The 57,353-nt window shown below is 68.2% G+C and carries 52 protein-coding genes and 3 tRNA genes (2 of these 55 only partly in view); 37 read left to right on the top strand and 18 right to left on the bottom strand.

What is annotated here, in order from left to right; genetic code table 11:
- On the top strand, positions 1–720 hold the 3' portion of the coding sequence (locus tag RN51_RS12105) for a glycosyltransferase family 4 protein (RefSeq protein ID WP_052674702.1). Its footprint begins 303 nt before the window's first position; 720 of the gene's 1,023 nt are visible here — the last part of the coding sequence; the start codon falls outside the window, past its left edge; its stop codon occupies positions 718–720.
- A 23-nt stretch (positions 721–743) separates the two neighbouring features.
- Here RN51_RS12105 and RN51_RS18730 read toward each other — a convergent pair whose 3' ends face one another.
- On the bottom strand, positions 744–2,741 hold the full coding sequence (locus RN51_RS18730) for a glycosyltransferase (RefSeq protein WP_231579290.1): 1,998 nt from the start codon (positions 2,739–2,741) through the stop codon (positions 744–746).
- A 192-nt stretch (positions 2,742–2,933) separates the two neighbouring features.
- Between RN51_RS18730 and RN51_RS12090 the strand changes: the two genes are divergently transcribed.
- From RN51_RS12090 to RN51_RS12050, 9 genes are all read left to right on the top strand, one after another.
- Complete coding sequence (locus RN51_RS12090) at positions 2,934–3,887, top strand: glycosyltransferase family 2 protein (RefSeq protein WP_231579289.1); 954 nt, start codon at positions 2,934–2,936, stop codon at positions 3,885–3,887.
- Positions 3,878–4,597, top strand: coding sequence for a CDP-alcohol phosphatidyltransferase family protein (locus tag RN51_RS12085; protein ID WP_045264276.1), 720 nt, complete (start codon positions 3,878–3,880; stop codon positions 4,595–4,597). Before RN51_RS12090 ends, RN51_RS12085 begins: the two co-directional genes overlap by 10 nt.
- Positions 4,594–5,211, top strand: a complete 618-nt coding sequence (locus RN51_RS12080; RefSeq protein ID WP_052674701.1) for a hypothetical protein — start codon at positions 4,594–4,596, stop codon at positions 5,209–5,211. The genes RN51_RS12085 and RN51_RS12080 overlap by 4 nt, the downstream gene beginning before the upstream one ends.
- 199 nt (positions 5,212–5,410) lie before the next feature.
- Entirely contained in the window at positions 5,411–5,944 is a 534-nt protein-coding gene (locus RN51_RS12075) for a DUF4352 domain-containing protein (RefSeq protein WP_045264275.1), read from the top strand.
- A gap of 83 nt (positions 5,945–6,027) precedes the next feature.
- Complete coding sequence (locus RN51_RS12070) at positions 6,028–10,743, top strand: PKD domain-containing protein (protein WP_045264274.1); 4,716 nt, start codon at positions 6,028–6,030, stop codon at positions 10,741–10,743.
- Between the two features lie 11 nt (positions 10,744–10,754).
- Positions 10,755–12,065, top strand: coding sequence for a hypothetical protein (locus RN51_RS12065; protein WP_052674700.1), 1,311 nt, complete (start codon positions 10,755–10,757; stop codon positions 12,063–12,065).
- Between the two features lie 53 nt (positions 12,066–12,118).
- On the top strand, positions 12,119–13,471 hold the full coding sequence (locus tag RN51_RS12060; protein WP_045264273.1) for a polysaccharide biosynthesis tyrosine autokinase: 1,353 nt from the start codon (positions 12,119–12,121) through the stop codon (positions 13,469–13,471).
- Positions 13,472–13,665: 194 nt separating this feature from the next.
- Positions 13,666–16,431, top strand: a complete 2,766-nt coding sequence (locus RN51_RS18430; protein WP_052674699.1) for a right-handed parallel beta-helix repeat-containing protein — start codon at positions 13,666–13,668, stop codon at positions 16,429–16,431.
- Between the two features lie 10 nt (positions 16,432–16,441).
- The gene (locus tag RN51_RS12050) at positions 16,442–17,752 is read left to right on the top strand and encodes a lipopolysaccharide biosynthesis protein (protein WP_045264272.1); all 1,311 of its coding nucleotides are present in this window, start codon (positions 16,442–16,444) and stop codon (positions 17,750–17,752) included.
- Positions 17,753–17,839: 87 nt separating this feature from the next.
- Here RN51_RS12050 and RN51_RS12045 read toward each other — a convergent pair whose 3' ends face one another.
- From RN51_RS12045 to RN51_RS12035, 3 genes are all read right to left on the bottom strand, one after another.
- A complete protein-coding gene (locus RN51_RS12045; RefSeq protein WP_231579288.1) occupies positions 17,840–18,904 on the bottom strand; it encodes a glycosyltransferase in 1,065 nt (354 codons plus the stop codon).
- A gap of 68 nt (positions 18,905–18,972) precedes the next feature.
- On the bottom strand, positions 18,973–20,169 hold the full coding sequence (locus tag RN51_RS12040) for a glycosyltransferase (RefSeq protein ID WP_045264270.1): 1,197 nt from the start codon (positions 20,167–20,169) through the stop codon (positions 18,973–18,975).
- Between the two features lie 4 nt (positions 20,170–20,173).
- Positions 20,174–21,700, bottom strand: a complete 1,527-nt coding sequence (locus tag RN51_RS12035; RefSeq protein WP_045264269.1) for a sugar transferase — start codon at positions 21,698–21,700, stop codon at positions 20,174–20,176.
- Between the two features lie 351 nt (positions 21,701–22,051).
- On the opposite strand from RN51_RS12035, the gene RN51_RS12030 reads away from it, so the two are divergent.
- The 4 genes from RN51_RS12030 to RN51_RS12015 all read left to right on the top strand — a co-directional run bounded on the left by RN51_RS12030 (position 22,052) and on the right by RN51_RS12015 (position 25,992).
- Complete coding sequence (locus RN51_RS12030) at positions 22,052–23,194, top strand: low temperature requirement protein A (RefSeq protein WP_045264373.1); 1,143 nt, start codon at positions 22,052–22,054, stop codon at positions 23,192–23,194.
- A 340-nt stretch (positions 23,195–23,534) separates the two neighbouring features.
- Positions 23,535–24,230 (top strand): intradiol ring-cleavage dioxygenase, encoded by a 696-nt coding sequence (locus RN51_RS12025; RefSeq protein WP_331454245.1) that lies wholly within the window; start codon positions 23,535–23,537, stop codon positions 24,228–24,230.
- A 202-nt stretch (positions 24,231–24,432) separates the two neighbouring features.
- Complete coding sequence (locus RN51_RS12020; RefSeq protein ID WP_045264268.1) at positions 24,433–24,717, top strand: hypothetical protein; 285 nt, start codon at positions 24,433–24,435, stop codon at positions 24,715–24,717.
- A 156-nt stretch (positions 24,718–24,873) separates the two neighbouring features.
- Entirely contained in the window at positions 24,874–25,992 is a 1,119-nt protein-coding gene (locus RN51_RS12015) for a fatty acid desaturase family protein (RefSeq protein WP_197073252.1), read from the top strand.
- Positions 25,993–26,074: 82 nt separating this feature from the next.
- Here RN51_RS12015 and RN51_RS12010 read toward each other — a convergent pair whose 3' ends face one another.
- From RN51_RS12010 to RN51_RS12000, 3 genes are all read right to left on the bottom strand, one after another.
- Positions 26,075–27,472: a hypothetical protein gene (locus RN51_RS12010; protein ID WP_052674698.1), complete on the bottom strand. Its 1,398-nt coding sequence runs from the start codon at positions 27,470–27,472 to the stop codon at positions 26,075–26,077.
- Between the two features lie 212 nt (positions 27,473–27,684).
- Positions 27,685–28,209, bottom strand: coding sequence for a hypothetical protein (locus tag RN51_RS12005; RefSeq protein WP_231579286.1), 525 nt, complete (start codon positions 28,207–28,209; stop codon positions 27,685–27,687).
- Between the two features lie 49 nt (positions 28,210–28,258).
- Positions 28,259–28,564: a hypothetical protein gene (locus RN51_RS12000; RefSeq protein ID WP_045264265.1), complete on the bottom strand. Its 306-nt coding sequence runs from the start codon at positions 28,562–28,564 to the stop codon at positions 28,259–28,261.
- A 133-nt stretch (positions 28,565–28,697) separates the two neighbouring features.
- Here RN51_RS12000 and RN51_RS11995 point away from each other — a divergent pair, with 133 nt between their 5' ends.
- The 3 genes from RN51_RS11995 (at position 28,698) to RN51_RS11985 (ending at position 31,281) form a co-directional block, all read left to right on the top strand.
- A complete protein-coding gene (locus RN51_RS11995) occupies positions 28,698–28,961 on the top strand; it encodes a hypothetical protein (RefSeq protein ID WP_231579285.1) in 264 nt (87 codons plus the stop codon).
- An 87-nt stretch (positions 28,962–29,048) separates the two neighbouring features.
- Complete coding sequence (locus RN51_RS11990) at positions 29,049–30,419, top strand: VCBS repeat domain-containing M23 family metallopeptidase (RefSeq protein WP_231579284.1); 1,371 nt, start codon at positions 29,049–29,051, stop codon at positions 30,417–30,419.
- Positions 30,420–30,438: 19 nt separating this feature from the next.
- Positions 30,439–31,281, top strand: coding sequence for a hypothetical protein (locus RN51_RS11985; RefSeq protein ID WP_045264263.1), 843 nt, complete (start codon positions 30,439–30,441; stop codon positions 31,279–31,281).
- A 16-nt stretch (positions 31,282–31,297) separates the two neighbouring features.
- Here RN51_RS11985 and RN51_RS11980 read toward each other — a convergent pair whose 3' ends face one another.
- On the bottom strand, positions 31,298–32,479 hold the full coding sequence (locus tag RN51_RS11980; RefSeq protein WP_045264262.1) for a 4-hydroxybenzoate 3-monooxygenase: 1,182 nt from the start codon (positions 32,477–32,479) through the stop codon (positions 31,298–31,300).
- Positions 32,480–32,578: 99 nt separating this feature from the next.
- Complete coding sequence (locus RN51_RS11975) at positions 32,579–33,325, bottom strand: IclR family transcriptional regulator (protein WP_045264261.1); 747 nt, start codon at positions 33,323–33,325, stop codon at positions 32,579–32,581.
- Between the two features lie 57 nt (positions 33,326–33,382).
- Between RN51_RS11975 and RN51_RS11970 the strand changes: the two genes are divergently transcribed.
- A complete protein-coding gene (locus RN51_RS11970) occupies positions 33,383–34,042 on the top strand; it encodes a hypothetical protein (RefSeq protein ID WP_045264260.1) in 660 nt (219 codons plus the stop codon).
- Here RN51_RS11970 and RN51_RS11965 read toward each other — a convergent pair.
- Positions 34,039–34,962 carry a LysR family transcriptional regulator gene (locus tag RN51_RS11965; RefSeq protein ID WP_045264259.1) on the bottom strand — a complete coding sequence of 308 codons (924 nt, stop codon included), beginning with the start codon at positions 34,960–34,962 and terminating at the stop codon, positions 34,039–34,041. The genes RN51_RS11970 and RN51_RS11965 overlap by 4 nt on opposite strands.
- Before the next feature lie 107 nt (positions 34,963–35,069).
- Between RN51_RS11965 and RN51_RS11960 the strand changes: the two genes are divergently transcribed.
- The 7 genes from RN51_RS11960 to RN51_RS11935 all read left to right on the top strand — a co-directional run bounded on the left by RN51_RS11960 (position 35,070) and on the right by RN51_RS11935 (position 40,778).
- Complete coding sequence (locus tag RN51_RS11960; RefSeq protein ID WP_045264258.1) at positions 35,070–36,101, top strand: amidohydrolase family protein; 1,032 nt, start codon at positions 35,070–35,072, stop codon at positions 36,099–36,101.
- A 16-nt stretch (positions 36,102–36,117) separates the two neighbouring features.
- A complete protein-coding gene (locus RN51_RS18805; RefSeq protein WP_269430492.1) occupies positions 36,118–36,249 on the top strand; it encodes a hypothetical protein in 132 nt (43 codons plus the stop codon).
- Positions 36,231–36,818: a 4-carboxy-4-hydroxy-2-oxoadipate aldolase/oxaloacetate decarboxylase gene (ligK, locus tag RN51_RS11955; protein WP_231579283.1), complete on the top strand. Its 588-nt coding sequence runs from the start codon at positions 36,231–36,233 to the stop codon at positions 36,816–36,818. Before RN51_RS18805 ends, ligK begins: the two co-directional genes overlap by 19 nt.
- Before the next feature lies 1 nt (position 36,819).
- A complete protein-coding gene (locus RN51_RS11950) occupies positions 36,820–37,758 on the top strand; it encodes an amidohydrolase family protein (protein ID WP_045264257.1) in 939 nt (312 codons plus the stop codon).
- A gap of 2 nt (positions 37,759–37,760) precedes the next feature.
- Positions 37,761–39,074, top strand: a complete 1,314-nt coding sequence (locus RN51_RS11945) for a protocatechuate 4,5-dioxygenase subunit alpha/beta (RefSeq protein WP_045264256.1) — start codon at positions 37,761–37,763, stop codon at positions 39,072–39,074.
- A complete protein-coding gene (locus tag RN51_RS11940) occupies positions 39,071–40,024 on the top strand; it encodes a Gfo/Idh/MocA family oxidoreductase (protein WP_197073247.1) in 954 nt (317 codons plus the stop codon). Before RN51_RS11945 ends, RN51_RS11940 begins: the two co-directional genes overlap by 4 nt.
- Before the next feature lie 76 nt (positions 40,025–40,100).
- Entirely contained in the window at positions 40,101–40,778 is a 678-nt protein-coding gene (locus RN51_RS11935) for a substrate-binding domain-containing protein (RefSeq protein WP_045264255.1), read from the top strand.
- 21 nt (positions 40,779–40,799) lie between these two features.
- On the opposite strand, the gene RN51_RS11930 is transcribed toward RN51_RS11935, so the two are convergent.
- The 4 genes from RN51_RS11930 to RN51_RS11915 form a co-directional block, all read right to left on the bottom strand.
- Entirely contained in the window at positions 40,800–41,735 is a 936-nt protein-coding gene (locus tag RN51_RS11930) for an aminoglycoside phosphotransferase family protein (protein WP_082066571.1), read from the bottom strand.
- Between the two features lie 106 nt (positions 41,736–41,841).
- Positions 41,842–41,914: transfer RNA gene (locus RN51_RS11925), tRNA-Phe, on the bottom strand.
- A 69-nt stretch (positions 41,915–41,983) separates the two neighbouring features.
- A tRNA-Asp gene (locus RN51_RS11920) sits at positions 41,984–42,057 on the bottom strand.
- A 27-nt stretch (positions 42,058–42,084) separates the two neighbouring features.
- Positions 42,085–42,157 (bottom strand) — tRNA-Glu (locus RN51_RS11915).
- Positions 42,158–42,366: 209 nt separating this feature from the next.
- Here RN51_RS11915 and RN51_RS11910 point away from each other — a divergent pair.
- Positions 42,367–43,740, top strand: a complete 1,374-nt coding sequence (locus RN51_RS11910; protein WP_045264254.1) for a M23 family metallopeptidase — start codon at positions 42,367–42,369, stop codon at positions 43,738–43,740.
- 70 nt (positions 43,741–43,810) lie between these two features.
- Here RN51_RS11910 and RN51_RS11905 read toward each other — a convergent pair whose 3' ends face one another.
- Together RN51_RS11905 and RN51_RS11900 are read right to left on the bottom strand one after the other, a co-directional pair.
- Entirely contained in the window at positions 43,811–44,302 is a 492-nt protein-coding gene (locus RN51_RS11905; RefSeq protein ID WP_017204665.1) for an inorganic diphosphatase, read from the bottom strand.
- Between the two features lie 83 nt (positions 44,303–44,385).
- A complete protein-coding gene (locus tag RN51_RS11900; RefSeq protein ID WP_045264253.1) occupies positions 44,386–45,051 on the bottom strand; it encodes a TMEM175 family protein in 666 nt (221 codons plus the stop codon).
- Between the two features lie 83 nt (positions 45,052–45,134).
- On the opposite strand from RN51_RS11900, the gene tilS reads away from it, so the two are divergent.
- Entirely contained in the window at positions 45,135–46,127 is a 993-nt protein-coding gene (gene tilS / locus RN51_RS11895) for a tRNA lysidine(34) synthetase TilS (protein ID WP_045264252.1), read from the top strand.
- A gap of 42 nt (positions 46,128–46,169) precedes the next feature.
- On the opposite strand, the gene RN51_RS11890 is transcribed toward tilS, so the two are convergent.
- A complete protein-coding gene (locus tag RN51_RS11890; RefSeq protein ID WP_045264367.1) occupies positions 46,170–46,763 on the bottom strand; it encodes a DUF937 domain-containing protein in 594 nt (197 codons plus the stop codon).
- Positions 46,764–46,895: 132 nt separating this feature from the next.
- Here RN51_RS11890 and hpt point away from each other — a divergent pair, with 132 nt between their 5' ends.
- The 10 genes from hpt to RN51_RS11840 all read left to right on the top strand — a co-directional run bounded on the left by hpt (position 46,896) and on the right by RN51_RS11840 (position 55,663).
- Positions 46,896–47,447 (top strand): hypoxanthine phosphoribosyltransferase, encoded by a 552-nt coding sequence (gene hpt, locus RN51_RS11885; RefSeq protein ID WP_045264251.1) that lies wholly within the window; start codon positions 46,896–46,898, stop codon positions 47,445–47,447.
- 113 nt (positions 47,448–47,560) lie between these two features.
- Complete coding sequence (gene ftsH, locus RN51_RS11880) at positions 47,561–49,561, top strand: ATP-dependent zinc metalloprotease FtsH (RefSeq protein WP_045264250.1); 2,001 nt, start codon at positions 47,561–47,563, stop codon at positions 49,559–49,561.
- Between the two features lies 1 nt (position 49,562).
- A complete protein-coding gene (gene folE / locus RN51_RS11875) occupies positions 49,563–50,168 on the top strand; it encodes a GTP cyclohydrolase I (protein WP_045264366.1) in 606 nt (201 codons plus the stop codon).
- Positions 50,165–50,974, top strand: a complete 810-nt coding sequence (folP, locus tag RN51_RS11870; protein WP_045264249.1) for a dihydropteroate synthase — start codon at positions 50,165–50,167, stop codon at positions 50,972–50,974. Before folE ends, folP begins: the two co-directional genes overlap by 4 nt.
- Before the next feature lie 34 nt (positions 50,975–51,008).
- Positions 51,009–51,404, top strand: coding sequence for a dihydroneopterin aldolase (folB, locus tag RN51_RS11865; protein ID WP_045264248.1), 396 nt, complete (start codon positions 51,009–51,011; stop codon positions 51,402–51,404).
- Complete coding sequence (gene folK, locus RN51_RS11860; RefSeq protein ID WP_045264247.1) at positions 51,401–51,940, top strand: 2-amino-4-hydroxy-6-hydroxymethyldihydropteridine diphosphokinase; 540 nt, start codon at positions 51,401–51,403, stop codon at positions 51,938–51,940. The genes folB and folK overlap by 4 nt, the downstream gene beginning before the upstream one ends.
- On the top strand, positions 51,937–52,419 hold the full coding sequence (locus tag RN51_RS11855; protein ID WP_045264246.1) for a DUF3180 domain-containing protein: 483 nt from the start codon (positions 51,937–51,939) through the stop codon (positions 52,417–52,419). The genes folK and RN51_RS11855 overlap by 4 nt, the downstream gene beginning before the upstream one ends.
- Entirely contained in the window at positions 52,370–52,951 is a 582-nt protein-coding gene (locus tag RN51_RS11850; RefSeq protein ID WP_045264245.1) for a PH domain-containing protein, read from the top strand. The genes RN51_RS11855 and RN51_RS11850 overlap by 50 nt, the downstream gene beginning before the upstream one ends.
- Positions 52,948–54,981 carry a PH domain-containing protein gene (locus RN51_RS18800; RefSeq protein WP_045264244.1) on the top strand — a complete coding sequence of 678 codons (2,034 nt, stop codon included), beginning with the start codon at positions 52,948–52,950 and terminating at the stop codon, positions 54,979–54,981. Before RN51_RS11850 ends, RN51_RS18800 begins: the two co-directional genes overlap by 4 nt.
- Positions 54,971–55,663, top strand: a complete 693-nt coding sequence (locus RN51_RS11840) for a DUF2520 domain-containing protein (RefSeq protein ID WP_045264243.1) — start codon at positions 54,971–54,973, stop codon at positions 55,661–55,663. The genes RN51_RS18800 and RN51_RS11840 overlap by 11 nt, the downstream gene beginning before the upstream one ends.
- A 68-nt stretch (positions 55,664–55,731) precedes the next feature.
- Here RN51_RS11840 and RN51_RS11835 read toward each other — a convergent pair whose 3' ends face one another.
- A protein-coding gene (locus tag RN51_RS11835; protein ID WP_045264242.1) for a DUF2207 domain-containing protein crosses the window boundary here: on the bottom strand, positions 55,732–57,353 show its 3' portion. The gene runs 256 nt beyond the window's last position; only the last 1,622 of its 1,878 coding nucleotides appear in the window; its start codon lies beyond the right edge, outside the window; its stop codon occupies positions 55,732–55,734.

The raw sequence follows: 57,353 nt of genomic DNA, 5'->3' as shown, positions 1-57,353 counted from the left end.
GGCGTGATCTGGCTCACCGACATGGCCGAGGCCGGCGAAGCGCCGGAGCGGATGCTGGCGATGCTGCGCGGCGCGGAGGCCGCGTGGGTGCTCAGCGAGGCGCAGGTCGAGCCGCTGCGCACGATGTTGGCGGGGGCCGAGACGCGCGTGTTCGCGGTGCCGTTCGGCATCGACAGCTCCTTCTTCATCGCGAGGCCCTACCCGCCGCGTCCCCGCATCGTCAGCGTGGGCAATGACAGGGACCGCGACCCGGTGACGCTCTTCGCGGCGCTCGCGCGTGTGCTCGCCATCCGTCCGGAGACGGAAGTGGTCGTGCAGACACGCTCCGACCTCGACCCGCCGCAGGGAGTGCGCGTCGTCCGGCACCTGCCGCACGCCGAGCTGCGCGACCTCTACGCCACGGCGAGCGTCGTGGTCGTTCCGACCAGGGCGAACCTCCACGCATCCGGAATGACGGTCGCGCTCGAAGCCCTCGCGACGGCACGTCCGGTCGTGGTCTCCGACACCCCGGGGATGCGTCAGTATGTCAGCGAGGGTCACACGGGGCATATCGTTCCCCCCGAGGATCCCGCCGAGCTCGCCCTCGCGCTGCTCCGTCTGCTCGACGACCCGGCGCACGCTGCCGAGCTCGGGCGGAACGGGCGCATCGAGGTGGAGCGGCAGTTCACGACACAGGTGATGGTCGCCGCTCTGGTGCGGGGGCTGCGTGCCCCGGTGTGAACGCCTCGGGACGCTGCCGTGCGCTAGTGCTTCGCGCCCCGTCGCTTCACTCGCACGGCCGCACGGAACGCATCGGCATGTGCGCGCCCCGCGTCGGCCCAGTCGCGTCGGGAGAGGTCGGGCGAACCGGTCAGTGTGGTCGCCGCCCGCCACGCCTCCACGACGGTCGGGGCGTCGAGGTCCCCGTCGTACATGAGCACCCACTCCTGTCCGACCTCCCGCCCGAGGGCCTCATTCGCCTCGTTGCGGGGGACGAGCACCGGTCGGTCCATCGACAGGGCGGCGAGCACGCTGCCCGAGTTGTGCATGAAGCGGTAGGCCAGCACGATGAGGTCGGAAGACGTCGCGAGCTGGACCAGCTCGGCGTCGCTCAGGAAATCGAGGTGCAGGTTCACGCCGGGGAGGTCCGCCGTGCGCGCACGAAGGTCGTCGCCGAGCTCGGGGGTGGACGGGCGTCCACCGATCCGCAGGCTCAGCTCCGGCTCCACCGCGACCGCTTCCCGGTAGGCGTCGATGAACCCCTCGAGTCCCTTGTATCGGCGGATCCCGCCGAAGGAGCCGAGCTGGCCGCGCACCTTCTCCGCCGCGGGGAACTTCGCGTACCAGCCGCGGTAGTCCCCGTGGAGGATCAGGCTGTGCGGAGTGCCGGGCGCGAGTGGCGTGGTCTCGTTGATGACGATCCGGTAGTCGGTGTGGCGGTCGATGAAGCGCAGCAGCCACAGGCGCGGCGCGTTGTCGTCCGGCAGCTCGATGTTGTGCACTGTACGCACGACGGCGATCCGACGCGACAGACGGTGACGGAAGACGAGCGCGGCGGTGAGGAGATACTTGCCCGTGGACTTCCACCAGGTGGATCCGTGCAGCTTGGCCTCCGGCCAGTGCCAGTGGAAGGCGTCGTAGCGTCCGAACAGTGCCGTGCCCCACGAGAACCGCAGACGCGTGAGGCCCTCGGTCGAGCCCAGCGCTTCATCGAGCATCTTGTTGTACGGATTCGTCGTCGGACGGGGAGCCCCCAGCGACTGCATCACGCGGATGGTGGATCCGGGATCGGTCATGGTCGTGTCATCCTCCGAAGGGCGTCGGTATTCGTCGTAGCGGCGTCCGAAGGAGGCGGCGATCGTGCCGCGCCCGCGGTGCATGAGGCGGGTTCCTCTGGCGTGATGGGTGATGTTCGAGGTGAGGGCGCCGAACGCGCGCCGCAGGGCGCCGACGACGATCCGGGCCACGCCGCCCACCAGTGCCCGCAGCCGCAGCACGCCCCGGCGGATCTTCCCCTCGGTGAGCTGGAGCTGGATGCGGGTTCCCGCGTTCGCCGAGCTGAACGCGCGTTGTGCCGCCCAGGCGCGGCTGAGGCGCGCGGCGACGACGAGGTCTTCCGTCTCGGACTCGTTGCACCAGACGATCAGCCCACCCCGACGGGCGAGCTGTCGGGAGAAGAGCGTGTCCTCGCCGCCACCCAGTCCGAGCGAGGGGTCGAAACGCAGCCCGAGCCGCCGGATGGAGCGGAGGTCGAGCAGCAGGTTGCCGGCGGCGGCCACCTGCAGCACGGTGCCGGTCTCCCTTGGCGGTCGTCGGAAGGTGCCGGATGCGAGCAGCCACGGGTCGACGTCCTCATCGAAGACGGAGATCACCCGACCCATCACGGCATCGGCACCGTGGTCGCGCCACACCTCGATGAGGGAGGAGAGCCATCCTTCTCGGGGCACCTCGTCGTCGTCGATGAAGGCGAGCAGGTCGCTCTCGGCGCACTCGTCGAGGAGGCGGTTGCGAGCGGCGACGATCCCCGGCTCGGACTCGACGACGTAGCGGACAGGGAGGCTCGCACCGACGGCGACCTCTCGAGCGGAGCCGGCAGGGTCGTTGTCGACCACCAGCACGTCGACCGTGACGCCGAGGTCGGAGCACTCGGCGATGCGCGTGGGCAGAGTGCGCAGCAGCGCGTGCAGCAGCTCCGGCCTCCGGTAGGTGGGTACGCCGATCGTCACCCTGATCATGTCGTCCGATTCCGGTCCCCTGGTCATACGCCCCATCCCCATGGCAGTATCGCGCCTCGACTCCGACGCCGGCTCATCGTATCGCGAACCCCTGATACCGCTCGTCGAGCGGGCTCTCGCGTATAGTCGTTCACCTGGGAGTCGACGTCGGTCGCGACTCTGGGGAATTCGACCGGCGACCCGAGGCGATCCGCGAGCCGGATCCGGGGGGAGGATCGCGTGTCAATCGAGCACGGACGGCTTGCCGTGGTCGTGGTCAACTACGCCTCGGCGCGGCTGCTCGAGCGCAACCTGGTGACGGTGGAGCGCGAAGCGCGCGCGGTCGACCCGCATGCGCTCGTGATCGTCGTCGACAACTGGTCGACCGCCGACGAGCGGCGCGCCGCCAGAGAGGTCGCCGACGCGCAGGGCTGGCTCCTGATCGAACCGGAGCACAACTCGGGCTTCGGCGGTGGTGTCAACACAGGCGTGGCGCGCGCGCTCGCCGAGGGGGCCACCGACGTGCTCGTGATCAATCCGGACGCCCACATCGATCGCGCCTCGCTGGAGCGACTTGCCGCGGTCACCCAGGCAGACCGCACGACCCTGGCCTCCCCGATCATCACAGACTCGGACGGCAAGACCTGGTTCGCCGGAATCGATCTCCTGCTCGCCGACGGCACGATGCGCGCGCGCCGCAAGCGCGACGCCCAGGACACCCAGCCGTTCGAGCCGTGGTTGAGCGGGGCCTGCCTGTGGATCACGCGCGAGGTCTGGGAGCTCGCCGCCGGTTTCGACGACGACTACTTCCTCTACTGGGAGGACGTCGACTTCTCGCGTCGTGTCGTGTCCGCCGGCGGCTCGCTGGCCCTCGTCGAGGACGCCAGGGCCGTGCACGACGAGGGAGGCACGCAGCGCGCGGAGCCCGAGGCCTCACGCGCCAAGTCCGAGGGCTACTACTACTACAACATCCGCAACCGGATGCTCTACGCCGTGCGCCATCTCGACGACGAGGCGGTGCAGCGCTGGCGCAGATCCATCCCGCGCACGGCCAGGGAGGTCATCCTCCGCGGTGGCCGTCGACAGCTGATCCAGTCGGCCGCTCCGATCCGGGCCTATCTTCGCGGTGTGCGCGATGCCCGGCGGATCGCGCGGACGCACACCTCGGTCCAGAAGGGCAGGAAATGGTCGTAGACGCCTATCACCGTCTCGCGCGTGCACAGAAGGGGCATGCCCGTGGGGCGCCCGCCTACTCGGTGTACGTCAATCGGCGCATCGGTCGTGTCCTCGCCGCTGTCGCGTATCGGATCGGTCTCACACCGAACCAGGTGTCGATCATCAGCGCGGTGCACTCCTTCATCGCGATCGGCCTCATCGCGTTCGGGCCGGTGAACGTGCCCATGGGCCTCCTGATCGCTCTGCTGCTGGTGCTCGGCTACGCCTGGGACTCCGCCGATGGTCAGGTGGCACGCCTGCGCGGAGGAGGAAGCCCCCAGGGCGAGTGGCTCGACCACTTCATCGACACGCTCAAGATCGCCTCGCTGCACCTCGCGGTGCTGATCGGTCTCTACCGGGTGCTGCCGGAGACGCCGCTTCTCCTGCTGATCCCGATCGTGTTCAGCATCGTCGCCACGACGACCTTCTCGGGGATGCTTCTGAACGATCTGCTCAAGGGCAAGCACGCGGTGGCGTCGACCCACGAGCGGGGCGGCGGCACGCTGCTGCGTTCGCTCATCCTGCTCCCGACGGACTTCGGGCTGGTGTGCCTCGTGTTCGTGCTGTGGGGGTGGACGCCGGCATTCCTCGTCGGCTACGGCGCTCTGTGCGTCGCCGCCGTCCTGTTCCTCGCGCTCGCCGCGGTGAAGTGGTTCCGTGAGATCGGAAGGCTCGGTGCTTCCGCATGACGGACGAGAAGATCCTGGTGGTGTGCGCGGCGAACGTGTGCCGTTCACCGTTGGCCGAGCTGGCTCTGCGTCGCGGGCTCGGCGCGGATTCCCCCATCACTGTCAGCAGTGCCGGTGTGCGGGCGAACGCCGGCGACCCGATCTGCTCGGCGGTGGCCTCAGTCCATGAGGACGAGGAATGGCAGACCTGGGCGCAGGAGCATCGAGCGCAGCCGGTGACGATCGAGCAGATCGAGCAGGCGAGCATCGTGCTGACGGCATCGCGCGACATCCGCGGCGAACTGGTGCGGATGGCACCGCGCTCGCGTGACTGGATGTTCACGATCAAGGAAGCCGCCCATCTCGGCGAAGGCTTCTCCTCCTCTGCCGCCGATCGGGTGGTGGAGTACGTCGCGCATCTCGATCGTGGACGTTCTCGTGCCGTCCCGCTGACACCGCCAGGGGGCGTCGGGGCACGCCTGCGTCAGCGGCTCCGAGGGCGCACTGCGGTCGATCCGACGAGCATCGCCGATCGCCACGGCAGTCGCGGTCATCTGGAGACGATCAGCGAGGTCGAGGCCTCCGTCGCGACCATCCTCGCGCAGCTCGGGGGGCACCGCCGACACTCATCCTGACCGGACACTTGTGGTTTTCCAGACCTCGCACTAGGATTAGCCGACGCCGCGTTCCGCGCGGTTGAAGGGGACCTGAAGCCGAGGGGGCTTCGGGATTGGGGAATCTGGGTTCTGGGGAGCTGCAGTGTTCAAAGTTTCATCATGCCGTTCTGGGGACGGCACTTCGCGCTCACGACGCGCGATCTTCGTCGCGCCCTTGGTGGCGTTGGCTCTCGTGACGGCCGGTTGTACCGCCGCACCGAGCGCATCGGAGTCTCCGGCGCCGGAAGGCACCAGCACCACCGACTGGACGCCGCCGGCCGACACCGAGGCCCAGGGCCCGACAGAGGGCCCGGCGCTCACCGAGGAGAACGGGGCGCTCGACGCGCCGATCTCCCTCTCCACCGACATGGTCGTCAGCATCGACAAGATCTCGACCACGACGATCAAGCCCGAGACGCCCGGCGAGTACGCCGGTTCGGCGGTCGTCGTCACGCTGACCGTGGCCAACGACTCGAAGCGCGCCCAGAGCGTCGACTCCGCGGTCGTCAGCCTCGTCACCGACGACGGCGACATCGGGGTCTCCACCACCGCTGGTCCGAACGAGCCCCTGCAGGGTGAGGTCGCCGCGGGTGCGAAGACCACCGGGACCTACGTCTTCATGCTCGATCCGACGCAGGGACGCTCGGTGAAGATCAGTGTCAACTACGCCGCAGGAGAGCCGGTGGCGACCTTCGCCGGCCAGCTGTCCTGACGCGCACGAACGTACTCGCACACTTTCGTTTTTCATTGCACTAAACATTTTCGAAGAAGAAAACTGGCGGCTGGGGAGTCACTATGGGGAACACAACGACCACGAGGCGGGCGCTGAGCGCTCTCGCGTCTGTCGTGACGGCAGCATTGCTCGTCGCAGGCATGACGACATTGGGAGCGCAGGCGGCGTCGGCAGATGTCCCGTCGACTCCTCCGCCTCTGCTGCAGCGCGACGACAACGTCGTCACCTCCGACCCGATCCCGACGGTGCAGATCGACAACGGCTACGTCTGGGCCCAGACGATGATCGGGTCGACCGTGTACGCGGTGGGCAAGTTCGACAACGCCAGGGCTCCGCTCGCGACGCCGGGGACCAGCTTGACTGCGCGCTCCAACGTGCTCGCCTATGACATCAACACGGGCCAGCTGCTGTCGTTCGCGCCCCAGGTCAACGGCGTGATCAAGGCCGTCGCCGCGTCACCGGACGGCAGCCGCATCTACATCGGCGGTTCCTTCAACTCGGTCAATGGCCAGGCGCGCTGGAACTTCGCGGCCCTCGACGCCGTGACCGGTCAGCTGGTCGCCGGCTTCAATCCGTCGATCGGTGGCAGCGGCGTCTACGCCCTGGCGACATCCGGGACCAGCGTCTACGTGGGCGGACTGTTCACGCAGGGCAACGGCACCGCCCGCAAGAACCTCGCCGGCTTCAACGCCGCCAACGGAGCCCTGCTGAGCTGGGCGCCGCAGACCGACCTCCAGGTCGACGCGATGGTCATGGACCCCGCGGGGCAGAACGTCATCGCCGCAGGGCGCTTCTCGCAGGTCAACGGCGACCTGACGATGCGCGGAACCGTGGCGCTGGATAAGACGACGGGCGCGGTCGACACGTCCTGGGCGCTCCCGCAGACGGTCAAGAACGGCTCGAACACGGGCTCGAACTCCGGCAAGGCAGGCATCTTCGGCCTCGCCGCCGACGACAAGGCCGTGTACGGCACGGGCTGGGTCTACGCCGACGCCGCCACGGGAAACCTGGAGGGGACCTTCGCGGCAGAAGCCGGGACGGGCCAGGTCCGCTGGATCGCCGACTGCCTCGGCGACCACTACGGCGTGTACTCCACGGGCAAGGTCGTCTACACGACCAGCCACACCCACGCGTGCGGCACGATGAGTCTGCACCCGGAGCAGAACCCGCGCACCCACCGCTACTCGGAGGCGTACACGGCCGATGCTCGCGGATCGCTGGGCAACCAGCCCGCAGCCGGAGGCACATACAAGAACTGGGCGGGCACTCCTGCACCGTCACCCTACGCCTGGACGCCCGACTGGGCCGTCGGCGTGACGACGGGACTGGGCCAGGCCGGCCTCTCGATCACCGGCGCAGGGAACATGATCTCGATCGGCGGTGAGTTCCGGTCGGTGAACAACGGCCGCTTCGAGGGACTCGTGCGCTTCTCGACGAACCCTCCTGGCGGGGCCAAGGACGGTCCCCGTCTGGCGGGAGCGAACTGGACGGGCACGGCGCAGTCGTTCATCCCCGGTCGCGTCCGGGTCTCGATCGCAGCCAACTGGGACCGCGATGACCTGACGCTCACGTACGAGCTCCGTCGTACCGGCACGGCCACCCCCGTCGCCACCACCACGGCCAACGGCACCTGGTGGAACCGACCCGCCGTCACCCTCGAGGACAAGACGGCGGCACCGGGATCGCAGCAGGAGTACACGGTCGTCGCCAAGGACAGCGCGGGCAACACCGTCAGCAGCCAGGCCATGAGCGTCACGGTCGCATCGGGAACGGTCTCGAGCTACACCAACGCCGTCTCTGCCGACAACCCGCAGCTCTACTACCCGTTGGGCACCGCGCCGCAGGACTGGGCGGGCGCGAACCCTCCCGTGTTCGGCTCGGGCGTGACCTCCTCGGCTTCGGGCGTGGAGAACACCGCGACCGGTGCGTCGACCTTCAACGGAACCTCCACCGGCCGAGTGTCGTCGACCGACAAGATCGCCGCAGCGGCGGAGTTCTCCACCGAGGTGTGGTTCAAGACCAACACGACCACCGGCGGCAAGCTGCTCGGCTACGGCTCCGCGGCCTCGGGTGACTCCACCAGCTACGACCGTCATCTCTACATGACGAACAACGGGCGTCTGGTGTTCGGTACCTACAACGGCAGCACGCAGACGATCCAGAACACCACTGCGCTGAACAACAACGCCTGGCACCACGCGGTGGCCACGCAGAGCGCTGACGGCATGAAGCTGTACATCGACGGCGTGCTCGTCTCGTCCGCGGCCGGCGCGACCACCGCCGAGAACTACGTCGGGTACTGGCGAGTCGGCGGAGACAACCTCAACAGCTGGCCCTCCGCACCGAGCTCGAGCAACTTCAAGGGAGCGCTCGACGAGGTCGCGGTGTACCCCTACGCGCTGACCGCCGCACAGGTGCAGACCCACTACGGCATCGGCAAGGGCTTCCAGCCGCCGACCGCAGCCTTCACCTCGACGCCGACGGACCTCGCGGTGGCGTTCGACGCCGGTACGTCCGCGCCGACCGGCTCGGCAACGATCACGGGCTACCGCTGGGACTTCGGTGATGACTCCGCGTCCGCCACGGGCAAGACGGTGTCGCACACCTACACGGCGGCGGGCACCTACACCGTCAAGCTCACGGTGACCGACAGCAACGGCCTGGCCACCACGACGGAGAACCCCGTCACGGTGCAGGCGGCCAACGTCCTTCCGACCGCGTCCTTCGTGCTCACCGGCGCAGGTCTCTCGGTCTCGGCCGATGCTTCGGCATCGACCGACTCGGACGGCACGATCGCCTCCTACGACTGGAACTGGGGCGACGGCTCGACGTCCTCCGGCCAGGTCGCCAGCCACGTGTACGCCTCTGCGGGCACGCGCACGGTCACGCTGACGGTCACCGACAACCGCGGTGGCACGGCGACGACCACGCGCGAGTCGATCACGACCCACGCGAACCCGGTCGCGACCTTCACCTCGACGGCGTCGGGGATGAACGTCGACGTCTCGGCCGCCGGCTCGAGTGCTTCCGACGGCGCGACGCTGTCGTACTCCTGGAACTGGGGTGACGGCACGGCCGCGGGCAGCGGTGCGACCGCAGGTCACACCTACGCCCAGCCGGGTGCGCACGACATCACTCTCACGGTGACCGACAGCCTCGGTGGAACGGCCAGCGTCACCAAGTCGGTGACCGTCCAGGCGCAGGTGTTCGCCGCGTCCGACTCCTTCGGTCGTGTCGTGTCGAGCGGGTGGGGTGCAGCCGATGTCGGGGGCACCTGGGCGCCGATGAGCGGTTCGGCCGCCGTCACCTCCGTCGGAGACGGCGTCGGCAAGGTGAACCTCACACCGGGTGAGACGCGCGAGATGCTGCTGCAGGGAACGTCTCTGCTCGACACCTCCGCACGGATCACCTACTCGCTGGCCTCCGGCCCGTCGACGGGTGTGGCGTACGAAGGACTCGGTGCACGTCGCTCCGGTTCCAACGGGTACCGCGCACTCGCCTGGCACCGGGCGGACGGGACCACGTGGCTCGTGATCCACCGCAACGGAACAGCGATCGCCAGCACCGCAGTCGCCGGTCTCACGTGGACCGCGGGAAGCACGTTCAACCTCGCCATGGAGACGACGGGTTCCGGGACGACGACCATCCGCGCGAAGCTGTGGGCGGCCGGAGCTGCGGAACCCGCCAACTGGCAGCTCTCCACGACCGACGCCACGCCGGCGCTGCAGGTCGCCGGAGCGCCGACGGTCTTCTCCTATCGGGCAGGCAGTGCGACCGGCACCAACCTGGCGAGCTTCGACGACTTCACGCTGAAGAACCTCGGCGCGCCGGCACCGCAGCCACAGCCGGAGCCCCAGCCGGAACCGCAGCCGCAGCCGAACGTCCCGCCGACCGCGGCCTTCACGGCCACGACGACAGGGCTGACGGTGAACGTCAACGGCGGGGCGTCGACCGACTCGGACGGGACGATCGCGTCCTATGCCTGGAACTTCGGCGACGGATCGACGGGGACGGGAGCCACCGCCTCGCGGGCCTACACCGCGGCGGGAACCTACACGGTGACCCTCACGGTGACGGACGACAAGGGGGCCACCCACACCGCGACGCAGCAGGTCACGGTCACGGCGCCGCCGGTCGACCCGCAGCCGCAGCCGAACCCGGCCGCGCTGGCGAGCGACGAGTTCGACCGGACGGCCGGCCCCGGCTGGGGCACCGCCGTCACGGGCGGTGCGTGGACGATCGCAGGTGGTTCGCAGGCATCGGCGACCGTCGCCGATGGCCAGGGCAAGCTGAATCTGATCGCCGGCGACACCCGCCACGCCACCCTCAACTCCACGTCCATCGGCGACGCGATCCTGGAGACCCAGTTCCGTGTCGACCAGGCCCCTGCCGCCGGCGGCGCCTACGTCGGCGTGGTCGCGAGGCAGACGGCCGCGGGGAAGTACTTCGCCCGTGCGTGGCTCCGTCCTGACGGAACCGTGTGGCTCGTGGTCCACCGCGAGGGCACGGTGCTGTTGACGCAGGCCGTACCCGGTCTCGTGTGGGCGGCGAACACGTCGTACAGCCTCAAGGTCTCCGTGACCGGGTCGGCATCCACCGCCATCTCGGCGAAGCTCTGGGCGACCGGAACGACCGAGCCTGCGAACTGGCAGATCAACGCGACGGACGCGAGTCCGTTGGCCGCGGGTTCCGTCGGTCTCAGCGGCAACCGGTCGGGCAGCTCGACGGCGCCGCTGAACGTCTCGTTCGATTCGTTCCGCGTCACCGCGCCCCAGTAAGATCCTGACGCATGGCCACTGCTGTTCCGATCGCGCTCCTCGCCGTCGGAGGAATCGCAGCAGTGGCCATCGTCGTGTTCGTGCTCCGGCTGCTGCCACGCACGGCTTTCGTGGTCTGGGCCTGCGCCCTCTTCTTCGTCCCGCTGTGGGTCGGCGTCAACGTGGGTTTCTATTGGGCCGCGATCACTCTGCTGACCGCCCTGATGATCATCGTCAACTGGTCGGTCGTCCCTCTTCGCGCCGCAGATGCGTGGGTCGTGGCTTTCATCATCGTGATCATCGGGCTGTACGGCTTCGGCACGGTGGATCTCCCGTCGCTCGTCGCCGCCCTGCTCGAGTGGGTCATCCCCTATCTCTGGGGCCGCGTCGTGCTCGCCAGGGTCGCGCCGGAATGGGTCACATCGACGATCGCGGTCGTCGCGGTCGTCGCGGCCGTCCTCGGCATCATCGAGTTCGTCACCTCGTTCAATCCCTTCGTCCTGATCCCCGGGTCAGGCGTCGTCTACGACACCTGGAGCCCTCTCCAGGAACGTGGCGGGGTACTGAGGGTCGAGGGCGCGTTCGGTCACTCGATCGCCCTGGGCGCGGCGCTGGCGATGTCATCGGCGTTCATCGTGGCGACCAAGTGGCGACTGCTCCCGAAGATCGGCGGCGTGGTGATCGTCGCGGTGGCGACGGTGCTCACGTTCAGCCGTGCCGGACAGCTCACCCTCGTGCTCACGCTGGTGCTGTCCACCTTCCTCATCGTCGGGGTGTCCACGCGGTTCCGGGTCGCCGTCGTCACGGCCGGAGTCATCGGCACCGCGATCGCCATCCCGATCATCGACTCCGTCTTCGGGGCTGCGGGTGACGAGGCGGGCGGCAGCGCGGACTATCGAACCGATCTCCTGGTGCTCCTCCAGCAGGTGCAGCTCTTCGGCAACCCGGGCGACTGGCACACGCTTGTCTCGGGGGACTACTACCTGGGCTATTTCGCGCGCTCCGTCGACAACGCCCTCGTCCTCACCCTGCTCCGGTACGGATACGTCCCCACGCTGCTGATCATGGCCGCCCTGGTCTGCGCCGCGATCATGACCGTGCGACGTTCGACCAGGAGCCCTGCGTCGATCGCCGTCGTCGGGCAGCTGCCGAGTCTCGTGGTGGTCGCATTGATCACGCAATACAGCATGTTCCTCTGGTTCTGCGTGGGCCTCGCTATCACGTGGGCGCGCGACGCGGACGTGATCGGTCGGGGGCGGCAGATGCGCGGAGAAGCGCGGCACGACGCGCTCGAACCCGTTCGGCAGAACCGGGTCGTCGGGAAGCCCCCTGCGCAATCATGAGGTCAGAGGATCGAACACCTCTAGAATCGAAGTCTCAGGGGGAATGGGGAGTCATGGGCGAGAGCCGGGTCAGTCTGCGCGTGATCGCCAGCTCGTTGCGCAAGTTCTGGTGGATGATCGTGCTCTGCGGCGTCATCGGGGCTGCCGGATCCTTCGGGTATGCGTCGCTGCAGACCCCGCTGTTCCAGGCGACGACCTCACTGTACTTCGCCCTGAACCAGGGGACCAGCGCCTCTGACCTCAACCAGGGCTCGGTGTACACGCAGAGCCAGATGCTGTCGTTCGCGCAGCTTGCGACCAGCTCGCGGGTGCTCGACCCCGTCATCGAGGAGCTGGGGCTCGACACGACCCCGCGTGCGCTCGCCAGGGACATCGAGGTCACGATCCCCCAGAGCACGGTGACGCTGCGGATCACGGGGATCACAGACGACCCGAAGGCGGCGGCCGAGCTGGCTGATGCGGTGGCGGACCAGCTCATCATCGTGGTCAAGGATGTGGCCCCCAAGGACCCGCAGGGTGAATCGACGATCACGGCGCAGGTCATCGATGACGCGGTCGTGCCGGAGTTCCAGTTCACGCCGAGCAAGCCGCGTGATGCCCTTCTCGGAGGCTTCCTCGGGGGCGTCCTCGGCCTCGCCATCGCTGTGCTCGTCGGGGTGCTCGACACTCGCATGCGCAACGAGGAGACGCTGGCAGAGGCGGGGGGCGACCCGGTTCTCGGCGTCGTCTCGAAGTCCCCTCTGCTGGCCATGCGCGGCATCGCCGTCGCGCAGGAGCCGCTCGGACACACGTCGGAGGAGTTCCGTCGTATCCGTTCCGCTCTCGCCTACGCCAACGTCTCGTCGCGGGTGAAGGTGCTGCTGGTGACGTCGGGCATGCCGGCGGAGGGCAAGTCGACGATCTCGGTCAACCTGGCCATGACGCTCGCTGGTCTCCGGAACTCGGTGCTGCTGATCGATGCGGACATGCGGCGCCCGCGGGCTCACGAGCACGCGGGAATCGACGGCTCGATCGGTCTGACCAGCGTGCTGCTGGACGAGGTCGAGTTCGAGGTCGCCAAGCACAGCGTCGCCGACAGCACGCTCGACATCCTTCCCGCAGGCACCATCCCGCCGAACCCCGCGGAGCTGCTGACGTCGGCGCGCATGGCGCAGCTGCTCGACTTCGCCGCGGCGGAGTACGACTACGTGGTGATCGATTCCCCGCCGATCCTCAGCGTGGCAGACGCCAACCTCTTCGCCACCCAGACCGACGGCGTGATCCTCGTGGTCGATGCGACGAAGACCCGACGAGCAGCGCTCGCCAAGAGCATCAAGTCTCTGGAGTCGGGCGGCGCGCGCATCCTCGGCACCGTTCTGAACCGTGCGCGGCCGGATCACCACCGCAGCGAGTACTACAGCGACTGACGCGTCACCGTCGGCTCCTCGCTTCGCGGATGCAGCGGAGTATATCGGTGAACCGCGGTTTCCGTTTGTCTTCGCCGGGATGGCCGGGGTATTCTTCATGGGTTGCGAGGGGGACTCGCACTTTGCTGCCCGGGGTTGAAACTGCGGCGGAGCTGCGGGGTGATCATGAATCTGCCCCAGAAGACGGTGACATCGTGTCCACTCCGTTCCTCGACCTCGCCTCACGAGAATCTTCGAGTCCGCCTCGGCGACGCAGCCGCAGGGTCGTCGCCGGCGCGTTGACCGCTGCCCTCGCGCTCACCGCCGCGCTGACGGCCGTCCCATCGTCGGCTCTTGCGGAAGACACGCCGCTCCTCGCGCAGGCGTCAGCGCAGACGGACGCCCCCCTCATCGCCGACGACATGGATCGCACGGTCGATTCGGGCTGGGGTTCCTCGCCCGCAGGAGCATGGCGCGTGGTGGAAGCGACGGCCAGCGTGACCGGCGAGCAGGCGCTGCTCGCGAGCCGCAAGCCCGGTATCACCGCCAGGGCCACCGTCGACGGCGTCGTCGCCGGGGATGTGGACAGCCGCTTCTCACTGACAGTCCCCGAACTGCCCGTCGGCGGGCCGCTCTATCTCTCCCAGGCGGTCCGCGTGTCCGGTGCCGATTCCTACGGAGTGCGCGTGCGCGTGCACCCCGACGGCTCGGCCTTTGTGTCGATCGTGCGACTCACCGACCTCATGCGTGTGCAGCACCTGGCCGAGCGTCGGCTTCCCCTCACCGTGACCAGCGGCGCCACGCTGACGGTGGCGTTCAGCGTCACAGGCACGAGTCCGGTGGCGTTGGCGGCCAAGGCATGGGAGTCGAGTGCCGCGGAACCGGGAGACTGGCAGGTGACCTACTCCGACGACTCGAATGCCCGGATCCAGTCCGCGGGCGGATACGGTTTCGCGCTGTACACCTCTTCGGGGGCGAAGACCGCTGTTCCGGTCGGAATCGACGACATCTCCGTCACCTCACCTGCTCCGGAGCCGACGCCTGCCCCCGAGCCGACTCCTGCTCCTGAGCCGACTCCTGCTCCTGAGCCGACTCCTGCTCCGGAGCCGACTCCTGCTCCTGAGCCGACTCCTGCTCCTGAGCCGACTCCTGCTCCGGAGCCGACTCCTGCTCCTGAGCCCACTCCTGCTCCTGAGCCCACTCCTGCTCCTGAGCCCACGCCGGCTCCCGAGCCGACTCCTGCTCCTGAACCCACGCCTGCTCCCGAGCCCGAGCCGGTGCCTCCGGTGACCCCGGAGGGCGTGCGCGGTGAACCCGGCGCCAAGGCCCCGGGAACGCTCGTGTACGAAGCGCCGGCGACAGCCGTGTACGTCTCGCCCGCGGGGTTCGACGGAGCCTCCGGAACCAGGAACGCGCCCGTCAAGACGGTCGCCGCCGCGTTGCGGGTCGTCCCGAACGGAGGGACCATCGTCCTCCGCGGAGGCTCGTACCACGAGGAGGTCGTGGTGCCGGCGCAGAAGCGGGTCACCATCCAGCCGGCACCGAACGAGTCCGTGTGGTTCGACGGTGCGGAGCAGGTCACGGGCTGGAAGCCCTCGGGAAGCACCTGGTTCGTCAATGGCTGGAACACGGCCCTCGATGCGAGTCCGACCTACACGAAGGGTGCGCCCGACAACACCGCGGCGGAGTGGCGATTCGTCGACCCCGCTCATCCGATGGCCGCACACCCGGATCAGGTCTGGGTCGCAGGGGTGCAGCTGCGCGAGGTGGCGTCCGCCTCCCAGGTCGGGGAGGGGACGTTCTTCGTCGATGATTCCGCCAAGCGCCTGGTGATCGGGACGAACCCGACGGGGAAGACGGTCGAGGCGAGCGTGCTCACACAGGCGCTGTCGATCCGCTCCGCAGGCACGGAGGTGCGTGGGATCGGAGTGCGTCGATACGCCACCAGCGTTCCGCAGATGGGCACGGTGATCGCCGCAGCGCCCCACGTGTCGCTCACCGATGTGACTATTCGAGACAACTCGACGACCGGCTTCTACTCTTGGGCGTCCGCGACCACCTTGACGCGCGTCTCCTTGATCGGCAACGGCCTGCTGGGCGGCGGCGCATCGCAGGCGGACGGCCTGACCGTGACCCAGATGCTCTCCGTGGGAAACAACATGGAGCACTTCAACGACGCACCCGTGTCCGGCGCGTTCAAGGTCACCCGCACCCGGGGAGTGACGGTGAAGGACAGCGCGTTCATCGGGAACGACGGGCGTGGACCGTGGTTCGACGAATCGGTCCTCGATATCGCGTTCACCGGGAACGATGTGATCGGCAACAGCGGACACGGTGTCATGGTCGAGTTGTCCGACCGCGCGGTGATCGCCGACAACGTCATCGCCCGCAACGGCGAGTTCGGTCTGTGGGTGCTCAACTCCGGCAACGTCAAGATCTGGAACAACACGCTGGTCGGCAACGGGAACCGGAACATCAGCATCGCGATGGACGCCCGCCGTGCCTCCGACCCGAACACGCCGGGGCATGATCCGCGCACGCGGTTCGCGCCGGAAGCGTCCTGGATCACACGGAACATCACGATGTCCAACAACATCGTGGCCGAGAGCGCCGGCAACTGCCTGGTCTGCGTGCAGGACTTCTCCTTGCAGTACACCGGGTCGCAGATGATGTCGAGCGTCAACGGGAACCTCTACCATCGCACATCGCCCGGCACACCCCGCTGGTTCTCCGCATGGTCGAAGGGCTCCGTCTCGAAGGACCCCGCGGTGACGGACACCCTGGCCGCCTTCACCGCTGCGACCGGACAGGATCGGCGATCGCAGTTCGTCGAGGGGGCTCCGGTGGTCGACGCAGGCTTCGCTCTGCTGTCGCCCTACACCGCGATCCAGGGCTCTGTAGCGGTGCCCGTGCCGTCCGACGTCGCCTCAGTATCACGACTCCCCGGGAGCAGCACGACGCTGGGAGCCCTGCCCCGGTGACGATGTAAGCATGGGTTCTCTTCTCGCTGTCGGCGCGCGTGCGCTGACGATGGTCATCGCGCTGGTCTGTGGCGTTCTCACGACCCGGATGATCATCGGCGGCGCCGGCGTCGACAGTTTCGCCCTCTACACGCTGCTGACGACCATCCCCTCCTTGCTGACGTTCACCGACCTGGGCAGCGGGGCGGTCCTGGTCAACGCCGTCGCGACCAGCGAGAACGTGCGCACGGATGAGAAGCTGCGGTATCAGCTCACCTCGGTCGGGCGAGTGCTGCTGATGTTCGCGGCGACGGCGATGGCGATCAACACGATCCTCGTGCTCACGGGGGCCTGGGAACTGGTGTTCGGTGAGGCGGGAGGGAGACCTGGCGCCTCGCTCGCCGCTTTCTACTGCGTGACGATCTTCTGTCTCGGCATCCCGCTCGGGGTGTGGGCGCGGATCATGCTGGGGCAGCGCCGCAACCACATCGTGATCCTCCTCCAGGGGCTGATCTCGCCGTTGACGATGACCGGCGTCTGGCTGATGCTTACGTTCGGCGGTGAGAACCTCCACTCTTTCGTGGCGATCGCCTCCTTCGCCGCCTCCTTCCTCGTGTCGGTGCTCGGCATCCTGATCACGGCACGCACCACATCACCGCTGATCCCCACTGCGGCGCGGATGGTCCTGCATCCCCGCCGCTTCCCGGGGGTGCGGGTCATGGACGTCGGGTGGCCGATGCTCGCGCAGATGGTCACCTATCCGATCGCCGTGGGTTCTCAGCGCTACGTGATCGCGCAGCTCGGCGGCCCCACCGACGTGGCCGAGTACGGAGTGGCTGGTCAGGTGTTCTTCGCCCTCAACGGACTCGTGATGGCCGGCGGGCTCGCGCTCTGGCCCCACTTCGCGAAGAGCCGCCACGACGGTGACCTCCGGCGAGGGCCCTTCCTGCTGTCGGCGCTGTTCGCCGGGTCCATCGCCGTCGCGACCGTGATGGTCTGGCTCGTCGGTCCGTGGCTGTTCGGGTTCATCACCCAGGGCGAGTTGACGGTGCGGCCGAGCACGATCTTCGCATTCGGTCTGATGATCATGATGACTGCAGCCGTGTACCCCCTGGGCATGTTCATCATGGACAAGCCGGGGATCCGCTTCCAGGTGATCCCCACACTCAGCATGGCTGCCGTGGGCATCACTCTCTCGTTCGTGCTCACTCCTGTGCTGGGCATCGCCGGACCGCTGATCGGTGTCGCCTTCGCCCTCCTCGCGTGCCAGCTGATCCCGTTCTCGGTATACATCGTCCGGAACAAGAAGCGGCTCACCGTGGGCGAGCTGGAACAGGTGTAGCGGGGCGGCCATCTCTGAGCTGCAGCCACTGCAGCTCAGGCGGCCGCACAATGGCCGCACAATGGCTGCGGTGACCGGCGGAGGACGTCAGCCCAGGAGATGCGTCGAGATGCTCGAACGGTAGACCGACGGCGCATGCCTGCGCAGAGCCTCGGCGCGGCTGTCTGCGACGGTCGAGACGATCTCGTCCCATCGGGCGTCGATGTCGGTCAGTGCCGACGCGATCGCATCCGCATCACCGGCCGCGACGAGTGCCGCCGTGCCGTACCCGCCCGCTGCTTCTCGAAGACCGCTGCTGTCGCTCGCGATCACCGGCCGCAGGGCGAGGACGCCCTCCACAGCGGTGTTCCCGAATGGCTCGTCGACTCGCGAGGGCACCAGCAGCACGTCGGCCTTCTCGAGGAACGGCCAGATATCGCTGTGGAACCCGGCGAAGTCGACGGTGATCCCGGCCTCAGCCGCCTGTGCGCGAAGATCGCGTTCGAACCATTCGTAGCCCTCGAAGACTGCGCCGAGAAGCGTGACTTCCACTGCGCGCCCCGCGGCATCAAGACGTGAAGCTGCCTCGATCACGAGATCGGGGCCCTTGCGGGGGGAGAGGCGCCCCACGTAGAGCACACGAAGTGGGCCCTCGGTGCGTGGGCGGGGGGACACCGGGTGCGGGGGAGAGGCGACGCCGTTGTAGACCACATGGGAGCGCCGGGCCAGCGCGGGCAGCGCAGCTCGGATCGTGTCCAGGCTGAAACGGCTGTTCACGAGGGTCCGGTGGGACGCCAGATGAGGGGAGTAGAGGAGGGCGTTGACGAGCGTGTTGCCCGATGCCTCGGCTTCATGAACATGGCTCACAGTGCGGACTCCCCGCAGCCGCGCGACCAGCGGCCACTCGGGGATGATGATCGTCGACACGTACACGACGTCGGGGCGGAGCCGACCGATCAGCCGCCAGGCTGCGCCCAGGCCCCGGAACGTATCGCGGAACAGCTTGGGCAGTCCGCGCGGTGTGAGCAGCACTTTGCGGAGCACGAGCATCGGCAGGATGACGACCTCTGCACCGGCCGTGCGCAGCTCGTCCACGAGAAGCCCGGAGCTCGGGAGGGCGACCACGACGCGCGCTCCCGATTCGACGAGCCCGATGGCACTCTCAAGGAGCATGCGATCGGACCCGAAGAGTTCGGCGCCCGGGTGCACGAGGAGAACGGTGGGTCGCCGGGACGCGCTGCTCACGACGCACCTGATTCGGCGCGAGCCGGTGCCCAGTCCGTCGACCGTCGGCGTGCCCGCCGGGCAGAGGGGTGGATGGTCGCGCCCTCGGAGATCCGCTGCGCGAGCGCCTCATACTCGTCCGCGACGTCGTCCCAGTCGAAGCGCGTGCGGGCGATCTCCCGCACGGCGGTGCCACTGGCCGCGGTCGCCGTCGGATCGGACTCGGCATCCATCACGTGCTCGGCAACCTGGGCGGCATCGGCGAAGAACCAGCCGTTTCCGTCGAGCACTTCCCGATTGAAGGGGACGTCGAAGCCGATGACGGCGGTTCCGGCCCCCATGGCGCGCAGCAGCGAGGGGTTGGTTCCTCCTACCGAGTGGCCGTGCACATAGGTGAGCGCGTTCGCGTAGAGAGCATCGAGCAGCTCCTGGTCGTACACACCGCCGACGAGCCGGATCCGGTCGTCGCCGTCGGCCACCCGCTGGATCTCCTGCGTGTACCCCGCGCTGTACGGCGCCGAGCCGACGACGACGAGCGGCAGCTTCGCATCGCTCGCGCGGTATCCCTGCACGATCTCGAGCACGTGGTTCTCGGGTTCGAATCGTGCCACCACGAGGTGATACCCGCCGGAGGCCAGGTCCATCTCCGCGACGCCACGTTCCGGAAGCTGATCGAGGATCGGAGCGCCGTACCGGATGAGCTCGGTCGGCACATCGAACTGGTGCCGGTAGTAGTCGGCGATTCCCGGTGCATCCGCGATCAGCGCATCGGCCGTGCGCACCCCGAACTGCTCGGCCCAGCGGTAGTACGCCTTGCCGCGCGGGCCCCACTTCGAGCGCCGCCATTCCAAGCCGTCCATGTGCAGGGCGACCGGTGCGCGGCGTGCCCGGAGCAGCGGCAGGAACGGCGAGTTGGCGGCGTTGAAGACGAAGGTCGCGTCCGGTCGCCGCCGGAAGATGAGGTGCAGAGCCGACAGGCCCGTGTGGCTCAGGGTCTCGATCTGCTTCACCGGGATCGCGGGCAGGTGCACGACCCGCATTCCGAGGTACTCCTTCTCGCGCCGCTCGGAACCACGGGTGTACACGACGACATCGTGTCCGCGGTCCGCGAGACGGCGTCCGACTTCTTCGATGGCGGTTTCGAAACCGCCGTATGCTGCGGGCACTCCTCTGGTCCCCACCATCGCGATGGTGAGGCGGTTCGAATTGCTCATCCGATCAGTATGCCCCGCTGGGCTGCACCATGACCTTGGCGGTGCGCCACATGATCTGCAGGTCGTTCATGACGGACCAGTTCTCGACGTAGCGCAGGTCGAGGCGGACGCTCTCGTCCCAGGAAAGGTCGCTGCGTCCGGAGACCTGCCACAGTCCGGTGATGCCCGGCTTGATGTACAGGCGACGGAACACGGTGCCGTCGTAGGCGGTGACCTCGCTGGGCAGCGGCGGCCGAGGCCCGACCACGCTCATGTCGCCGATGAGGACGTTCCAGAACTGGGGAAGCTCGTCGAGGGAGAGCTTGCGCAGCACTCTGCCGACCCGGGTGACGCGGGGGTCGTCCTTCATCTTGAAGAGAAGCCCGGCGCCCTCGTTCTGCTCCTTGAGCAGGGCGAGCTGCTGCTCGGCGTCCGTCTTCATCGAACGGAACTTGACCATCTTGAACCGTCGACCGTCCCGACCGACCCGCTCCTGGAAGAAGAAGACCGGACCGGGGGAGTCCAGCTTGATCAGCAGGGCGAGTACGGGGGCCAGCAGCGCGATGGGGATGAGCGCCACCGTGGCCACGGCGATGTCGAGGGCGCGCTTGAGCAGGTGCTGGCCGCCTTCATAGGTCGGGATCTGCACCTGGATCAGCGGCAGGCCCTCCACGGGTGCGAAGGAGATGCGCGGGCCGGCGACATCGGTGAGACGACTCGACAGCACGAGCTCGGCGGCGGTCCCCTCCAGCTGCCAGCTGAGCTGCTTCACGAACTCGGGCTCGCCCTCGGGTCGGCTCGCCACGATGATCGTGTCGGCGCCGACTTCGGCCGCGACCGACGACACGGAGTTCACGTTCCCCAGGACCGGGAACCGCGTGTCGTCGATCACGATGTCGCGCGCGTTGCCGTCGAGCAGCGTCGCGCCGACCACCTGGTAGCCGGATGCGCCGATCGGGTGCAGCGTCCGGACCACATACTCCACGTCGTCCCTGTTGCCGACGACGAGGGTGCGGGAGGCGAACCTCCCCTGGGATCGCTGCGTCTGCAGCCAGTGGCGCCACAGCCACCTGGTCACCAGGAGAGTCAGCACACCGACGGGCAGCCCCAGCAGCAGCGTCAGTTGCATCGTCTTCCAGGCGAGCAGCACCGCCACGATGGCGATGATCCCGAAGGCGAGTCCCGTGGCGTGCACGACGCCGCGGTACTCGGTGGCGCTGGCGCGGAACAACGCGGCGTCCCGCGTGTGCAGCGCGCTCAGCAGGAGGTACCACAGCGCGGCGAGGGGGATGCCGTCGCGGAGGACCTCAGGCCCGGAGACGCCGTTCGCCAGCTGGATCGCTGCTGTCAGACCGAGAGCGAACAGGATGACGGCCGCATCCGTGATCCGCAAACGCATCCGATAGCGACGCTCCCACTGACGGCGCCGTTCCAGGGTCGCCGAAGCGCGCGGTGTGACCACCGTGCGCGTCACCGACTTGGTGGCTCGCGGAGCCGCGACCGGCACGAAGCCCGTACGAGCGATGCTCAGGGCATCCTCGACGGAAGTCATGCCGAGGCCCCTTGAGCCGTGAATGTACGCAGAAATCCCCAGTGCGACATGTGTTTCCCCAGTTTCCCCAGACCATGAACCCCACGTTCACGGCTTTCGTCTGCGTCCCGACCCCTCGGGTCCTGCTGAAACTCCCCATGATTCCCACATCACGGAGTGCGTTCTCACCGTCCCACACGGTGATCGCTGACAGCAGGCACTGCAGACTTGAGTCAGTGTAGCGGAACGCGGGCTCCACCGGAAGGTAATTCTGTTGATTGGATGAACGGAGCCTGCGGCACGCGCCTGTCTGAGGGCTATCCTGTCGCGGTGACCGCGAACATCGACAGTCCACGCTTCCAGCTTCGAACCATGCTGCCGCGCGACCCCGCGCAACCGCATCGAACCGCGAGTCCGCTCGAGCTGTTCTTCGACCTGGTCTTCGTGGTGGCCGTGAGCATCGCCTCCGCCCAGCTGCACCACGCTCTCAGTGAGGGGGAGTTCCTGCACGGCATCACCTCCTACGCGATGCTGTTCTTCGCGATCTGGTGGGCCTGGATGAACTTCACCTGGTTCGCCACATCGTTCGACACCGATGACTGGCTCTACCGCGTCACGACATTCGTGCAGATGGGCGGCGTCCTCGTCTTCGCAGCCGGTATCCCGCGGGCGTTCAACGAGGGCGACTTCACCGTTCCCGTGCTCGGGTACGTCGTGATGCGCGTGGCGATGGTGGCGCAGTGGCTGCGGGCGTCGCGGTCGGCAGGACCGCTGCGATCGGTGACCCGCCGATACGCGTTCGGCATCGCTGCGGTCCAGGTGCTGTGGATCTTGTTCCTGCTCATCCCGACCGGCCCTCTGCAGCTCGCCGCTTTCGCGCTCTTCGCCCTGATCGAGATCAGTGTCCCGGTGTTCGCCGAGTTCCGCAGGCAGAACCCGTGGCATCCGCACCACATCACCGAGCGCTATGGACTGTTCACCCTCATCGTGCTCGGCGAGAGTCTGCTGGCCTCTGCCAATGCGATCATCGACGCACTCGACAAGGTCGAGAGTCTCGGGCCGCTGATCGCGATCTCGGTGTTGACGCTCGTCGTCACGGCGTCGCTCTGGTGGATCTACTTCTGGCCGCCGCATCACCGCGCCATCTCGAGCTTCGCGCGATCGCTGCGCTACGGGTACACGCACTACTTCGTCTTCGCAGCCGCGGCCGCGTTCTCGGCGGGCATCGAGGTGGAGCTCGACGTCCTGACGGGGAAGAGTCACCTCTCGAACGTCGCCGCATCGTTCACGGTCACCATCCCGATCGCGATCTTCCTCGTGGGCATCTGGTGGGTCGCCATCCGTGACAACGCGGATCGTGTCGTGAACACGGTGGTTCCTCTGGCCGCGGCGCTGGTGTTCCTCGATCCCGTCCTGCCGGTCCCGGTGACGCTGACGGCGCTCATCCTCGCCGGGGTCGTGGTGGTGCTGGTGCTCCGGCCGCCCGTCGACTCCTCGCGCATAGAGAAGGCATAGCGGGCGCAGAGATCTCTGATCGGAAGCTCCGCGACGCTGGTGGACACCAACAACAGGCGTCCATCGAGGAGGAGACAGATCATGAGCATTCCAGAACCCACCCAGACCCCCCGATGGTCCTGCATACGAAGGGCGGCTCCTCGATCGCGTCGACGAGGAGGTCGTCGATCAGGGGGCGGCCTTCGACATCCGCACCCTGCTGAGTCGGCGCGGTGTGCTGGGCCTCGCGGGGGTCGGCCTCGGAGCCGTGGTCCTCGCGGCCTGCGCGCCGTCGGCTTCGGGCGGCGCGTCCACGTCGACCCCGACGCCGACCACGACGGCGACGTCTGGAGGCGATTCCGTGAGCGTCGACGAGATTCCCGATGAGACGGCAGGGCCGTACCCGGGAGACGGCTCGAACGGCCCCGATGTGCTCGAGGACGCAGGCATCGTGCGTCAGGACATCCGGTCCTCGATCGATGGCGGTGCGACGGCGGAGGGCGTGCCCCTCACCTTCGAGCTGCGCGTGATCGACCTGGCGAACGGCGGCGTGCCTTTCGCGGGCGTGGCCGTGTACGCCTGGCACTGCACGGCGCAGGGCGAGTACTCGATGTACTCCTCCGGGCTGGAAGACGTCACCTACCTGCGGGGAGTGCAGGTGGCCGACGACGACGGCAGGGTCTCGTTCACCTCGGTGTTCCCCGGTTGCTACTCGGGCCGCTGGCCGCACATCCACTTCGAGGTGTATCCGGACGTCGGTTCGATCACCGACTCGACGGCGGCCATCGCCACCTCGCAGCTGGCGCTTCCGGAAGCAGCATGCGCGGCCGTCTACGCCGAATCGGCCTACGACGGATCCGCGAAGAACCTGTCGCAGATCACGCTCGCGAGCGACAACGTCTTCGGCGACGATTCCGCAGCGCTGCAACTTGCCACGGTCACGGGTGGGGTGCAGGCCGGGTACGCGGCCTCGCTCGTGGTGGGCGTCGACACCACGACAGCTCCCAGCACTGGCGGAGGCCAGGGCGGACCGGGCGGAGGTCGGCCGTCGAGCTGAGCCTCGACGGGGATCCGAGGTCGAGAGGGGGAGGTCTGCTATGCTTGTCGAGCAACGTGTGTGCATCGCCCCCTCTCGGCCGCCACGTCGCCACTGATCAGGGCCATCACGGACCGCGCACATCGATGCGTGCGGAATCCGCCCTCGGTCTCACATCTTGCGGAGCGCCACGCGTGTCCGCCACACAGCAATGAGTATCACCATGAGCAGCACCACCCTTCCTCCTTCCGACCCGTTGACCTGGAAACAGGCCGACACCGATGTGCACGTGGCGACGCGCGGCGGCGAATTCGCCGGCTTCGTCGAGTTCGACGGCAGCACGCACCTCGTGCGCGACAACCACGGAGCCGAACTCGGCGGCTTCGATTCACTCGCGGACGCGTTCCGTGCGCTCGAAGACGCGAACCGGCCGTCGCGGACCGCCTCGGACCTCCCCTCGATCCTGCCGCGGGCGTGGCGCCGTCGCACCCGCCGCGCCCGAGCCTGAGCGCCTTCCGGACGTCCGCCTCTGCCCTCGACTGAGGGGTCGGCGAGAGGTTCCGATGTATTCCCTGACGTGCATGGACCCCGGGCTACTGTGAGGTAAGCGTTCGGCATCCGCCTTGGGCTTTCACAGCTCGAGGGCTCCGATCGTCAGGAGAAGATCATCTCCACCACGCAGATCGAATCGACCGCGGCAACGCTCGGTCCGGTTCGCCAGACCTATTCCGGAAACGCGGACTTCCCGCCGATGGCACAGGCGTACAAGCAGGTGTCGCAGGTCGTCAAGGAGATGGGGCTGCTGCGGCGGGCCCAGTGGTTCTACGTCTTCGTCGCGGCCGGCCTCGCGGTAGCCCTCGGCGGTCTCATCACCGGTTTCATCCTGCTCGGCGACAGCTGGTTCCAGTTGCTCATCGCCGCAGGACTCGGCATCGTCCTGACGCAGATCGCGTTCCTCGGGCATGAGGCCGCGCATCGCCAGATCTTGAGCACGGGGCCTGCGAACTTCACGCTCGCCCGTATCGTCATCGCCAGTATCGGGATGAGCTACTCCTGGTGGGACTCGAAGCACACCAAGCACCACGGGAACCCGAACCAGGTCGGCAAGGACCCCGACATCGAGGTCGACACCATCTCGTTCCTCGAGGAAGACGCTGCCAAGTCCAAGGGCCTGATCCGGATGATCACCCGCAAGCAGGGCTGGCTGTTCTTCCCACTGCTCACGCTCGAGGGACTGAACCTCCACTACCTCGGTCTGAAGTACCTCATGACCACGAAGAACGTGAAGGGGCGCTGGACCGAGCTCGGCATCATCGCGCTGCGTTTCGCCCTCATCCTGGTCCCCGTGTTCATGATGCTGCCCCTCGGAATGGCGTTCGCCTTCATGGGCGTGCAGTTCGCAGTGTTCGGCGTCTACATGGGGGCCGCCTTCGCACCGAACCACAAGGGCATGCCGATCATCGACCCGAGCGCCCGACTCGACTTCTTCACGAAGCAGGTCCGCACCTCCCGCAACATCCGCGGCGGCTGGTGGGTGACTTCGCTCATGGGCGGTCTCAACTACCAGGTGGAGCACCACCTCTTCCCGAGCATGCCGCGACCGTACCTGGCGAAGGCACGCGACATCGTGCGCGACTACTGCGCGGCGAACGGGGTCCCCTATACGGAGACCAGCCTCGGGCGCTCCTACCTGATCGTCATCGAGTACCTCAACCGCGTCGGACTCTCCGCCGGTGCCGACCCGTTCGACTGCCCGGCAGCGGCGCAGTTCGGTCGGGCGTAACCCCCACCTCACCGGTACAGACCGTCCGAGAACGGCAGAGGCGCGAGCAGGAATCCCTGCTCGCGCCTCTGCCGTTCTCGCGTTACTTGGAGGACTTCTTCTTGGTCTCCACCACGTCGATCGTGATCTTCTCGAGCGGGCGGTCGTCGTCGAGTTCGTCCTCGAGCACCTCGTCGCCCAGGAAGGTCTCCTCCGGTGCCTCGTCCTCGGCCGGGGCGTCCGCGGGGGCAGCCGGGGAGACCGGGGCATCCGTGCGGGTGATCTCCGTCGGCAGCGCGTCGTCGGAGAAGATGCCGTCGGGGCGGATCAGCTCGCGCACCTCCGCCATGAAGCTCGACAGCTGCTGCTGCTGCCACCGCAGCTGGCGGGTGCGGTCCTCCGCGTCGTGCAGCACAGCCGTGGTGTGGCCGGTGACGGAGTCGACGATCTTCTGGGCCTTGGCGCGGGCGCGCTCGAGGGTCTCGCGTGCACGCACCTGGGCTTCGGCTTCGATCGCCTGCGCCTGCGAGCGGGTCAGTCGCTCGTAGTCCTCGGCGCGTGCAGAGATGCGCTGGGCGTGCTCGAGCGAAGCGGTGACCTGCTCGTTCGCGTCGTTCGTGATTCGCTCCGCGTGCGCCACGGCCTGGTTGTGCAGCACCAGGAACTCCTGCTGCGCGTCGTCCTGACGGCGGGTGAGGGTCTCCTCGAACTCGAGCACACGGGCGTTCATGTCGCGCACATCACGCTCGGCATCGGCACGCAGCTGGGTCGTCTCCCGGGTGACGAGGGAGCGCAGTGCTGCCGCGCCCTTCTCGGCCTCGGTGCGGATCGCCGTGGCCTCCTGAGCGGCTTGGTTCACCTTCTCCGCGGCGTGTGCGGCCTCGCGCTCGATGCGGGCTTCGTGCGCCGTGTACTCGGTGTCCATCTTCAAGCGCACCTGGTCGGCGTCGCGCTGTGCCTGGTCGGTGATCCGCTCGGCGTCGGCCTCGGCCTCGGCGCGCTGCGCTGCCACTTCCTCGCGGGCGGACGTCATCAGACGGTCGGCCTGCACTGCGGCGTTCTGGATGAGTACGTTCGCCTGCTCTTCTGCCACGCGGAGGATCGCTTCGAACTGCTGACGGGAGGGGGCCTCTTCGCCATCCGGCTGCGGGGCGTCGACGAGCTCGGAGGTGAGCGTGGCGACCTGCTGCTCGGCGTCGGACACCTTGGCGTTCGCGGCCATGAGCTCGCTCTCGAGTGCCTCGCGAGCCTTGCGCTCCTCTTCTCGCACCGCTTCGACGGCGTCCTCTTCGCGGGCCTGAGCCTCGGCCACATCGGCGGCCGCCTGCTTGAGCTGATTGCGAAGTGCGGAGAGCGCGGCGTCGACCTCGCCCTTGTCGTAGCCGCGGAAGCCGATGGTGAACGCGCCCTGCTGGTCGCGGGGCGTGGTCTCGATCAGCTGGTCGAAGAAGTCCGGCGAGCGCTCGCCGTCACGGTCTGCGGTTCCGGGGGATTCGCTCATGGGTTCTTGCCTTTCTGGCGTGGCCACACCGGGAGCGGCGGCTCCGTCCCGTCAGTCGGGACCGTGTGGACCGGAGGAGGTCGTCAGGGCGCACGCCACCACCGTGACCCGGCGGAGGCCCGGCGGGCAGGGCGCATCGTCCAGCCTAGTTGCGTCTGCGGCTCGTTGTGTGTCCGTCTTTCCCAGGCATCCGGCGAAGACGTTCGCCCGGGTCAGGCGCTCTGCACCCAGCGGGCGTTCCGGTCGTCGATCGTCTCGCCGCGGACGTAGCGGATGGGCGTGCCCTCGGCGACCGTCACCTCGCGAGCTTCTGCTGCGGCCGCGACACGTGCGCGCAGCTCCGTCCAGAACTGCACCGTCTGCGGAAAGCCGAAGTACTCGCGGAAGGTCTCGACCTGCATCCGCGTTCCTTCCATGACGGGAACGAGCCGGACGAGCGTGTCGTCGGGGTCGACGAAGCGGATGCCGTATGCGCCGTCGCTGCGGATGACGAACTCCCGTTGCCGCCCCGCCATCGCCGAGGCGACGATCTCCCGCGCCCGTGGCTCCGGCACGTGGATCACCAGGGTGGTTCCGAGTTCCCCGAGCGCCGTCTCGACCTGTTTGTCGGTGAACTTCCTCCGCGCCCTGTCCCCATCGGCGGCAGCCCGGCGGCGCAGGCGGCTCCGCAGGATCGGGCCGCCGATGATCAGTGCGAGGATCGGCAGACCGAGCAGGAGATAGGGGGCGGAATCCACGCCCAAAGCGTAGCCGGACCCTCGGGGGATCCTGCCGTGTCGGGGGACGTCAGGCGGGGGCGATCAGGTGATCGAGGACGAGTTCGCCCGACGCGTTGAGCGCCTGCATCATGTCGGCGATCAGTCGCGGATCGATGGCCGGGGGTTCGGCGGCGTCGTAACCGAACTGCAGAGGGATCGCCGGATGGATCCACACGGTCGCGCGCTTGTCGAGCCCACCGTTGACGGGCAGCCACGTCATCATGAAGCTCTCCTGACGACGGAGCTTGGTCGAGATGACGATCTTCAGATGCGCCAGAGTCGCGTCTTCGATGAGGATCGGATCCGAGGTCCCGTCATAGCGGAGTCTGCCCATGGGATCACGGTACACCGGCGCACTGCCTCTTCTGCGCCTCATGCGCAACCCCCTCTGCGAGCCGGGGTGTGCTCGTTACCGTCGCAGCATGACGACAGCGGAATGACAACGAGCGGAGGACAGGGTGCAGACGATGGCGCGCACGCGGATTGCGCTCAATGAATCGGAGTTCTTCCTGGCGCAGGGGCAGGATGCGGTCGAGCTGAGAGGCCGGATAGAGGAGGCGATGCAACGCGGGGGCGGGTTCGTCGAGTTCACGGTGGTGGGCAATCGCTCGGTCAGCGTGCTGATCACCTCGGTCACGCACGTCGTGATCTCGGTCGAGACGGTGGATTTCGACGCGCGGGACACGGGTGACAGTGCGGTGCCGTACGGCGGTGAGTACGACCTGCTGTGATCGCGGAACCGCGGCTCCGGAGACGGATACGGGGGAGTCCCGGCCACGTTCGGCGGCACGGGGAGTCGCACTGCTACGGTGACGACGGTGGGCATCGTGCCCCTGGGGCCGTCGATCAAGAGGAACTTCGAGATGAAGGGTCCGTCCGGTACGCGCGTGCGTCGCTCCGCGATCGTCACGGTGTTCGTGTTGGCGATCGGGATGGTCGCCTCCTCGCTGGCGATGAGCAGTTCGGCGCTCGCGGCGACTGACGGGCAGTTGGTGTATCCGGCCTCGGGCAACATCCAATCCAAGGTCGGCGACGGTTGCCGCGGCAACTACCGCGCACATGAGGGCATCGACATCTCCGCCGCGGGAGGCACGCCGATCCTCGCGGCCTACAGCGGCGTCATCAAATCGCGCACGGTGAACAGCGGCTACGGCAACTACACGGACGTCGAGCATCCGGGCGGTTACGTCACGCGATACGCGCATATGGCGTCACCGGGAACGTATGCGCCGGGAACTCGGGTGGAGCGCGGGCAGCAGATCGGCGTGGTCGGGAACACGGGCAACTCGCCGGCGTATCACCTCCACTTCGAGCTGCGCCTCAACGGGGCGGTCTACACCGCGATCAACAACGGCTTCGTGTGCCTCTCGAACGTGACGCGCGGTGGCACCATTCCGCTGTTCGTCCCCGGCCTCCGCACCGAGACGGGACCCCCGATCCCTCCCGCGGACTACACGGGCGACAACAAGTCGGACCTGCTGGTCGTCGCCGGGAACGGCGACCTGCGTCTTCGCGCAGGAACCGGCGCTGGAGGCTTCCAGACGGCGACGACCGTGGCTGCGGGGTGGGCGGCGGATCGAAGGCACCTCACCCGGACCGACCTCAACGGCGACGGCAAGGGAGACGTCCTGGGGGCACGCGCAGATGGCGCGCTCGAGTTCTTCGCAGGCAACGGCGCCGGCGGATTCGCTGCGCCGGTGATCATCGGCAGCGGGTGGTACGGCCTCTTGCATGTGACGTCCGGCGCCGACTACACCGGCGATGGGAAGCACGACGTGCTGGGTGTCTCACCAGGGGGGACGCTCGTCATCCATCGAGGAAACGGTGTCGGCGGGTTCACTGAGCCGAGCGTGACCATCGGCGGAGGATGGCAGGGGTTCCACTTCCTGATCGGCGGTGACTTCGACAACGACGGCCGCGGTGACATCATCGCGATCGGCGACACCGGCGCACTCTACTTCTACCGCGGCGTGACGAACGCCTTCGCTTCTCCCGTGAACGTCGGAAGCGGTTGGCAGGAGTTCACCGCTGTGACCGGAGGTGCTGACTACGACGGCGATGGGAAGGCGGACCTGCTGGCACGGACGCCGTCCGGCCAGCTCTTCCTCTATCCCGGCAACGGAGACGGCGGATTCGGTGGGCGGAAGCTGGTCAGCGCCGACTGGGCGGATCACCTCGCGATCGAGTAGCCCGGCGTATCGTGGGCGCATGACGGACGCCAGCTTCGAGGAGATCGCGGCCGCGCTGTATTCGGATCCCCCGGAATCGTTCGTGTCGTCGCGCAAGACCCGCGCCGGAGAGGTCGATCCGGAGCTCGCCTCTCGGATCCTCGCCCTGAGAAAGCCGTCGATCGCGGCCTGGGTGGTCAATCTGTTCGCACGCGAGCGAGAGGCGCAGCTCGGGGAAGCGCTGGAGCTGGCTCGAGAACTCCGCGAGGCCCAGGAGGACCTGGACGCTCCCGCGCTGGCGAAGCTCGGAAGGGAACGTCGCGCCCTCACGAGGCGGCTCGCTCAGTCCGCGGGCGAGTTGGCCGCATCACGCGGCGAACGTGTGACGCCGTCGACGCTCGAGGCGGTCGAGCAGACCATCTCGGCAGCCTTCTTCGATCCGGCGGCGGCGTCAGCTGTCGCCTCCGGCCGACTGCTGCGCGCTCTCGACCCCTCGGCCACGGCGAGTGAGATCCGTGCAGCGGTGGCTGGTGACGTGCCCGACCTCGAACCGGTACCGCCCCCTCCGACGGACGAGCTGAAGGCCCGACGGGCGCGCCGCGACGCCGAGCGAGCGATCGCGGCGGCCGAGAAGGAGCACTCGGCCGCGGAGCGTGAACTCGCACGGCGGGATGCGGCGCTGCAGACGCTGCGGGCGCGCATCTCGGAGCTGGCCGACCGTGCCGCCGACCTCGAAGCGCAACTCACCCGCACCCATGCCGATGTGGAGCGCGCGGAGCTCGAAGCGTCGGGAGCAGAGGAAGAGCGAGTCGCTGCGAGTCAGCGAGCCGAAGCGGCGGCGCGCGACCTGGAGCGGGCGCGGAAGGCGGCGGAATCGCTCTGACGGCGACGAGTGCCGGTCAGACGTCGAGCGGCCACCCGGTGTAGGCCTCCGCCAGGTACGCGCGTCCTGCCTCGGACTCGACCACAGACCGCAGTTCGCCGATCTGGCGACGCCGGTCGAAGTCGTCCCCGCGGGGCGGGGTGTGGAGCATGCCGGTCATCCACCACGAGAAGTGCTGTGCTTTCCAGATGCGTCGCAGTGCGCGCTCGGAGTAGGTGTCGATGAGCCGGGAGTCGTCCTCCCGCAACAGCGCGTGCAGCGCCCGCGCGAGGAGTACCACGTCGGCGACCGCCAGGTTCATGCCCTTCGCGCCGGTGGGCGGCACCGTATGTGCGGCGTCGCCCACGAGAGCGAGCCGTCCTCGTCGGAGCTCGCCCGCGACGAAGCTGCGGAAACTCAGCACGTCCCGCTGGAAGACGGGTCCTCGTTTCAGAGACGTTCCGGGCACTCTGGCCTGCAAGGTCGCCCAGATCTCGGCCTCGCTCGGTGCCTGTGCATCCATGCCGGGGTCGCACTGGAAGTACATGCGCTGCACCTGCGGACTGCGCTGACTGATGAGGGCGAAACCGTCGTCGGAGTTGCTGTAGATGAGCTCGTCGGAGCTGGGAGGAGCGTCGCAGAGGATGCCGAACCAGGCGAAGGGATACTCCCGGAAGACGCCGTTCCCCGAGGCGCCGGCGACGGCGGAGCGCATGACGGAGCGTGAGCCGTCGGCGCCGACGACGAAGTCTGCGTCGATCACGACGTTGTCTCCTTGCGAATCCGTGGCGATCACACGCGGCTGGTCCGGGTCGGTGTCGTCGATCCCGGAGGCCGTGACGCCGAACCGGAGATCCTGCCCGGCGCCCGCTCGCAGCGCCAGCAGATCGGTGAGCACCTCGTGCTGCGGGTAGAGCCAGACGCTGCGGCCGACGAGGGCCTGGAAGTCGATGCGGTGCCCCTCGCCCTGGAACCGCAGTTCGATGCCGTCATGGCGCTCGCCGACGGTCTGCACACGGGTTCCGGGATCGATGCGGGTGAGCAGCTCGACCGTGCCCTGTTCGAGGATGCCGGCGCGGATGGTCGACTCGATCTCGGCACGCGTGCGTCGGTCGATCACGACCGACTCGATGCCTTCCTCTGCGAGCAGATGGGACAGGATCAGCCCGGCGGGGCCGGCTCCGACGATCGCCACGCGGGTGCGGATCGACTGGGGCATGGTGTCTCCTTCGACAGGCGGCGCCGGTGCGTCCGCTCTGCCGATCAGTGTGGGGTAGTCCGCCGCAGCTCTCCCGTCGGTTCCCGTTGAATGGGATGACTACCGTTGATGCAGGGTCTCCTCGATGGCGGTCGCGGCGTGCTGCAGGGCGCGCAGTGCCGGCCCCGTCGACATCGCCCGCGGCAGCACCGCGGACAGCGCCGCCACGACGACGCCGCGGTCGCGGACCGGCACGGCCACCCCCGTCGAGACGGCATCGATCGACCCGGGAGCGACGACGAAGTCCTGGCGGCGGATGCCGGTGATCGTGGTGCGGAGTGCCGTCGGATCGGTGATGGTCTCGCGAGTCAGTGCCGGAAGCGGTCCGTCCAGCACCCGGTCGCGCACCTCCGGGTCGGCGAAGGCGAGGAGCACGAGCCCGGACGACGATGCATGCAGTGGAAGGCGCCCGGCCACTCTGGTGATGTTCGCGCCGGCGTCCGGGTGGGAGAGACGTTCGAGGAACAGCGCTTCCCCCTGGTCGAGCACGGCCAACTGGGTGTGCTGACGGATCCGCGTCTGCACGTCCGCCATGTGCGGGAGCGCAGCCTGACGCAGACGCAGGGCGCTCGATCCGCGCAGCGCGAGCTCCCACAGCCGCATGCCCAGCCGCACGCGCCTGTCCTCGTCGCGCTCGAGCAGGCCGGAGCGGATCAGGTCGCCGACGATCCGATGCGCGGTCGAGGAGGCGAGCCCGGCACGCTGCGCGATCTCGGTCGTGGTCTGCATCGTCCGGTCCACGCTGAACGTGTCGAGCACGCGCACGATGCGATCCGTCATCGACTCGCCGGACGGGGAATTCGCCATGCCCGCAGTCTTCCACGGACGTGCGCCGGACGGCCGACGGGGAGGTACCCTCGGTGCATGACGACGCCCGTGCTCGGTTCCGCGACACCCTGGCAGCCGACTGACGTCGGTGGCGTGATCGCGCTGCTCGGGGACTCGCCGGTCCGCTGGTGGGTGTCGGGTGGCGTCGCGCTCGATCGCTGGCTCGGCCGGGAGATCAGGACCAGGCCGAACACCGATGTCAGCGTGATCGCCTCGGACCTGCCCGCGCTCGTCGACGGTCTCCCGGCGGGCTTCACCGTCTGGGCGCCGGCCGAGGCTGAAGGGTACGTCGTTCCGTTCGACGAGGCTCCCGGCGACAGCGACAGGCAGCCGGTGCTGGTGCGCGACGAGTCGCGCGAGATGTGGGTGCTCCAGGTGAACGTCGAGGACGGCACGCGGGACGCCTGGGTCTACAAGCGCGATCCGCGTCTGACCCTCCCGTGGGAGCGCGCGGTCGTCGACCTCGACGGCGTTCCGATCGGGGCGCCGCAGCTGCAGTTGGTCTGGAAGGCACTGCGTCCCCGCCCCGAGGACGACCTCGACAAGGACGCGGTCCTGGCCGTGCTCGACGACGACGCACGCGGGTGGTACGAACGCGCGATCCTCTCGATCCACCCCCACTCGACGTGGTCGATCCACGTGCGCAGCCCGTTCGCCCCGGCGAAGGCCAGCTGGAACCGCACGTCTCGCCGCTAGTCGGTCTCTCCCGCGGGGTGGAGGTACTCCTCGGTGCTCACCGCGTCCCGCACGAGGCCGCGGAACCAGCGCTGAGCGGGGGAGAGGGCGGCGTCGCGTCGGGTGTACAGGGAGACCGGGGTGCTCTGCGCGGGCCATGGCAGGTCGCTGATGCGGAGCCCGTCGAACCAGCCGCTGAACACCTCCGCCACGTGTCGGGGCAGCAGAGCCACCAGATCGGTGGTCTGCACCACGGTCGGCACGGTCGCGTACTCCTGGACCGTGAGGGACACCTGCGACATGAGACCGTTCTCGATCAGCGCCTGCAGGGGGAACACGTGTCCACCGCGCGCCGACACCCGCACGAAGTGACGGCCATCGAACATGTCGGGCGCTGTCGCGGGGAGCGGAGCAAGCGCTGAGGAGAGAGCCACGTACTCGACCGCTCGCACGCGTGAGCGCCACAGGCGTGGTCCCTCGAGCACCGACACCGTCATCGCCAGGTCGATGGAGCCCCGGATGAGGCCCTCCTCGACGTGGTCGGCGTCGAGGCGTTCGACCTTGAGATGCGGTCGGGCGTGCTGGTGGGCGAGTGCCGCCATCACCGGGGGGAGGAAGGTCTGCTCGCCGATCGAGGTGAGGCCGAGGGTCAGCTCCCCGGTGAAGCGGGCGGGATCGAAGGCGTCGGGGTCGCTCACCGTGGCGTCGATCTGCGCCAGAGCCTCGTGCAGCGGCATGAACAGCGCGGTCGCCTTCGCGGTGGGCACCATCTCGTGCCCTTCGCGGCGGAACAGCTCGTCCTTGAATCGATCACGGAGTCGGCGCAGTGTGTAGCTGACGGTCGGCTGGGTCACGTGCAGGTGCTCGGCGGCCGCCGTGACGCTCCGCAGCTCGTAGAGCACGACGAACGTGCGCAGCTGGTTCAGATCGGTGATCGACATGCATAGATCATCTCTATTCTTTGCCACTTACGCATCTATTGGACTAGTGGAAAGTCCCCGACCTAGTGTCGACGTCATCACCCTCCGAGTGGCAAGGACGACACGCGTTGATCATCGACATCCACGGTCACTACACGACCGCACCCGTATCGCTCGGCGCGTGGCGTGACCTGCAGATCGCGTTCGCTGAGGGCGGCGGCTCGGCTCCCGACCCCGATGCCCTGCAGATCACCGATGACGAGATCCGCGAGACGATCGAGGCGAACCAGCTGCGGCTCATGGACGAGCGGGGTAGCGACATCACGGTCTTCAGCCCGCGTGCGTCGTTCATGGCGCATCACGTCGGAGACCTCGCGGTGAGCGAGACCTGGGCCCGCATCTGCAACGATCTCGTCGCGCGTGTCAGTCGGCTCTTCCCGGACAGGTTCCTGATGGGGGCGATGCTGCCGCAGTCTCCGGAGGCGAGCCCCGCGACGACGATCGCCGAGCTGACCCGCGCGGTCGAAGAGCTCGGCGCCGTCACGGTGAACATCAACCCCGATCCCTCCGGCGGTCGGTGGTCGGCTCCCGCGCTGACCGACCGCTCCTGGTACCCGGTCTACGAGAAGCTCGTGGAGTACGGGATCCCCGCGATGATCCACGTCAGCACCACGTGTCGGCCCGATGTGTTCCACACGACCGGCGACCACTATCTCGGCGCGGACACCACCGCGGTGATGCAGCTCATCAAGGGGGATCTGTTCCGGGACTTCCCCGACCTCGCGCTGGTGATCCCGCACGGCGGCGGTGCCGTGCCGTACCACTGGGGCCGTTTCCGCGGGCTCGCGATGGCGCTGGGCAGGCCCGATCTCGAGGAGCACCTGCTGGGGAACGTGTACTTCGACACCTGCGTGTACCACCAGGCGGGCATCGACCTGTTGACCGAGGTGATCCCGACGGAGAACATCCTGTTCGCCAGCGAGATGATCGGTGCCGTGCGCGATATCGATCCGCGCACGGGACACCACTTCGACGACACCCGGCGCTACATCGACGCGACGACGAACCTCGGCCCAGCCCAGCGGGAGCAGATCTTCGAGGGCAACGCCCGACGTGTCTACCCGCGCCTCGACCGCGCCTTGACCCTGCGCGGCCTGTGAGATCGGAGAACAAGAGATGCGTCTGAACGACCTCGGCATCGTCCGCACCCGCATCGAGCGGCCAGACTGCGGCGAGGTGGCTCGCCTCTCCGAGTTCGGTGTGGCGACCATCCATGAGGCCATGAGGCCATGGGGCGTGTGGGCCTGATGCGCCCGTACATCCGCCCCGTGGATCGCGGCGCTCGGCTGTGCGGCCCTGCTGTGACGGTGCTGCTGCAGCCGGGCGACAACTGGATGCTCCACGTCGCCGCGGAACAGGTGCAGGAGGGCGATGTGGTCGTGGCCGGCTGCACGACCGAGAGCGAGGACGGGTTCTTCGGAGAGCTGCTGGCGACCTCGCTGGCGGCTCGCGGATGTCGGGGCCTCGTGATCGACGGGGGAGTCCGCGACGTCGCCGACCTGGAGCGGATGCGGTTCCCGGTCTTCTCCCGTGCGGTCAACGCGAAGGGCACGGTCAAGGCGACGCTCGGCTCGGTCAACGTGCCGGTGGTCGTGGCGAACGCGCTCGTGAACCCCGGCGATGTCGTCGTGGCGGATGTCGATGGCGTCGTCGTCGTGCCCAGAGGGATCGTGGGTGCAGTGGCGGACGTCTGCCGGAGGCGTGAGGACGACGAGGAGTCCAAACGGCAGCGGTTCCGAGACGGCGTTCTCGGCCTCGACCTGTACGGCATGCGAGAGCGCCTGACCGACGCCGGCCTCGAGTACGTGGAGGACTGAGATGGCTCACGGTGACACCTCGGGCGACTTCGAGAAGACTCCTGGCTGGCTGGACTGGTACGAGGCCCCATCGGTGCCGACGTTCACGCTGCCCGAGGGAGCGGTCGATGCGCACTGCCACGTCTTCGGCCCCGGCGCGCAGTTCCCGTACGCTCCCGAGCGCAAGTACACCCCGTGTGATGCTTCGGCCGCACAGCTCTTCGCGTTGCGCGACCGTCTCGGCTTCGACTGCAATGTCGTCGTGCAGGCCACGTGCCACGGCTCCGACAACAGCGCCCTCGTCGATGCCCTCCGTCGTGGTGCGGGTCGGGCCAGGGGCGTCGCCACCGTGCGACGTGACATCACCGAGGAGGAGCTCGCGGAGCTGCACGAGGCCGGGGTGCGCGGAGTGCGGTTCAACTTCGTCACGCGCCTCGTCGACCGGGTTCCCACGGATTCGCTGGAGGAGATCGTGTCGAAGATCGCTCCGCTCGGCTGGCACGTGGTCATCTACTTCGAGGCCGAAGACCTGCCGGAGCTGTACGACTTCTTCTCGGCGATCCCGGTGACGGTGGTCGTCGATCACATGGGTCGACCCGACGTGACGAAGGATCCGGACGGTGAAGACTTCGGCCTGTTCCTGCGTTTCCTGCGCGAGAACGACAACGTGTGGACGAAGGTGTCGTGCCCCGAGCGACTCAGCGTCACGGGACCGACAGCCCTCGACGGAGAGCAGCATGCCTACGCCGATGTCGTGCCCTTCGCCCGACGTGTGATCGAGGAGTTCCCGGATCGTGTGCTCTGGGGCACGGACTGGCCGCACCCGAACCTCAAGGACCACATGCCCGATGACGGCCTGCTGGTCGACTACATCCCGCAGATCGCGACGACCGTCGAGCTGCAGCGCAAGCTGCTCGTCGACAATCCCCGGCGCCTCTACTGGAAAGAAGAAGGAGACTGACCATGGCACTCGACAAGCCGTACAAGGACATTCCCGGCACCACGATCTACGATGCCGAGCAGGCCCGCAAGGGATATCACCTCAATCAGTTCTCGATGTCCCTCATGCAGCCCGAGAACCGTGCGCGGTTCCTCGCGGATCAGGAGGCCTACCTCGACGACTGGTCGCTCACCCCCGTGCAGCGGCAGGCGGTTCTCGACATGGATCTGAACACCATGATCGCCGAGGGCGGCAACATCTACTTCCTGAGCAAGATCGGCGCCACGCATGGACTGAGCTTCCAGCAGATGGCCGGGTCGATGACCGGGATGAGCGAGGCCGCCTACCGCGACATGATGATCGGCGGCGGACGCAACCCCGAGGGCAATCGTCGGAAGGACCTGGACGGCTGGACCCCGCCGCAGCCGGGCGAGAAGGCCGACACCTTCCGGCCGGACGCGCCGGCGTACTACACCTCGGCGCTGTTCACCTCGCACGTGCCGGCCATCGGTGCGGCCATGGATCTCGGAAAGACGGAGGAGCCGTACTGGAAGAAGGTCTTCGACGGCTACCGGTGGACTCGGGAATGGGCGAAGGAGAACACTCCCGACGTGGTCATCCTCGTCTACAACGACCACGCCACCGCGTTCGACGCCTCGATCATCCCCACGTTCGTGCTCGGCACCGGAGCGCACTATCCGGTGGCCGACGAGGGGTACGGACCGCGGCCGGTGCCGGGGGTGAACGGGTACCCCGAGTTCGCCGCGCATCTCGCACAGTCGATCATCCAGGACGACTTCGACCTCACGCTGGTCAACGAGATGGTGGTCGATCACGGTCTGACGGTTCCGCTCTCACTCGTGTACGGGGACGTGGAGGAGTGGCCCGTACGGGTCATCCCGCTCGCCGTGAACGTCGTGCAGTATCCGGTGCCTTCGGGGCGCCGCTGCTACGAGCTCGGCAAGGCGCTGCGACGGGCGATCGACAAGTGGGACGGCGAGAAGCTGAACGTCCAGATCTGGGGCACGGGAGGCATGAGTCATCAGCTGCAGGGTCCTCGTGCCGGGCTCATCAACAAGGAGTGGGACAACGCGTTCCTCGACCACCTGATCGCCGACCCGCTGGGCCTCACCGAATGGCAGCACATGGAGTACGTGGATGAGGCCGGTTCCGAGGGGATCGAGCTGGTCGACTGGCTCATCGCCCGAGGCGCGATGGACGATCAGTTCGGTGGCGACGCCCCCGATGTCGATCACCGGTTCTACCATGTGCCTGCGTCCAACACCGCGGTCGGCCATCTGGTGATCTCGAACCCTTCTCAGGAGGTTTCCGCATGACGGACAAGATCCGCATCGCCGTCGTCGGCGCGAACGGTGCCTTCGGGATGAAGCACCTCGACGGACTCGCGAACATCGACGACGCGGTCGTCACGGTCGTCAGCGCGACCTCGATGGAGAAGGCTGAAGCCGTCGCCGCGCAGTACGGCGTCGCGCACGCGGTCGTCGGACTCGACGCCGTGCTGGAGCGCGACGACGTCGATGCCGTGATCCTCGCCACTCCCACGGGGTTGCACGCCGCGCAGACGCAGGCCGTGCTCGCTGCCGGCAAGCATGTTCAGGTCGAGATCCCCGTGGCCGACTCGTGGGCGGGAGCGGAGGCCACGCTCGCCGTCGCCGAGGCATCGGATCGCATCGCGATGGTGGGGCACACCCGCCGGTTCAACCCCTCGCATCAGCTCGTGCATCAGCGGATCGAGGCCGGCGAGTTCGCGGTGCAGCAGATGGACGTGCAGACGTACTTCTTCCGACGCACCAACACGAACGCCAAGGGTGAGCGCAGGTCGTGGACCGATCATCTGCTGTGGCATCACGCCGCGCACACGGTCGATCTGTTCGCGTACCAGGCGGGTCGGATCGTCGAAGCACATGCCATGCAGGGGCCGATCCACCCGGAACTCGGCATCGCGATGGACATGTCGGTGCAGTTGAAGAGCGAGTCCGGCGCGATCTGCACGCTGTCGCTGTCGTTCAACAACGAGGGTCCGTTCGGCAGCTTCTTCCGCTACATCGGGGACACCGCCACGTACATCGCCCGCTACGACGACCTGTTCACCGGTGCGGACGAGCAGATCGACGTGACCGACGTGGCCGTGAGCATGAACGGCATCGAGTTGCAGGACCGGGAGTTCGTCTCCGCCATCCGCGAGGGACGCGAACCGAACTCCTCGCTCCGCCAGGTCATCGACTGCTACCGGGTGCTCGGAGAGCTCGAGGAGCAGCTCACGTGAGATTCCCGCGTGGTCGCCTCGACGGTGCAGGGCTCGTCATCCTCGGATGTGCGGCGGTATGAGAGCCCTCTCGTCCATGGCCACGCGTGGGCTGCTCGCCGACCTCGCGGTCGCGGCGGTCGATGCCGGGCTCCCGCACGTCGAGGTCGAGTCGGTGGGAGGTGTGGACGCGTCGCGGCGCGTGGCGAGCGGGGAGCAGGTGGATCTGGTCTTCCTCGCCGCCGGTGCGCTGGATGCGCTCGCCGAGCGTGGTCACGTCGACCCGGCCTCCGTGACGGATCTGGTGTTCTCCGAGGTCGCCGTGGGTGTCCGCGGGCGACGCGGACACGCGAGTGTCGATCCCGGCGGCGCAGCGTTCGCGAATGCGGAGCAGGTGCGTGCAGCCCTCGTGTCGGCGGAACGGGTCGGCTACTCCACGGGGCCGAGCGGCGATGCTCTCGTGGACATGATCCAGCGTTGGGGGCTCATGGACGTGGTCGGGCCGAAGCTCGTGCAGGCGCGCCCCGGTGTTCCGGTCGCCGCACTCCTGGCCCAGGGTGATGTCGACCTGGCGTTCCAGCAGCTCAGCGAACTGGTGGATCGTGAGGGTGTCCGCGTCATCGGCGTGCTCCCTCACGATTGCGCGATCGTCACGGTGTTCGGCGGCGCGGTGGCGAGTGTGTCGGTGAACGCCGATGCCGGGCGTGAACTGCTCGACTTCTTCTCGTCACCCCAGGCGAGGGAGATCGCACGGTCGCACGGCTTCCGCGCGTAGGGGTTCGCGACGCAGGAGGCGTCAGGCTCCGTCGGAGCTGTAGGCGGTGAGGAGAGCATCGTCGACCAGCTTCGCTGCCGCGCTGATGGCCGGCTGACCGTCTTCGATGTCCCACAGCGTGTTCTGCAGCAGGCGGGCACCGGTCCAGGCGGCAGCGCGGTGGCGGTCGAGGTCGAGCATCTCGGTGAGGATGTCGAAGCGTCGCCGTACGAGCCGGGGGGCATCGGTGCGGGTGGGATCGTCGCCCCACCCGCTGTCGAGGGCGGGCCAGAGGTCGAATCCGGGATCGCCGACGAGTGGCTCCGGGTCGATCGCCAGCCAGGGCTCGCGGTCGGCCGCGAGCACGTTGCCGTAGTGCAGGTCCCAGTGCAGGAGGCGGTCGCCTGTGTCATCGGCCACCGCCGACACCGTGTCGACCCATCGGTCCAGCCGCGACCGGTCTTCGTCGTCGAGCACGCGTGCGGCCGTGGGAGCGTCGGCGAGCATCTCGCCGGTGACCGTGGCGAGCTGGGGGAGTCCGTCGGGGGCGGGCACAGCGTGTAGGCGCGCGAGGAGGCCACCGACCACGCGAACGGCAGCATCGTCGTCTTCGACGGTCTCCAGAGTGCGGTCTCCGTAGAGGCGTTCGAGCAGCATCGCTCCACGGTCGGCATCGCTGTCCAGCAGGCGGACGATGCCGGCTCCCTGCCAACGGGTGAGGCCGATGATCGCAGCCGTGGTCTCGGCGCGGGGGACCTGCAGCTTCAACGCCGCGGGAGAGCCGTCGGCGCGGCGCACCGGCACGAGGATTCCCGCTTCGCCCGATCGGACCGTGCCGTCAGGGCGGAGCTCCCACCGCTGCAACAGGCCCCGCGCGACAACTGAGACCTGGGCCGCCCATTCGCGCGTCGTGTCGTCCCGGGACTGGAAGCCTCGGAGGACATCGACCGGGATCACGGACGATTGCTCTGGACGCATACGGACCAGTTGATCACACGGCGCCGGGGCATGGGGGACAAAGCAAAACCCCCGCCATGTAGAAGCTAGGCGAGGGTTTCTGGAGTGATTGTAACGATCACTCGTGTGGCTCCGACCGGCATCGATCCGGTGACCTTTCGATTTTCAGTCGAACGCTCTACCAACTGAGCTACAGAGCCGCGCGACCGGCGAACCTGTCGCGTCCTAGACGAAGAGCCCTCTCCGAAGAAAGAGCTCGTCGCACGGAGCGACCCTGACGGGACTTGAACCCGCGACCTCCGCCGTGACAGGGCGGCACGCTAACCAACTGCGCTACAGGGCCATACTTGTTTAATTATATCGGAAGGTGTGACCCCAACGGGATTCGAACCCGTGCTACCGCCGTGAAAGGGCGGCGTCCTAGGCCGCTAAACGATGGGGCCGAGTCAGTCCCGGGGGACTTCCTTGCCGACGCTCAAGCATAAGGGATGTTTCGGGCAAATCGCGAATCGAGGGCGCGGCGCCGCAACCCGGGCGTGTTCCCGGGGCACGATCGAGGGGTCGGGAACGGGTGGAAAAGCCGCCAGGCCCCTGGTGCGGATGTGAAAGTTGTTGTTACTGTGGCAACTGTGAAACCGGCGGAAGGGGCCGTGTGAACGACAAGATCACACTCGATGCTGCAGTTGCTGCAGCATCAGAGGACTGCGGCTGTGCGCCCACTCCGTCAGAGCGCCGCGCGTTCGGCATCACTCGTCGAGGCGCACTCGGCATCGGCGCTCTCAGCGTGGTGGCGCTGAGTGCCTTCGGCATCACCAACGGTGTCTCTGCGGCCTATGCCGCCGCGTACCCGAGCTGGGACGATGTGCAGCGGGCGAAGAACAACGAGGCGGCGAAGGCTGCCGAGGTCTCGCGCATCGAGGGGCTCATCCAGTCGCTCACCCAGAAGGTCGCCGAGACTCAGGCTGCGGCCAAGGCGGCGTCCGCGGAGTTCTACGCGGCGCAGCAGGACTACTTCGCTGCGGCCACGGAAGCCGACACCCTCCAGGCGAAGGCCGACGAGCAGGCAGCGGTCGCCGACACGGCGGCTCGCAAGGCGGGGCAGGTCGCCGCACAGCTCTACCGCAACGGCGGCGACGACACGTCGATGGAGCTGTTCTTCGCCGGCTCCGCGAACAACGCCGATGACCTCCTTGCGCGGCTCGGCACGATGGACAAGCTGCTCGAGTACAACCAGTCCGTCTACGACAAGGCTGTCGCCGCACGCAACTCCGCGCAGTCCCTCAGCGACCAGGCTGTCGTCGCCCGCAACGAGCGCGACCGACTGCAGAAGATCGCCGAAGAGAAGATGGTCGTGGCGCAGCAGGCGGCGGAAGCCGCTCAGGCTGCCTTGGACGAGCAGACGACAAACCTCGCGACGATGCAGGCCCAGCTCGCCGCACTCAAGGACACGACGACCCAGACCGTCGCCGGCTACCAGGCGGGCGTCGAGGCCGAGGCGAAGGCCCGCCGCGAACGTGAGGCTGCCGAGCGTGCTGCTGCAGCCGCTGCAGCTGCAGCAGCCGGTGGTGGCGGCGGAGGCGGCGGGGGAGGCGGCGGCAGCCAGGGCTCCGGCGGCTGGTGCCGTCCGCACGGCGGCGGAAAGAGCTCCGGCTACGGTCCGCGCTCGGTGCAGTGCGGCTCGCAGGGATGCTCCTCGTCGTTCCACTACGGAACCGACTTCGCCAACGGCTGCGGATCCCCGATCTATGCAGCGAACTCCGGCACGGTCGACTACGCAGGCCCCAACGACGGCTACGGCAACTACATCCGCATCCAGCACGGCGGCGGCGTCGGAACCGGTTACGCCCACATCCGCGACGGCGGCATCCTCGTGCGATCCGGACAGCGGGTGAACTCCGGTCAGGTCATCGCCTATGCAGGCAACACCGGCCGTTCCTTCGGCTGCCACCTCCACTTCGAGGTCTACGTCGGCGGTCGCCCCGTGAACCCCGTCGCCTTCCTCGGCGAGCGTGGAGTGTCCGCCTGAGACACCCCTCCTGACATGAAGAAGACCCCCGGCCGCTGAGCGGATCCGGGGGTCTCTTCGTGCGTGGGGGTCAGTGACCCTGCTCGCCGAAACGGACGATCGCCTCGTCGAGGATGCGCTGCGCCTCGGCCGCGTTCCCCCACTCGTCGACCTTGACCCACTTGTTGGGCTCGAGGTCCTTGTAGTGCTCGAAGAAGTGCGCGATCTCCTTCTTCGTGTACTCGGCGATGTCGTCGATGTCCTGGATGTGCGCCCAGCGCGGATCCTTGGAGAGCACGGCGACGAGCTTGTCGTCTCCGCCGGCTTCGTCGCTCATCTTGAGCACGGCGACGGGGCGGACCTCGACGACGACGCCAGGGTAGATCGCGTGGTCGAGGAGCACCAGCACGTCGAGCGGGTCGCCGTCCTCGCCGAGCGTGTTGTCGAAGTAGCCGTAGTCGGCCGGGTAGCCGAAGGTCGTGTAGAGCACGCGGTCGAGGTGCACTCGCCCGGTCTCGTGGTCGACCTCGTACTTCACGCGGCTGCCGCGCGGGATCTCGATGACGGCGTCGTGTGCGCCCATGCGTGTGCTCCTCAGGAAAAGTTCGGTTGGATGCCGCGGACTAGCCTACCTGCGGCGCTCACAGCTTCGCGGGCCCCGCACGCTCAGGGAGCGGCATCAGCCTCCGGGGACGGTTCGCCGGACCGACGTCTCCGCAGCAGCCGGTTCAGCAGCCTGCTCGTCGGGTCGCTCAACAGCAGCAGGAAAAGACCCGCGTACCCGTTCGGGGAGGCGAGGACGGCGATGGCGAGCGCCGCGGCGAACAGGATGATCGCGGCGAGGTCGCCGATCGCGCCCAGCCGGATCGTCTCGGTCGACGCCGTGGTCAGCTCGCGGTGGCGCGCGAGATAGAGCCAGCCGGCGAGAGTCGTCACCTGCGTCATGATCAGCGTGCCGATATAGACCACGGCCTGGAGGGCATCCGTGTCCATCTGACCGATCATCGCGGTGGGAACGGGCAACCAGACGATGGTGGCCATCCACGCGACGTTGATCCACAGCAGGGGGACCGTGACCCACTCGACGTCGCGGTACTGGCGATGGTGGCCCATCCAGAACGTCGCGATGAGGAGGAAGCTCAGCCCGAAGCTGAGCAGCTGACCCGCATGCTCGTTCAGGAACTCGGCGGTGGTCAGATGCCCGGAGGCCGCTTCGGAGACCGACTCCATAAGCGGGAGGATGAGCAGAGTCATGGCGATCGCGACGACCGCGTCGACGAAGGCCTTGAACCTCTCGGTGCGGAACGGTCGTGCACGCGTCTTATCGGTCACGGCGCCAGGATAGCCCTGGCCGCGCCCGTCGGTACCGACCGCGAGAGGACGCGCCGATCGAAGTGGTGCCCTAGCGTGGAGGCGTGCCGTCACTCGCTCCCGCCATCGCCGAGATCCGCCTCGCCGTGCGCACCGCGCTCGCTGACCTCCCCGAGGGGGCGACTGTGATCGTCGCTCTGTCCGGAGGGGCGGACTCTCTCGCGCTCGCCGCCGCCACCGCGTTCGAAGCGCCCAAGCTCGGTCTTCGCGCCGCGTCCTTGACAGTCGATCACGGCCTGCAGCACGACTCGGCCGACGTCGCGTCCCGGACAGCGCAAGCCGCCGCAGTGCTGGGCCTCGACCCGTTGATCGTGCGAGTCGATGTCGCGGGGGAGGGCGGCCCCGAGGCTGCGGCCCGCGAGGCTCGCTACCGGGTACTGCGAGACGCCGCTGTCGACGCCGGAGCCTCCGCAGTGCTTCTCGGGCACACGCTCGACGACCAGGCGGAGACCGTGCTGCTCGGACTGGCTCGTGGCTCAGGGGCTGCGAGCCTGCAGGGGATGGCTCCGGTCCGTGAGGACGACGACGGCGTGCGATGGGTGCGTCCGCTCCTCGCGGTGCGCCGCGAGACGACGCGTGCTTTCTGTGTGGCCTCCGACCTCACACCGTGGGACGACCCCCACAACCGCGACGACCGCTACGCCAGGGTCCGGGTGCGCGAGCGTGTGCTCCCGGTTCTCGAAGACGAGCTCGGTCCCGGGATCGCCGAGGCGCTCGTCCGCACGGCCGAGCAGTTGCGGGAGGACGCGGAGGCGTTCGACGAGATGATCCACGAGACGATCGAGGACATCGTCGAGCATGCGGAAGCCGGGATCTCGGTCAGCGTGGCAGCGCTCGCCGCGAATCCCGCAGCCCTGCGCAACAGGATCATCCGGCTCGTCGTCGACAGCGAGTTCGGGGTGAGCCTGACCAGGTCTCAGACGGTCGAGGTCGCGCGGCTGGTCACCGACTGGAGCGGTCAGGGTCCGATCGACCTGCCGGAATGCTCGGCCGTACGCCGCGGGGGGCGCATCGTCTTCGCCGCATCCGGTCGCTGAGCGGGGTCCTCCGCCGCGCGACCGGATGCGTGCGTCGTGGTCCTACTTCTTGCCGCCGAACAGGCCGCCGAGAATCCCGCCGAGGTCGATGCCGCCGCCGGAACCGCTGTTGCCGCCGCCGAGGAGACCGCCGATCACGTCGCCGATGCCTCCGGACGAGCCGCCGCCGTTGCCGCCGCCGAGCAGCCCGCCGATCACGTCGCCGATGCCGCCGGAGCCCTCCGCGCCTGCATCCGTCTTCGCCGACTTGTCCTTGGTCGCGTTCGCGATCAGGCCCATCACGATCGGGGCGAGGATCGGAAGGAGCTTGCCGAAGTCGATGCCGGGGGTCGCCTTCGACTCCGTGAGCTCCTTCGTCACCTCCTTCTCCTTCGAACCGAGGATGTGGGAGACGATCTTGCCGCCGTCGGCCTGATCGATGTCGTCGACCTTCGACGCGCCGGAAGCACCCTCATGCTTCTTCAGCGCGTTCCGGATCGCCGCGGAGCCCTCATCCGTCTCGGCGTTCTTGGCGAGGCCGCCGAGCAGCACCGCGCCGCCCTGCTCGACCGCGACCTTGGCTTCGTCCCGCGAGACGCCCAGCTTCTCGGCGATGTCGTCGATCGGCACCTGGTTGAGGATGTCGTCAAGAGCCATGGTGAATCCTTCCGTCGGGGCGTCCGCCCGCATCACCGCTCACAGTAGTGCGGATGCCTCGTGATGGGCAGATGCCCTCCCGATGAGCCGGCCGGGGACCGAGCATCCGATCGCGTCGCCTAAAATCGATCCATGCGCGCCGCGGAGATCCAGGACGACCTTGCACAGATCCTCGTCACCGAGGAGGAGATCCACGCCAAGCTCGATGAGCTTGCAGCGCAGGTCGCCAAGGACTACGAGGGGAAGGACCTCCTCCTCGTCGGTGTCCTCAAGGGGGCGGTCATGGTCATGGCCGACTTCGCTCGGGCGCTGCCGTTCCACGCCCCGATGGACTGGATGGCGGTGTCGAGCTACGGCGCCAGCACGAAGTCCAGCGGCGTGGTGCAGATCCGGAAGGACCTCGACACGGACCTCAACGGCAAGCACGTGCTCATCGTCGAGGACATCATCGACTCCGGCCTCACGCTGAGCTGGCTGCTGGAGAACTTCGGTTCGCGCGGCGCCGAGTCGATCGAGGTGCTGGCGCTCCTGCGCAAGCCCGAGGCGGCGAAGGTCGAGATCGACTGCAAGTACGTCGGCTTCGACATCCCGGTGGAGTTCGTCGTCGGTTACGGCCTCGACTACGCCGAGCGCTACCGCAACCTGCGCGATGTCGCAGTCCTCGCCCCTCACGTCTATTCCTGAGACGGGCAGACACGGCCGCTGAGACGCGGCGACTCCGACGTGACCGTCGAACGCTACGCCGTGGGTGAACGCACAGCGACCCCCTAGGGCGCGCGCGATACGCTGATCCGATCATGGATGTGAAGAAGCTCACCCGGAATCCGCTGATCTACGTCGCGCTGATCGGCGTGCTCCTGTTCGGCGGTTTCCTGCTGATCTCGAATCTGGGTGCGCCCAAGCAGATCACGACGCAGGAGGGGCTGAAGCTCCTCTCCGGCACCACGGTGACCGAGGTCGTGAACACCGATGGCGATCAGCGCGTGGACATGACGCTCTCCAAGCCGTTCGAGGGTTCCGAGAACGTGCAGTTCTACTACGTGGACGCGCGCGCCGACGAGGTCGTCAAGGCCGTCAACGACGCGGCGCCGAAGGACGGCTTCAACGACGCCGTCCCGCGTGCGACCTGGTTCGATGGCTTCCTCTCCCTCCTTCTTCCCCTCGTGCTGCTCGGTCTGCTGTTCTGGTGGCTCCTGTCCTCCATGCAGGGCGGCGGTGGCAAGGTCATGCAGTTCGGCAAGTCCAAGGCCAAGCTCGTCAGCAAGGAGACCCCGACGGTCACCTTCGCCGACGTGGCCGGTGCCGACGAGGCCATCGAGGAACTCCACGAGATCAAGGAGTTCCTGCAGGATCCGGCGAAGTTCCAGGCCATCGGCGCCCGCATCCCGAAGGGCGTGTTGCTGTACGGCCCTCCCGGAACCGGAAAGACCCTCCTCGCCCGCGCCGTCGCCGGTGAGGCCGGTGCGCCGTTCTACTCCATCTCCGGTTCCGACTTCGTCGAGATGTTCGTCGGCGTCGGTGCCTCCCGCGTCCGCGACCTGTTCAGCCAGGCCAAGGAAAACGCCCCGGCGATCATCTTCATCGACGAGATCGACGCCGTCGGTCGTCACCGCGGCGCCGGCATGGGCGGCGGAAACGACGAACGTGAGCAGACACTGAACCAGATGCTCGTCGAGATGGACGGCTTCGACCCGAACGCGAACGTCATCGTGATCGCGGCCACCAACCGTCCGGACATCCTCGACCCCGCCCTGCTGCGCCCCGGCCGCTTCGACCGCCAGATCGGCGTCGACGCCCCCGACCTCAAGGGTCGCCAGAAGATCCTCGAGGTGCACAGCAAGGGCAAGCCGCTGTCGAAGAACGTCGACCTCGAAGTCGTCGCCCGCAAGACCCCCGGCTTCACCGGTGCCGACCTGGCGAACGTGCTCAACGAGGCCGCGCTGCTCACGGCCCGATCGAACGCGCAGCTCATCGACAACCGCGCCCTCGACGAGGCGATCGACCGCGTGATCGCGGGTCCGCAGCGCCGCACCCGCGTGATGAAGGACAAGGAGAAGCTCATCACGGCGTACCACGAGGGCGGACACGCGCTCGCGGCGGCGGCGATGAACTACACCGACCCCGTGACCAAGATCACGATCCTGCCCCGCGGCAAGGCGCTCGGCTACACGATGGTGCTGCCGCTCGACGACAAGTACTCCGTCACCCGCAACGAGCTCCAGGACCAGCTCACCTACGCCATGGGCGGCCGCGTCGCGGAGGAGATCGTCTTCCACGACCCCACCACGGGTGCGTCGAACGACATCGAGAAGGCCACCTCGATCGCGCGCAAGATGGTCATCGAATACGGCATGACGACGCAGGTCGGTCCGGTCAAGCTCGGCACCGAGGGCGGCGACATGTTCGTCGCACGCGACATGGGCCGTGGCCGCGAATACTCCGAGAAGGTCGCGGAGCGGGTCGACGCCGAGGTGCGCGCGCTCATCGAGCAGGCGCACAACGAGGCCTACGAGGTCATCAGCGAGAACCGCGACATCCTCGACAAGCTCGCCCTGGCCCTGCTCGAGGAGGAGACCCTCGACCACAACCAGATCGCGGAGATCTTCACAGAGATCAAGAAGCTGCCGGAGCGCCCGCTGTGGCTCTCGAGCGAAGGGCGTCCGGTCTCGGAGCGTCCTCCGATCGAGGTGCCGAAGAAGGACGTCTCGCTGGCGGCATCCGTCGAGGCTCCGGCCGGTGCGCCGCGCACGCAGCAGGGCTCGGCGGGAGCAGGGAACCCGCGGCCTGCGACGGCGTGACGTGACGGTCGACAGAGAGCGCGTCGAGCGGCTCACGCGAGAGCTTCTCGCGGCGATCGGCGAAGACCCGGACCGACCGGGATTGAAGCAGACACCGACGCGCATGGCGGAGCTGTACACGGAGTTCTTCTCGGGAGTGGGCGAAGATCCGGCCGAGCCGCTCGCGCGCACCATCAGCGTCTCCCGAGGCCCGGCGCCGGACACGCTGCCGTCCGGAGCCGTGCTCCTGCGGGACATCCGTTTCCGCTCCGTCTGCGAGCATCACCTGCTGCCCTTCGCCGGGCACGCGCACATCGCCTATCTCCCCGGCGAGCAGGTCGTGGGGTTGGGAGCGCTCGTGCGGGTCGTCGAGATCCTCGCCGCGCGTCCGCAGGTGCAGGAGCGGTTGGGCGAGCAGATCGCCGACACGATCGCGGAGCACCTCGACACCCGGGGCGTGCTGGTCGTGCTCGATGCGTCGCACGGCTGCGTCACGATGCGCGGTGGACGCCAGACCGAGGCCTCGACGCTCACCATCGCGGCGCGCGGCGAATACGACGATCCCGTCTCCCGTGCCGAGGTCATCACCCTCATCGGCGCGGGCGGCTTCGGAGCAGCGCACGGATGACCGGCATCTGGGGCATCGTCAACGTCACTCCCGACTCGTTCAGCGACGGCGGGCGCTATCTCGACGTCGATCGTGCGGTGGCCCACGGGCTGCGGCTGCGCGCCGAGGGAGCAGCCGTGCTCGATGTGGGCGGTGAATCGACCAGGCCCGGTGCAGAACGGGTCGGGGCCGACGTCGAGCAGCAGCGGGTGATCCCCGTGATCGAGCAGCTCGCTGCCGCAGGGGTGCCGGTCAGTGTCGACACGCTCAGCGCCGCGACGGCGGCCGCTGCCGTGCGAGCGGGAGCCAGGATCGTCAACGACGTCTCCGGAGGCCTCGCCGATCCGGAGATGCGTGCCGCCGTCGCCGAGTCCGGAGCCGACTTCGCGATCGGGCACTGGCGGGGATTCTCCGCGGACATGTACGCGAACGCCGACTACGGCCGCGTCGCACGAGAGGTCGCCGGGGAGCTGCGAGAGCGTGTCGGCGAGGCGGCTTCGTCGGGGATCGCGCCTTCTCGTCTCATCGTCGATCCGGGCATCGGATTCGCGAAGTCGGGGGCACAGAACTGGGAGATGCTGCGCGGACTCGACGAGATCGTCGCGCTCGGCCCTCGGGTGTTGATCGGCACGTCCCGCAAGCGGTTCCTCGCCGACATCCTCCGTCAGGAGACAGGTCGCGATGAGGAGGTCTCCGAATCCCGCCTTGACCTCGCCACCGCCGTCACGAGTGCACTCGCGGTCAGGGCCGGAGTCTGGGCCGTGCGGGTGCACGACGTGGCATCCACGCGCGATGCCCTCGCGATCGCGCACGCCTGGGAAGGCTGAGGGCGCCTCGGGGCGATCCCCGTACGCTAGACGCATGGAGCCCCTCGACGAGATCGTCCTCACCGGTCTGACGGTGTTCGGCCGGCACGGCGTGTTCGATCACGAGCGCCGGGACGGCCAGGAGTTCACGATCGACCTGCGGCTGCGACTCTCCCTCACACCGGCCGCCCACTCAGACGACGTCGTGGACACGGTGCACTACGGCGAGCTGGCCGAGAAGGTCGCCGCGGTCGTGGCCGGCGAACCCGTGAATCTGATCGAGACGCTCGCCGACCGCATCGCCGACGTGGGCCTCGAGGACCGTCGGGTGCAGCAGGTCGTCGTGACCGTGCACAAGCCGCACGCCCCGATTCCCCTGAACTTCGCCGATGTGGCGGTCACCGTGCATCGCAGCCGAACCCCTGACGCGCAAGAGGACACCACCGCATGAGTCGCAACCTCGCGAACCCACCCACAATGCCGGCGCCTCGCCCGGGGAGGCCTGAGGTCACGGCCGTCGTCGCGCTTGGCGCGAACCTCGGCGATCGCCACGACACGATCAGGGCTGCCGCCGAACGGATCGCCCGACTGCCGCTGGTGAGCGAGGTGCGATTGTCGAAGCTGTTCGAGACGGTCGCCCTCCGGCTCGATGGCCCCGACCCCGATGCTCCCGGTTACGTCAACGCGGTGGCACTGGTCACCACGCGCCTCGCCCCCGAGATCCTGCTCGGGATGCTGCACGCCATCGAAGACGAGAACGGTCGGGAGCGCCGTGAGCGCTGGGGCGACCGCACCCTCGACCTCGACCTCATCGCGTACGGCGACGTCATCTCCGACGAGCCGGACCTGCAGCTGCCGCACCCCCGTGCCGCCGATCGGCTCTTCGTGCTCGACCCCTGGCTGGACGTCGATGAGGACGCGGTGCTGCTCGGTCGGGGGAAGGTCGCCGACCTCGCGGCAGATCTTCGGGCCAGGGGTGAGGGATGAGACGCACCTCAGCGGGCGTGCTCGTCGTCCTCGCGCTGTTGGGCGGCGGCGTCGGGTTCCTGCTCGATCATCTGCTCACCGCTTCGGGGCGCGTGACGTTCACACCGTCGTTCCTCCTGCCGGTGCTGCTGCTGCTGATCGCCGCGGCATCTCTCGGTGTGGCGTGGCCGGTGCGTCGCAGTGTGCGTTCGGGCATCCGCATAGACCCCTTCCGCGCGCTCAGAGCGGCCACGCTCGCCAGGGCCTCCAGTCTGCTCGGCGCCATCATGGCGGGCTTCGGAGCGGGGCTGATGGTCTTCCTCCTGTCGCGCCCCATCGTTCCGCCGGTAGGGTCGACTGTGGCCATGCTGGCCCTGATCGGAAGTGCGATCGTCCTCGTGATCGCTGCGCTCATCGCCGAACAGTTCTGCACACTGCCGAAGGATCCTGATGACTCAGAACCCAGAGACCGCGCCCCTGAACCCGGCGGAGGGCACTGACCTCGACGCCCTCGACCGTGGCACGTACACGCAGCTGCGCACGGCGCGCAACGAGGCCCGCCTCGAACTCGACGGTACCTGGCACCAGATCTCGCCGCGCTACGTCGTGTCGCAGATCGTGCAGAACGTGATCTTCCTCGTGATCGTCGCCGCCGCCGCGATCGTGCTGAACATCGTGCTGGAGCAGGACTGGGTGTGGATCCCGGCCGGTCTGATCCTGCTGATCACGGTCATCACCTTGATCATCCTCCCGCGGCAGGCGAGGGCGATCGGCTACATGCTCCGCGCCGACGACATCGTCTTCCGCAAGGGGATCCTCTGGCAGCGCATGATCGCCGTGCCTTACGGCCGCATGCAGCTCGTCGACATCACCCAGGGACCGCTCGACCGTGCATTCGGGATCGCCCAGCTCAAGATGGTCACGGCTGCCGCGACGACAGGCGTGCAGATCCCCGGTCTGACCCAGGAAGCAGCCGAGGCGCTGCGCGACACGCTCATCCACGTCGCCGAGACCCGTCGGACAGGCCTGTGAGCGAGCAGCAGCCTCCTGTCGCTCCGCCTGTCGCGCAGGCACCGTCCGGAGAGGCGCCGAACACCCTCGCGAACGGCGAGTGGCACCGGATGCACCCGCTCACCCCGCTGTTCAAGGGCGGCCTGGCGCTGATCATCATCGGCGGCATCGTCATCGCGAACATGCGGGACCGTCTCATCACGTGGGCTGTCGCCCTCTTCGCGCCCGAAGAGGCGCACTACGGTGACTACGCCGGTGCCGACCCCGTGGACTGGGTGCTGTCGAACAACCTGATCCTGGTCGCGTTGCTGAGCGTGCTGGGTCTCGTGATCGTGCTGATCCTGATCTTCTGGTTCATCTGGCGCTTCCAGCAGTTCCGCATCACCGGCGACCACGTCGAGGTCCGCAAGGGCATCATCTTCCGTTCGCACCGGCGCGCGCCGCTCGACCGCGTGCAGGGCGTCAACCTGACGCGTCCGTTCCCCGCGCGCATCATCGGCCTCGCGAAGCTCGAAGTCGTCGGTGCCGGCAACGACGCGAACGTCGAGCTCGAATACCTCGCGACTCCGCGTGCCGAGTCCGTGCGCGCCGACATCCTGCGACTGGCGTCCGGAGCGCGTGCCGCGCGCGACGCGGCGCTCAACCCGGCAGCAGCTGCAGCGGCGGCGGCCGCACCGGCATCCGCGCGTGCGCAGCTGGTCGGATCGATGAACGCCGGCGTCAACGGTCTGATCTCCGGGGTCGACCTCGCCGATGTGGTGCCCGAGAGCGTCGTGAAGATCCCCACCGGTCGGCTGGTGGGGTCCCAGCTCATCTCCGGTCTGCTGTGGTTCGTGTTCTTCGGAGCGATCTTCGCGATCGCGATCGGCAGCGCCCTGATCGGGATGCTCGCCGACGGCACCTCGGACGGAGGGTTCGTCCTCCTCGGGCTCGGACTCGGCATGGGCGTGCCCATGATCATCGCCGTCGTCGGTATCACCTGGGCGCAGATCTCCAAATCGCTGCGGTACTCCATCGCGCCGACGCCGGACGGCGTGCGGATCACCTACGGCCTCCTGACGACCGTCACCGAGACGCTCCCTCCCGGTCGGATCTTCGCGGTAGAGGTGTCGCAGTCGCTGCTGTGGCGTCCCTTCGGCTGGTGGACGATCAAGATCAACCGGATGAGCGGCAAGAGCGCGGCCCAGCAGTCCTCGGGCAGCGGACAGCAGTTCAACGTGGTGCTGCCGGTGGGTAAGCGCGTCGATGTCGAACGCGTTCTCGCGCTGGTGCTTCCCGACGTGCCTGCCGAGAGCATCTCGGGCCTGTGGGACCAAGGGATCGCCGGCCCCGCGGGCGAGGACGCCTATCGGACCATGCCCCGTCGCGCACGGTGGCGACGTCCGTTCTCCTGGAAGCGTCACGGCTACCTGGTCGCCGACTTCGGGCTGCTGCTCCGCCGCGGGAACGTGTGGCGCAAGCTCGCCGTGTTCCCGCTCGCACGGCTGCAGGGCGTCTCGCTGAGCCAGGGCCCGATCGACCGCGCGCAGCGCGTGTCCGGTGCGCAGGTGCACACCGTGCCCGGCCCCATCACCGGGTACCTGTCGGGTCTCGAGCGAGCTGACGCGCTGGCACTGATCGACGAGGTCACCTCCGCGGCTGTGGAGGCCGCCTCGCGTGACACCACCCACCGGTGGAGCGAGCATGCGGCACCGCAGTCGGTCGCCGCACCTCCTGCACCTCCCGCCTACGCGGGGCCGCAGCCGGTCGCCGCGCCTCCGGCGTACACGGGGGCGCCTCCGGTCTTCCCCGCGCCAGGACACACGGCTCCGCCTGCGTCTCCGGCAGCGCCACCTGCACCTCCCGCGGCGCCACCTGCGCCTGCGGTCTCGCCGCAGACGGCAGCACCGGTCGCTCCGCCGCTGCCTCCCGTGGCTCCAATGTCTCCGTCTTCACCGGCCGTGAGCACCCCGCCCGCGCCCCCGGTTCCTCCGATCGCGCCCCCGGTCACGCCGACGAACCCTGCCGAGCCTCCGCTGCGACGGCGGAGAAGGAGCGACGATGGCGCGTGACGGGCGTCTCGGGGTCGGCATCATCGGTGCCGGCCGTGTGGGTCCCGTCGTCGGCGCCGCCCTCGGCGGTGCGGGCCACGCGGTGATCGGGATCACCGGAGGCTCCGATGATGAGCGCGCCTCTGCCGTGCTCCCGGATGTGCCCGTGCTCGATGCCTTGGAGGTCGTGCGTCGAGCCGAGCTCGTCATCATCGCGGTCCCCTCGGAACAGCTGCCCTCTCTGGTCGCAGGCATCGCGGAGGTCGGCGGCTGGCAGATCGGTCAGCTCGTGCTGCACACCGATCCCGGCTACGGCATCGAGGTGCTGCGTCCCGCGGCCGAACGCGGAGCGATCCCCCTCGCCGTGCATCCGGCGATCACCTTCACCGGGACGTCGATCGACCTCCGCCAGCTCCAGGCCGGGTTCGCCGCGGTGACCGCCCCTGCCGCCGTGCTGCCGATCGCCCAGGCCCTCGCGGTGGAGATGGGGTGCGAGCCCGTCGTGATCGCGGAAGCGGACCGTCCCGCGTACGCGGACGCGATCGCGACGGCCACCGAGTTCTCCCGGTCGATCATCGGTCAGTCGACCGCGCGACTGCGGGAGATCGGTGTGGAGAATCCGGGAGGCTACCTCTCGGCCCTCGTGCAGTCGACCGTCGAGAGAGCATTGCGCGAAGCCTCAGACGCCCCGCCGTTGATCTGAACCGCTCCGGATGAGCCTCGCCGGTCCACGGGGCACGGGGCCTCGCGGGGCCAGAGGGGGCCGCCGTGTCACCGTCCGCCCGAAAATCCTCCGCCGCCCCCGCCACCGGAGAATCCGCCTCCGAAGGAACCGCCCGCGCTGGAGGACGAGCCCGTGGACGGTGCCGAGTACGTCGCCGCCGAGTGCGACGAAGCCACGAAGGAGGCGAGCTGCGCGCGTAGCACGAACGAGGTCGGGTCGCCGATCCAGGTTGCTCCGTGCTGCTCGCGCGTGTACGCCTTCTCCAGCACGTCGCCCCACTCGTCTTCCAGGCCGAAGAGGATGGCGTAGGGGAGGAGCCGCTCGTAGATGTGGATGACGTCGGCGGTGCCGTCCGCTCGGCGCTCCGCCCCGCTGTAAGACTGCAGCATGCGCAGGCGGTCGGCGTCCGCGACGCGGATGAACTCCTCGACGCCGCGCAGGTACTCGTAGGTGCGGGCACCTTCGGCCGTGAGCACCGTGTGCTTCGAGAAGCCGTAGATGCTGGAGAGCAGCACCAGGAAGGCGCCGAAGGAGATCACGACGAGAGCGGGAATCGCGGAGAGGCGCCCGCTGGCCGCGCTCCAGATCCCGAACGCCAGACCGATGACCGCGATGCCGATCGCACACCACTGCAGGATCACGGCCGCCCGACTGCGCACCCTCTCGGTGAGGCCGCGGTCCTGCGCCTCGGTCGTCCCCCGTTGCTGGAGGGCGGTCATTCGCGCGGCGAAGGTCTCATCCGCGGCGGGCAGATCCACGACTCCCTCAGCGTCTGCGTCCGTGAACAGCGTGTCGAGAGCCTCGACGTCTAGCGGGTCGGGCAGGCGCGTTCCGGGCATTCGCCGCAGTCTGGGCTCCTCGTCTTCCGCGCCCTCCTCGATACGCAGCGTGCCGCGGACGGCGAGGTGCACGATCTCCGAGGGGATCACGTCGCTGGCGCCCGGAACGACGGCGGCGGCCAGCAACGGTGGCAGCGAATCCGGCACGTCGTACTGGGCGACCACGATCCCCGTTGCCCTTCGCCGTCTGCGGGTGAGGGCGGACACAGCCACCCAGCTGCCGGCCGAGAGGCCGAGTGCCCCGACAGCGGCGACGATCGGGGTGACGTCTGCCACGGGGTCGGGCGTGCGGGCGAGAGGCTGTGTGACGGTGCCGGCGGCGAAGCCGATGGCGACGGTCACTCCGTCGCCGGCGGGACGGGCGCCTGATTCGACCCGGAACGTCGCGTCGCGTCCGTCGGCGATGGGACCGTCCAGCTCGCATTCGTCCCTCGATCCGGACGGACCGGTGTAGCAGCGCGTGGCTCCGTTCAGCGCGGCGCTCAAGGAGGGGTCGAACGTGATGTCGGCCCGGAAGCGATCGATGGGCTGGGTGCTGTCGAGGGGGAGCAGGTCCCAGTAGAACTCGTCGACGATGGGAGTCGACGACCCTGCCGAGGGCTTCGTCTCGAGGATCACGTCGCGCATCTCGTACTCGATCACGTAGGTCGTGAGTCCTCGCACGAAGTCATCGTCGTTGCCTGTGAGCACGTAGAGGAGACCATCCTCTTCGTCTGTCTCGTAGGGCACCTCCGCGCCGTTCCCGTCGGTCACGGACAGGACCGTCGTCTCCGTGCTCGCCCCTTTGTACGAGGCGGCGAGTCCGCGGACGATGCCGTGATTCTGATCGA

The organism is Microbacterium oxydans (assembly GCF_000956405.1).
GTDB classification, from domain to species: domain Bacteria; phylum Actinomycetota; class Actinomycetes; order Actinomycetales; family Microbacteriaceae; genus Microbacterium; species Microbacterium oxydans_C.
Note: the sequence above shows the minus strand (reverse complement) of the source record. Positions and strands in the feature narration are given on the sequence as shown.

Excerpts from the sequence above, each read along its gene's own strand:
- RN51_RS18730 (WP_231579290.1), bottom strand. The coding sequence starts at position 2,741 with ATGACCAGGGGACCGGAATCGGACGACATGATCAGGGTGACGATCGGC.
- RN51_RS12085 (WP_045264276.1), top strand. The coding sequence starts at position 3,878 with ATGGTCGTAGACGCCTATCACCGTCTCGCGCGTGCACAGAAGGGGCAT.
- RN51_RS12080 (WP_052674701.1), top strand. The coding sequence starts at position 4,594 with ATGACGGACGAGAAGATCCTGGTGGTGTGCGCGGCGAACGTGTGCCGT.
- RN51_RS12070 (WP_045264274.1), top strand. The coding sequence starts at position 6,028 with ATGGGGAACACAACGACCACGAGGCGGGCGCTGAGCGCTCTCGCGTCT.
- RN51_RS12065 (WP_052674700.1), top strand. The coding sequence starts at position 10,755 with ATGGCCACTGCTGTTCCGATCGCGCTCCTCGCCGTCGGAGGAATCGCA.
- RN51_RS12060 (WP_045264273.1), top strand. The coding sequence starts at position 12,119 with ATGGGCGAGAGCCGGGTCAGTCTGCGCGTGATCGCCAGCTCGTTGCGC.
- RN51_RS12050 (WP_045264272.1), top strand. The coding sequence starts at position 16,442 with ATGGGTTCTCTTCTCGCTGTCGGCGCGCGTGCGCTGACGATGGTCATC.
- RN51_RS12045 (WP_231579288.1), bottom strand. The coding sequence starts at position 18,904 with ATGCTCCTTGAGAGTGCCATCGGGCTCGTCGAATCGGGAGCGCGCGTC.
- RN51_RS12040 (WP_045264270.1), bottom strand. The coding sequence starts at position 20,169 with ATGAGCAATTCGAACCGCCTCACCATCGCGATGGTGGGGACCAGAGGA.
- RN51_RS12035 (WP_045264269.1), bottom strand. The coding sequence starts at position 21,700 with ATGACTTCCGTCGAGGATGCCCTGAGCATCGCTCGTACGGGCTTCGTG.
- RN51_RS12030 (WP_045264373.1), top strand. The coding sequence starts at position 22,052 with ATGCTGCCGCGCGACCCCGCGCAACCGCATCGAACCGCGAGTCCGCTC.
- RN51_RS12020 (WP_045264268.1), top strand. The coding sequence starts at position 24,433 with ATGAGCAGCACCACCCTTCCTCCTTCCGACCCGTTGACCTGGAAACAG.
- RN51_RS12010 (WP_052674698.1), bottom strand. The coding sequence starts at position 27,472 with ATGAGCGAATCCCCCGGAACCGCAGACCGTGACGGCGAGCGCTCGCCG.
- RN51_RS12000 (WP_045264265.1), bottom strand. The coding sequence starts at position 28,564 with ATGGGCAGACTCCGCTATGACGGGACCTCGGATCCGATCCTCATCGAA.
- RN51_RS11995 (WP_231579285.1), top strand. The coding sequence starts at position 28,698 with ATGGCGCGCACGCGGATTGCGCTCAATGAATCGGAGTTCTTCCTGGCG.
- RN51_RS11985 (WP_045264263.1), top strand. The coding sequence starts at position 30,439 with ATGACGGACGCCAGCTTCGAGGAGATCGCGGCCGCGCTGTATTCGGAT.
- RN51_RS11980 (WP_045264262.1), bottom strand. The coding sequence starts at position 32,479 with ATGCCCCAGTCGATCCGCACCCGCGTGGCGATCGTCGGAGCCGGCCCC.
- RN51_RS11975 (WP_045264261.1), bottom strand. The coding sequence starts at position 33,325 with ATGGCGAATTCCCCGTCCGGCGAGTCGATGACGGATCGCATCGTGCGC.
- RN51_RS11970 (WP_045264260.1), top strand. The coding sequence starts at position 33,383 with ATGACGACGCCCGTGCTCGGTTCCGCGACACCCTGGCAGCCGACTGAC.
- RN51_RS11965 (WP_045264259.1), bottom strand. The coding sequence starts at position 34,962 with ATGTCGATCACCGATCTGAACCAGCTGCGCACGTTCGTCGTGCTCTAC.
- RN51_RS18805 (WP_269430492.1), top strand. The coding sequence starts at position 36,118 with ATGCGTCTGAACGACCTCGGCATCGTCCGCACCCGCATCGAGCGGCCA.
- ligK (WP_231579283.1), top strand. The coding sequence starts at position 36,231 with ATGGGGCGTGTGGGCCTGATGCGCCCGTACATCCGCCCCGTGGATCGC.
- RN51_RS11950 (WP_045264257.1), top strand. The coding sequence starts at position 36,820 with ATGGCTCACGGTGACACCTCGGGCGACTTCGAGAAGACTCCTGGCTGG.
- RN51_RS11945 (WP_045264256.1), top strand. The coding sequence starts at position 37,761 with ATGGCACTCGACAAGCCGTACAAGGACATTCCCGGCACCACGATCTAC.
- RN51_RS11940 (WP_197073247.1), top strand. The coding sequence starts at position 39,071 with ATGACGGACAAGATCCGCATCGCCGTCGTCGGCGCGAACGGTGCCTTC.
- RN51_RS11935 (WP_045264255.1), top strand. The coding sequence starts at position 40,101 with ATGGCCACGCGTGGGCTGCTCGCCGACCTCGCGGTCGCGGCGGTCGAT.
- RN51_RS11930 (WP_082066571.1), bottom strand. The coding sequence starts at position 41,735 with ATGCGTCCAGAGCAATCGTCCGTGATCCCGGTCGATGTCCTCCGAGGC.
- RN51_RS11905 (WP_017204665.1), bottom strand. The coding sequence starts at position 44,302 with ATGGGCGCACACGACGCCGTCATCGAGATCCCGCGCGGCAGCCGCGTG.
- RN51_RS11890 (WP_045264367.1), bottom strand. The coding sequence starts at position 46,763 with ATGGCTCTTGACGACATCCTCAACCAGGTGCCGATCGACGACATCGCC.
- hpt (WP_045264251.1), top strand. The coding sequence starts at position 46,896 with ATGCGCGCCGCGGAGATCCAGGACGACCTTGCACAGATCCTCGTCACC.
- ftsH (WP_045264250.1), top strand. The coding sequence starts at position 47,561 with ATGGATGTGAAGAAGCTCACCCGGAATCCGCTGATCTACGTCGCGCTG.
- folP (WP_045264249.1), top strand. The coding sequence starts at position 50,165 with ATGACCGGCATCTGGGGCATCGTCAACGTCACTCCCGACTCGTTCAGC.
- folB (WP_045264248.1), top strand. The coding sequence starts at position 51,009 with ATGGAGCCCCTCGACGAGATCGTCCTCACCGGTCTGACGGTGTTCGGC.
- folK (WP_045264247.1), top strand. The coding sequence starts at position 51,401 with ATGAGTCGCAACCTCGCGAACCCACCCACAATGCCGGCGCCTCGCCCG.
- RN51_RS11855 (WP_045264246.1), top strand. The coding sequence starts at position 51,937 with ATGAGACGCACCTCAGCGGGCGTGCTCGTCGTCCTCGCGCTGTTGGGC.
- RN51_RS11850 (WP_045264245.1), top strand. The coding sequence starts at position 52,370 with ATGACTCAGAACCCAGAGACCGCGCCCCTGAACCCGGCGGAGGGCACT.
- RN51_RS11840 (WP_045264243.1), top strand. The coding sequence starts at position 54,971 with ATGGCGCGTGACGGGCGTCTCGGGGTCGGCATCATCGGTGCCGGCCGT.